The sequence below is a fragment of the Goodfellowiella coeruleoviolacea genome (genome assembly GCF_024171785.1).
Classification (GTDB): domain Bacteria; phylum Actinomycetota; class Actinomycetes; order Mycobacteriales; family Pseudonocardiaceae; genus Goodfellowiella; species Goodfellowiella coeruleoviolacea.
Window position 1 is genome coordinate 148,582 of record NZ_JAMTCK010000005.1, and the last position, 56,767, is coordinate 205,348.

A 56,767-nucleotide genomic window follows, 5' to 3' on the forward strand; every position below is an offset into this window, starting at 1 on the left:
CCGGCACCATCCTCAGCTTCGAGATGGGCGTGCTGTGGCCGGGCCTGATGGAGACCTACGGGCAGGTGATCGGGCTGCCGTTCACCCTGGAGGGGTTCGCCTTCTTCATCGAGGCGATCTTCGTGGGCATCTACCTCTACTCGTGGGACCGGCTGTCCCCCCGGGCGCACCTGCTCACCGGCCTGCCGGTCTGCGTGGCGGGGGTGGCCTCGGCGTTCTTCGTGGTGACCGCGAACGCGTGGATGAACCAGCCGCGCGGGTTCGACCTGGACAACGGCACCCTCATCCAGGTCAGCCCGTGGGCGGCGATGTTCAACCCGGCCACCCCGCCCCAGACGGTGCACATGGTCCTGGCCGCGTTCATGGTGACCGGCTTCGGCATGGCCGCGGTCTACGCGGTGGGCCTGCTGCGCGGCCGGCGGGACCGCTACCACCGGGTCGGGTTCCTGCTGCCGTTCACGGTCGCGGCGGTGGTCACCCCGGTGCAGATCGGCGTGGGCGACTGGGCGGCGAAGTTCCTGGCCACCAACCAGCCGGTCAAGCTGGCCGCGATCGAGGGCGTGCGGCAGACCGGCACGCACGTGCCGCTGCACCTGGGCGGCGTCTACCAGGACGGTGAGCTGCGCTACGCGCTGGAGATCCCGAGTGGACTGTCCATTCTGGCGCACTGGGATCCGGCCGCGCTGATCCACGGGCTGGCCGAGGTGCCGCCGGACCAGCGGCCCCCGGTCAACGTGGTGCACTGGGCGTTCCAGGTGATGGTGGTGATCGGGTTCGGCCTGCTGCTGCTCGGCCTGTGGCTGCTGCTGGCGTGGTGGCGGCGGCACCGCGAGCCACCCCGGTCCCGGCTGTTCTGGTACGCGTGCGTGCTGGCCGGGATCGCCGCGCCGGTGGCGGTGGAGGCGGGCTGGATCACCACCGAGGTGGGCCGCCAGCCCTGGATCGTGTGGGGTCACCTGCGCACCGCCGACGCGGTCACCCCGGTGCCCAACCTGTCCGTGGGCCTGGCCGTGGTGGTCGTGGTGTACGCGGTGCTCACCGCGGCCACGGTGTACGTGCTGCGCCGGCTGGCCAGGGCGCCGCAGGAGGCGGACGCGCGACCGGAGCCGGTCCGGCCATGACCGCCGCCGAGCTGCTGATCAGCGTGATGTGGCTGGGGCTGACCGCCTACGTGCTGCTGGCCGGCGCGGACTTCGGCGGCGGCTGCTGGGACCTGCTGGCCGGTGGCACCCGGCGCGGCGCGGCGCAGCGGGCCCTCATCGAGGAGTCGATCGGCCCGGTGTGGGAGGCCAACCACGTGTGGCTGATCTTCGTGATCGTGTTGTGCTGGACCGGGTTTCCCGGCGCGTTCGCGGCGGTCGCGTCCACGATGTACATCCCGCTGACGCTGGCCGCGCTGGGCATCATCGCCAGGGGCGCGGCGTTCGCGTTCCGCAAGGCCACCACCGAGCTGGTGTTCCGCCGCGCCTACGGGGCCGCGTTCGCGCTGTCCTCGGTGCTCACCCCGTTCTTCCTGGGCACGGTGGCCGGCGGCATCGCCTCGGGTCGGGTGCCGCCGGGCATCGCCTCGGGCGGGATCGTGCGCAGCTGGCTGAACCCCACCTCGCTGCTGGGCGGGGCACTGGCCGTGGCGCTGGCCGCCTACCTGGCCGCGGTCTACCTGTGCCAGGACGCCCGCCGCGCCGGCTCGACCGCACTGGCCGAGGCGTTCCGCCGGCGCGCCCTGGCCACCGCCGTGGTCACCGGTGTGCTGGCCGCCTGCGGCATCGCCATCCTGCACGCGGACGCGCCCGTGCTGTTCCACGGCCTGACCGGCCGCGGCCTGCCCGTGGTGGTCGTCTCCGCGCTCGCCGGGCTCGCGTCCCTGGTGCTGTTGCTGCTGCGCCACTACCTGGCCACCCGGGTCACCGCGGCGATCGCGGTGGCCGCGCTGCTGTGGGGCTGGGCGGTGGCGCAGTACCCGCTGGTGCTGCTGCCCGACCTGACCATCGAGGCCGCCGCGGCCACCCCCGAGGTGCTGCGGGTGACCCTGGTGGTCACCGCCGTGGGCGCGGTCCTGCTGGTGCCGTCGCTGGTCTGGCTGTTCGCCCTGTTCCAGCGGCCGAGGTCGGCGGCGGGCGAGCGGGCCGCCCAGCACCCTGGCGGCCGCTGACCGGGCGGGCCGCCCCTACCGCTCCACGGCCAGGCGCACGCCGAGCCCGATGAACAGGCCACCGGTGGCCACGTCGACCCGGCGGCGGGCCGCGTGCCGGCGGCGCAGCCAGCCGCCGATCCGCCCGGCCAGCACCCCCACCGCGCCGTCCACCAGGAACTCCAGCACGATGAGGACCGCGCCGAGGATCGCGAACTGCAGCCACACCTGCCCCAGCTCCGGGTTGATGAACTGCGGCAGGAACGCGATGGTGAAGGTGACCATCTTCGGGTTCAGCAGGTTGGTGGCCAGCCCGGTGAGGTAGGCGCGCCGGCCGGACACCCTGCCGCTCTCGGCCGGCAGGGCCGCGTCAACGCCCCCGCGCCGCCGGATCATCTGCACGCCCAGGTAGATCAGGTAGCCGGCACCGACGATCCGGACCACGGTGAAGGCGACCGGCACCGCCTCGAACAGGGCGGCCAGCCCCGCGGCGGCCACGGCCACGTGCACGGCCTCGCTGGTGGCCACCCCGGCGGTGGCGAGCAGGCCGGCGCGTGGGCCGCCGCGCATACCGCAGCCCAGGATGAACAGCATGTCCGGTCCTGGCGTGATCATGGCGATGGTCGTGGTCACCAGGAAGGCCACGAGCAGGTGCGGGTCGATCGGCATGGCCGGATCGTGGCACGGCGGCACCGTGCCCCGCCGCCCTTTTCCCGCCGGGCGGACAGCCGAGGTCAATTCAGGTCAAGAAGTGACCGGAGTGGGGCATAGCGTGGTCCGCACCAGCCCGGAGCAGGACCACCACGAAGGCGGACACCATGAGCGACACCGCGACCCTCCCCCCGTCGGCCACCCGCGACCTCACCGGGGAGCGCGCCGACCTGCTGGCCGAGCTGGCCAACGCCAGGCACTTCCTGCGCTTCACCACCCGCGACCTCACCGACGAGCAGGCCGGCCGGCGCACCACCGTCAGCGAGCTGTGCCTTGGCGGCCTGGTCAAGCACGTCACCTCGGTGGAGCGGAACTGGGCGAACTTCATCGTGGCCGGCCCGGCCGCCCTGGGCGGCGACTTCACCGACATGACCGAGGAGGACTGGGCGCGGCGCGCCGACGAGTTCCGGATGCTGCCCGGCGAGACCCTGGCCGGGGTGCTGGCCGACTACGCCGAGACGGCCCGCCGCACCGACGAGCTGGTGGCCGGCCTGCCCGACCTGAACGCCACCCAGCCGCTGCCCAAGGCGCCGTGGTTCGAGGGCGACGCGCGCTGGTCGGCCCGGCGGGTGCTGCTCCACATCATCGCCGAGACCGCCCAGCACGCCGGCCACGCCGACATCATCCGGGAGAGCCTGGACGGCGCCAAGAGCATGGGCTGACCAGCGCGACCGACCCCGCCCGGACAGCCGAACACCCCCGCACCGGCGAACCGGGCGGGGGTGCTGTCGCCGTCGGGACGGCTCAGCCCAGCGGGCTCACCGCCCCGCGTAGGTGAGGTTGCGGCCGTCGCTCGGGTCGAAGACCTGGACCTTGTCGTTGTCGAACCAGATCTTCGCGGTGGCGCCCTCGGCCACCGACGAGGCCGCGGACAGCCGGGTGACCAGCTCGATGCCGCTGGCCGTCACCTCGGCCGACCCCGCGTCCGCGGCCAGCTCGGCCAGCTCCTCGCTGGCGGCCTGTTCGCCGTGCAGGGAGAAGTAGGCGTACTTGTCGGCGCCCATCGACTCCAGCACGTCCACCTGGCCCTCGAACACCACGCCCCGGTCCCGGGTGGGCTCGTCCAGCAGGTGGGCGTCCTCGAAGTGCTCCGGCCGCACGCCCATGATGACCTCGCGCGGCGCGTTGGCCTTGGCCAGCAGCCCCGCGATCCGGCCGGTCAGCGGCACGTCGCCGAGCACGGTGCGCAGCGTGTCGTTCTCGATGGTGCCCGGCACGAAGTTCATCGACGGCGAGCCGATGAACCCGGCCACGAACAGGTTGGCCGGGTGGTCGTAGAGCGCCTGCGGCGCGCCGACCTGCTGCACCACGCCACCGCGCATCACCACCACCCGGTCGCCGAGGGTCATCGCCTCGGTCTGGTCGTGGGTGACGTAGATGGTGGTGGTGCCCAGCTGCTTCTGCAGCCGCGACACCGAGGTGCGCATCTGCACCCGCAGCTTGGCGTCCAGATTGGACAGTGGCTCGTCCATCAGGAACGCCTTGGGGTTGCGCACGATCGCACGCCCCATGGCCACCCGCTGCCGCTGTCCACCGGACAGGTTGGACGGTTTGCGGTCCAGGTGCTGGGTCAGGTCGAGGATCTTGGCCGCCTCGGTGACCTTCTTCTCCACCGTGGCGTTGTCCACTTTGGCCAGTCGCAGCGGGAAGGCCATGTTCTCCCGCACGGTCATGTGCGGGTAGAGCGCGTAGGACTGGAACACCATGGCGATGTCCCGGTCCTTGGGGGCCTGCTCGTTCATCCGCTTGCCGCCGATGCGCAGCTCCCCGCTGGTGATGTCCTCCAGCCCGGCGATCATGTTGAGCGTGGTGGACTTGCCGCAGCCCGACGGGCCGACCAGGATGATGAACTCGCCGTCGGCGATCTCGATGTCCACCTCGGAGACGGCCAGCGCGCCGTCCGGGTATCGCTTGGTCACCTTGTCCAGGACGATCTCAGCCATCTTCCCTACCCCTTGACGGCGCCCGACGTCAGCCCCGCCACGATGCGACGCTGGAAGAACAACACGAACACGATGATCGGGATGGTGATCACCACGGCCGCCGCGGAGATCGTCCCGGTGGGGTCCTCGAACTGGGAGGCCCCGGTGAAGAACGACAGCGCCGCCGGCACGGTCCTCGACGCCTCGGTCGAGGTGAGCGAGATGGCGAACAGGAAGTCGTTCCAGCAGAAGATGAACACCAGGATCGCCGTGGTGAACACGCCCGGCGCGGCCAGCGGCGCGATCACCCGGCGGAACGCCTGCCCCGGCGTGGCACCGTCCATCTTGGCCGCCTTCTCCAGCTCCCACGGGATCTCCCGGAAGAACGCGGAGAGCGTGTAGATGGCCAGCGGCAGCGAGAACGTGATGTAGGGCAGGATCAGCCCGGGCCAGGTGTTGAACAGGCCCAGCGACCGCTCGATCTCGAACAGCGGCGAGACCAGCGCGACCTGCGGGAACATCGCGATGAGCAGGGACACCCCGACCAGCACCCGCTTGCCGGGGAAGTCCAGCCTGGCGATGGCGTAGGCGGCCATGGTGCCCAGCACCACGGCGATGGCCGTGGCGATCAGCGCGATGCCGATGGAGTTGGCCAGCGCCCGCACGAACTCCGGTGTCTGGAAGATCAGCCGGTAGTTCTCCAGCGTCCACGCGCGCGGGATGAAGTTGCCGTCGTTGAGGGTTTCCGGTGTCTTGAACGACAGCGACAGGATCCACAGCACCGGCACCAGCGCGTAGACCACGACCACGATGTCCAACAGCGTCCAGCGGATCTTGCGGCCGGTGCTGTCGGTACCGGCGATGACCGCCATCAGCGCCTCCCCCCTTGGTCACTGCCGGGTGCGGCCGTGCCGAACACCTTCACGAACACGAACGCGATGATCGCGACCGTGATGAAGATCAGCACCGACATGGTCGAGCCAACGCCCAGGTTCAGGCCCTTGATCAGGTTGTTGTAGGTCTGCATGGACACCGACGCGGTGTCCTGCGCGCCACTGGTCAGCACGAAGATGTTGTCGAAGATGCGGAACGCGTCCAGCGTGCGGAACAGCAGCGCCACCAGGATCGCCGGCTTCATCACCGGCACCATCACCCTGGTGAACCGCTGCCAGGCGCTCGCCCCGTCCATGGCCGCGGCCTTGAGCAGGTCGTCCGGCACCAGGGCCAGTCCGGCCATCAGCAGCAGCGCCATGAACGGCGTGGTCTTCCACACCTCGGCCGACACGATGATGGCCAGCGCGGGCAGCCGCTCGGTGAGCAGCGCGGTGTCCGGGCCGACCAGGTTGGCCAGGTAACCGGTGCCCGGGGTCCAGGCGTAGTACCAGCTGAACGCGGCGACCACGGTGACGATGCCGTACGGGATCAGCGCGACCGTGCGGACCAGGCCGCGGCCGACGATGGTGCGGTGCATGATCAGTGCCAGCGCCATGCCCAGCACCAGTTCGAGCACCACCGACACCACGGTCAACAGCGCGGTCACGCCGAACGCGGTCCACCAGTACGGGCTGCTCAGCACGGTGATGTAGTTGTCGAGGCCGACGAACTCGCGCTGGTCGGGGAAGCGCAGGTCGAACCGCTGCAACGACAGCCACACCGAGTAGATGATCGGCCAGCCGGTGACCGCGATCATCACCAGCGCGGCCGGCGCGCACAGCAGCAGGCCCAGTCGGCGCTCGGCCTTCTTGCCCTCGCTGAGCACCGGCTTGGCCCGTCTCGCCGAGCCGGTCGAACCGGCCGAGCCGCCGCGCACCCCGCGCGCGGTGGCGCTGGCGCCGGCCACGTTCTCGGCGGACAACTGGGAAGCCTCACTCACGGGACGACCCCCTTGGACTCGATGGCGTCCTGCAACTCGCGGCGCAGCCGCTCGGCGGTGGCCTGCGGGTCGATCGCGCCGGGTGGGGACAGCACCTTCGACATGATGGTGGAGGCGCTCTGGTAGGCCGGGGTGAGCGGACGCACCGCCGGGTCCTTCAGCTCCTCCAGGATCATGTCCCGCATCGGGTACGCCTCGGCCATCTCCGGCTCGGCGTAGACCGACTCGATGGTGGGCGGCACCCCGTCGTTGATGGCGGAGAACTTCTGGCTCTCCGCGCTGCGCAGGCACAGCGCGGTCTCGAACGCCTCGTCCTGGTGCTGGGAGTAGGAGCTGACCGCCAGGTCGTAGCCGCCGATGGTGGCCTTGCCCGGCACGTCCGGGGTCACCCCGGGAATGCGCGCCCACTTGAAGTGCGGCGCCAGCTCCGGGTTGCCCTTCTGCATGGCCGCGTACACGAACGGCCAGTTCAGCTCGAAGGCCGCGGCGCCGGCCTCGAACCCGCGCTGCACCTCACCCTCCTTGGAGTTGGTCAGCGACGGGCTGGCCACCCCCGAGGTGGCGAAGTCCCGGAGAACCCGGAGCCCCTCGACCGCTCCGGCGTCCATCACCGCCCGACCGCCGTCCTCGGACAGGATCTGGCCGCCGGCCGAGGCCACGATGGTGTTGTAGAGCACCACCAGTCCCTCGTACTGCGCGCCGGTCGCCAACACCTGGCTGGGCTTGCCGGCATCCTTGAGCTGCTTGGCCGCGGCCAGCATCTCGTCCCAGGTGCGCGGCGGCTGCTGCACCAGGTCGTCCCGGTACCACAGCAGCTGCACGTTGGTGTTCTTGGGCGCCGCGTAGAGCTTGTCCTTCCAGCGGGCGGTCTCCAGTGGACCGGCCAGGGTGCCGCGCTCGGCCTCAGCCTTGTTCTCCCCAGTCCACTCGGTGACCCAGCCGGCCTCGGCGAACTCCGACACCCAGGTCACGTCAAGACCGAGCACGTCCATCTCGGTGTCGCCGGCGGCCAGCCGGCGCACCATCTGCTCCCGCTGCCCGTCAGCGTCCCTGGGCAGGGTGTTCAGCACGATCCGGTAGCGACCAGCCGCCTTGGCGTTGCACTGGTCGACGACCTTCTGGAAGTTCTGCTCCGGTGCGTAGTACACGTTGATCGTCGTCACGCCGCCGCCACCGGACCCGCACGCCGCCACAGCGGGCGCGAGGGCCAGTGCGGCGGTGAACGTGGCGACGGCTCGGCGACGTGAGGTCCGACCGCGCCCCGTGCGGGTGGCACCCCTCATCGGCTCTGCCTCCTTCCGTCCTTGTCACGAGAGGAGCCAGATCCGTCCGGTCGACCCAGTTGACTTGTTCGGCAACCCGCCCATCGGCCGGCCCCCAGCACCTCATCGTGCCCCGGCCCCCATGCGCCAGTGCACAGGCCGGCCCGGGTGCGTAGAACCTAGGCCCGGTGATCATCGTCCGCAACCGGTTCGGACAACGATTCCGAACCAATCGGGCCAACCGATCAGCCGCGACAACCGGGGCGGCTACTACCCCCGCCCCCGGCGGGTGAAACCAGCCGGGGGCGGGGTGGTGTCACTGGTTCTCGCCGCTGGGGCGGGGCCGCATGGCCAGCTTGGCCAGCATGTCCCGGCCGCGTTCGGCGGAGCGGGGCTGGCAGAGCACGTCGTAGCGGGCGGCCACCAGCTGGCTGGCCGACTGGAAGTCGCGGCGGCCCCTGGTCGAGCCGTAGCCGACCGCGGCGAACACCACGCCGAAGATGATGCCGGTGACCAGGGCCACGATGATCGCCGGGCCGAACCCGGCGGTGGGGTTGAACAGGCTCAGCAGCACCCCCACGAACAGACCGAACCAGGCGCCGGACAGCCCGCCGGTGGTCAGCACCCGGCCCCAGGACAGCCGGCCGGTGACGCGCTCGACCAGCATCAGGTCAACGCCGACGATGGTGACCTCCTCGACCGGGAAGTCGCTGTCGGCGAGGTGGTCCACGGCGCGCTGGGCCTCCTCGTAGGTGCTGTAGGAGCCGATCGGCCAGCCAGAGGGTGGGGTGGGCATGCGGGGTGGCATTCCGGACTGGTTGCGGCCGGAGAACGGACTCGTCACCGTGGATCACCTCTATCACTGGCGGTTGCGTCCATCCTGCCAACAGCGGCCAAACAGTGCGAACAGGACGCGCCCACGTGGGAGTACCCGCCTGGGCGCGGCCCCACACCCGCTCAGCCGCGCGAGCGGTACTCGCGCAGCAGCCCCCGGCTGATGATGGTCTTCTGGATCTCGCTGGTGCCCTCGCCGATGAGCAGGAACGGCGCCTCGCGCATCAGCCGCTCGATCTCGTACTCCGTGGAGTAGCCGTAGCCGCCGTGGATGCGGAACGCCTCCTGGGTCACCTCCACGCAGTACTCGGAGGCCAGCAGCTTGGCCATGCCCGCGGCCACGTCGTTGCGGGTGCCGGAGTCCTTGAGCCGGGCGGCGTTGACCATCATCAGGTGCGCGGCCTCCACCTTGGTGGCCATCTCGGCGAGCTTGAACGCCACGGCCTGGTGCTCGGCGATGGGCTTGCCGAAGGTGCGGCGCTGCTGGGCGTACTCGGCGGCCAGTTCGAAGGCGCGGATGGCGATCCCGCAGGCGCGCGCGGCCACGTTGACCCGGCCCACCTCGACACCGTCCATCATGAACTGGAAGCCCTTTCCCGGGGCGTGGCCGAGGACCGCGTCGGCGCCGGTCCGGTAGCCGTCGAACACCAGCTCGGTGGTGTCCACGCCCTTGTAGCCCATCTTCGCGATCCTGCCGGGGATGGTCAGGCCGGGCGCGACCTCGCCGTAGCCCTCGGGCTTCTCGACCAGGAACGCGGTCAGGTTGTCGTGCGCCCGCTCGGCGCCCTCGTCGGTGCGCACCAGCACGGCGACGAGGTTGGCGGTGCCGCCGTTGGTCAGCCACATCTTCTGGCCGTCGATGACGTAGTCGTCGCCGTCGCGGCGGGCCCTGGTGCGGATGGCCGCCACGTCCGAGCCCAGTTCGGGTTCGGACATGGAGAACGCGCCGCGCACCTCGCCCGTGGCCATCCTGGGCAGGAAGTGCCGGCGCTGCTCGGGCGTGCCGTGCTTGCCGATCATGTGCGCCACGATGAAGTGCGTGTTGATCACGCCGGACACGCTCATCCAGCCCCGGGCGATCTCCTCGACCACCAGCGCGTAGGTGAGCAGCGACTCGCCGAGGCCGCCGTACTCCTCGGCGATGGTCAACCCGAACAGGCCCATCTCGCGCATGCCCGCGACGATGTCGGCCGGGTAGGTGTCGCCGTGTTCCAGGGCCTGGGCGTGCGGGATGATCTCCTTGTCCACGAACGCGCGCACCGTGGCCAGGATCTCCCGCTGGACGTCGGTGAGATCGGCGGTCTGGGCGAGTCGGGCCATCGCGCTCTCCCTCGGGCTAGCAGCCACCGGCTAGAAGTTGCCGACTAGAAGTTACCGACGAGTATCGCGGGGTTGGCCGGGCGTGGCGGGGAAAGTGCGCTCCGCCACGCCGCTGGACCGAAACAGATGGTCACCACCCGGTCACCCGGTGGGCGGTGTCCACCTTTCCCCGCGCGCCATCCCGGCCGCCCGGCCCTTGCCCGCGATGACCAGCGCCATCTTCCGGGACGCCTCGTCGATCATCTCGTCACCGAGCATGGCCGCGCCCCGCTTGCCGCCCGCCGCCGAGGTGAACCACGCGTAGGCGTCCAGGATGTTCTCGGCGTGGTCGTAGTCGGCCTGGGTGGGGCTGAACACCTCGTTGCACGCGTCGATCTGGCCGGGGTGCAGGCACCACTTGCCGTCGAAGCCCAGCGCGGCACTGCGGCCGGCCACCCGGCGGAACCCGTCCACGTCGCGGATCTGCAGGTAGGGGCCGTCGATGGCCTGCACGTCCACGGCGCGCGCGGCCATCAGGATGCGCATCAGGATGTAGTGGTAGGCGTCGCCAACGTCGTAGCCGGGCGGCTGCTCGCCGACCACAAGCGACTTCATGTTGATGCTGGCCATGAAGTCCGCCGGGCCGAACACGATGGTCTCCAGCCGGGGCGAGGCCGAGGCGATGGCGTCCACGTTCACCAGGCCCCTGGCGTTCTCGATCTGCGCCTCGATGCCGATCCGGCCGACCTCGTAGCCCATGGTCTTCTCGATCTGGGTGAGGGTGAGGTCCAGCCAGGCCACCTGCTCGGCGGTCTGCACCTTGGGCAGCATGACGCAGTCCAGGTTGGCGCCGGCGCCCTCGACCACCTCGACCACGTCCCGGTAGGTCCACTCGGTGGTCAGGTCGTTCACCCGCACCACCCGGGTCTTGCCGTCCCAGCCGCCCTCGTTGAGCGCGGCCACGATGGTCTTGCGCGCCTCGGGCTTGGCCAGTGGCGCGCACGCGTCCTCCAGGTCCAGGAAGACCTGGTCGGCCGCGAGCCCGCGGGCCTTGTCGATCATCTTCGGGCTGGAACCGGGAACGGCGAGACACGAGCGCCGGGGACGATGCCGGTCGACCACGAGATACCTCCCTGTACCAAGGGCCCCTGTGCCAGGGGCCTGCGCCAAGGGTCCCGGGCCGGCCACCCGTCGTCGACCGACCCCGGCTACCCGTGGGTAACCCCAGTGTGGCGAATGTTGGCATGTCACGCGGACTACCGCTATCGCCTGAGTCGGTCCTCACATCCGTGGCAGGCTGACGCCGTGACAGTCCCGCCACCGCACCAGGACCCGGCGCACCAGCCCGAAAACCAGGGCCGGACGAGCGACAACGGCACCGCGAGCCCGGCCGAGGCCCGCCCGGACCCCCAGCGGGCGCGCGCCGTGCTCGACGCCGCGCTGCGCAAGGCCGTGGCCGTCTGGGTGACCGTGCCGGACCACCGGCCCCGCCTGGTGTGGGCGGTGTGGCGCGACGGCCGGCTGTGGCTGGCGACCGGGGGAGGCGAGCAGCACGTGCCCGGCCTGGCCGACGGCGTGGCCGCGACCCTGACCGTGCGCTCCCCCAGCACGCGTTCACACCTGCTGGACGCGCCCGTGGTGGCCCACCTGCTCCCGCCCGGCACACCCGAGCACGCCGAGGCGCGGGCGGCACTCGTCGAGGCGCGGCTGAACGCGCCCACGCCCCGGGGCACGACCGCCCCCGGGATGTCCGTACCTGGTGATCCGGCCGGCCGCGAACCCGGCTGGGCCGAGGTGTATCGGTTGGAGTTGACGTGATCGAGGTTCCCAGGCAGTTCGCCGCTGAGATCGTGGCCAGAGAGGGGGCAGCCGGGCAGCAGTGGCTGGACCGGTTGCCCGACCTGGCGGAGCGATACTGCACACGGTGGGAGTTGACCGCCGACGGCGAGCCGTTACACGGCATCGTCGCGCTGGTGCTGCCGGTTCGCATGGCCGACGGCACACCGGCCATGCTCAAGCTGTCCTGGCGGGACGCGGAGACCGAGCACGAGGCCATGGCACTGGCCCTGTGGAACGGCCGAGGGGCGGTCCGCCTGCTGGCCAACGACAGCGAGGAAGGCACCCTGCTGTTGGAGCGGCTGGAGCCGGACTCCCTGCTCGAAGCCGAGATCGAGGAGGCGGTGTCGGTGGCCGGCGCCATGCTGCGCCGCCTGGCCGTGCCCGCCCCACCCGGCCCCCGCTCGCTCACCGAACTGGCGCAGCGCTGGCGCGGCGAACTGCCGGCGGAGGACGCCGAACTGGGCCACCCCATCCCCGGCCGACTGCTGGCCGCGGCCGTGGCCTTCTGCGACGAACTCGGCCCCACCGCGGGCAAGTGGCTGGTCAACGAGGACATGCACTTCGCAAACGTGCTGCGCGGCCACCGCGAGCCCTGGCTGGTGATCGACCCCAAGGTGGTCGTCGGCGACCCCGAGTTCGGGCTGATCCCCCTGCTGTGGAACAGGTTCAAGGAGATGGACGGCCGCGCCGGCCTGCTCGCCCGGTTCACCGCGCTGGTCGAGGCCGGCGACCTGGACAAGGACCTGGCCAGGGCGTGGACCGTGGTGCGCGGCGTCGACAACTGGCTGTGGTCGCTGAAGAACCGGATGACCGACGCCGCCGACGTGTGCGCGGCGATCGTGCGCGGCCTGGTGCCCTGACCCGAGCACACCCCAGCACCGGCCGACGGCTGACCCGAATTGTGCGTTCGCGCCCCAGGAACGCACAATTCGCCGGACCCCAGCCCCTGACCGTCCACAGTAGAGCGTGCACCCCGAGCACGGATCACTGCCACACTGGACCGGTGCCGGCCAACACACCCACCATCCTGGCGACCTCCATGGGCTTCAACCGCGCGCGCACCCCCTGGCACCCCGGCCCGGTCTTCCGCTACGCCTTCGACCTGGCTGGTGGCCCAGCACACCCCAGGCTGTGCTTCGTCAGCACCGGCACCGGTGACCGCCAGGCCAGCATCGACAACTGCTACGCCGCCTTCGCCGACACCGGTGTGCGCGTCTGTCACCTGGCATTGTTCGAGGAACCGAACGTGCCTGACGTGTCCGCGCGCCTGCACGAGCAGGACGTGATCTGGGTGGACCGGGGCAGCGTGGTCAACCTGCTGGCCGTGTGGCGGGCACACGGGTTGCCGGAGATCCTGCGCTCCTGTTGGCAAGCGGGCATCGTGCTGGCCGGCGAGTCGGCCGGCTCACTGTGCTGGCACACCCACGCGGTGACCGACTCCTACGGTGGTGTCCGGGGTGTCGCCGACGGCCTGGGTTTCCTGCCCCACGGCAACGCTGTGCACTACGACGACGGCGACCAGCGGACCGCGTTCCACCACCTCATCGCCAACGGTCACCGGGACGGCTACGCCACCGACACCGGAGCCGGCCTGCACTACGAAGGCACCACCCTGGTCGCCGCGATCGCCGACCGTCCCCGTGCCGGCGCCTACCGCGTCACCCGTTCCCCAACAGGCGGGGTGCACGAGGAACCCCTGGACGTGGTGCGGTTGAAACGAGACAAAGGGGCCTAGCGAGCACTGGTAGCGTCGGGCCATGGGACTGGTCGACCGCGCCGCCGCCCTCGCCGAACACCTCGTGGCTCCCCTCGGCCGCCGCTGGACGCACGTGCGGGCCGTGGCCGCCCGAGCCACGGATCTCGCCCCAGCGGTGGCCCCCGACGACCGCGACACTCTGATCGCCGCCGCCTGGCTGCACGACATCGGCTACTCGCCGGAGATCGGCCACACCCGCTTCCACCCGCTCGACGGCGGGCGCCACCTCCGGGCCAACGACTGGCCGGCGACCATCGTCAACCTCGTGGCCCACCACTCCGGCGCGCGCTTCGAGGCGGCCGAACGCGGCCTGTCAGCGGAACTGGCCGAGTTCCCGTTCCAGGACACGCCCCTGCTCGACGCCCTGGCAGCGGCCGACCTGACCACCGGCCCCGACGGCCAACCACTCACGTTCGACGAACGAATGGACGAGATCCTCACCCGATACCCGCCCGACGACCCGGTCCACCGCACCTGGCTCAAGGCCCGCCCGGTGCTGCGCGAGGCGGTGACCCGCACGGAACATCGCCTGACCGGCACTCTCGGGTAGCGTGCGTGGACGTGGGTGAGCAGGAGGCCGTTGCGCTGACTCGGTGGACGATCCACGGCGAACGCCTCGTGGACGACACCCGTCGGTTGAGGCTGAGCGTTGCGAGCGTGGAACTGCCGGACGGTGTCACCTTCGAGCAGTACGTCCTGCGCATGCCCAGAGCGGCCATGACCGTCGTCCTGGACGACGCGCAGGACAACGTGCTGATGATCTGGCGCCACCGGTTCGTCGTGGACCGGTGGACGTGGGAGCTTCCCGGTGGTTACGTCGACCCGAACGAGGACCCAGCCAGCACCGCCGCCCGTGAGGTCGAGGAGGAGACCGGATGGCGGCCACGCGACATCGCGCCACTGACCACCTTCCAGCCCCTCACCGGCACCGCCGACTTCGAGAACCTGATCTACCTCGCCAGGGGCGCGGACGACACGGGCAAGCCGGCGGACATCAACGAAACGGAACGGGTGTCCTGGATTCCGCTGTCCTCGGTGCGGGACCTGATCAGCCAAGGAAAGATCATCGGCGCCGCCGCACAGATCGGCCTGCTGACCGTACTCGCTTTCCGCTAGCCTCATCCCGCACCGCGCTCCCCGTTCTTCCGGATCTCAGGGCACCCGGATCTGGCCGGAAGCCGTGAGCACCGCGTGGCCGCCGACGACCACCCGCTGCGCGCGCCCAGCCGACGCGACCACCACGCAGTCCAAAGTAGACGGACGGCCCATTTCCCTGCCCTGGCTGATCCGGAAGCCGGTCTCCTCGTCCGCCGGCACCAGACCCCGGTCCACCAGCCACACCCCCAGCGCCAGCGCGGCCGACCCGGTGGCCGCGTCCTCGCCGCCCGACACCCGGAACATCCGCATCCTGGCGTGCCGCTCCGCCGGGTCGAACGACACCAGCACCAGACCGCGCCCCACGACCTGGCCCTGGATCTCGTCCGCGTTGGGCACGGCGCGGGCCAGCGCGTCCGGCCGCACCGCCAGGAAGGTGAAGTGCATGCCGCACCCGACCACGCCGGCGGGCAGCGTCGTGTCCACATCGGACGGTGTGAGACCGGCGGCCGGTGCCAGCTCGGTGGCGTTCAGGCGCTCGCCGACCACCGGGGTGTCGCCGGTCAGCCACGCGGCGCCATCCTTGATCCGCACCGGGAACAGGCCGGCATGGGCCTGCTGCACCACGTCACCGGTGGGCAGCCGGCCCCGCGCCGACAGCAGCAGCGCCGTGCCCACGCTGGGCAGGCCGGCGAAGGGCAGTTCGGTCACGGGCGTGAAGATCCGGACGCGGTAGTCGGCACCGGCGACCGTGGGCGGCAGCGGGAACGCGGTCTCGGACAGGTTGAACTGGGCGGCGATGGCCTGCAACTGCGCGTCGCTGAGCCCGTCGGCGCCGTGCACCACGGCGAGGGGGTTGCCGGCGAACGGAGTCGCGGTGAACACGTCCAGCACGTCGTAGTCGAGCGTCTTCCCGGTCAGGCGCATGGCCGAAAGCTAACGGCGGGTTCGCCACCGCCCCCGAGCAGGGTCGCCCGTTCGGGTAGCGGGCGGCTGGGCGCGTGGTTGGTTAGCCTGGCAGGGTGGCCACCACGACCAGGGTTTTCGCTGCTCAGCTGGGTGGGCTACCGGTGTTCGGCCCGGATGGCGAGTCCATTGGCAAGGTGCGCGACCTTGTCGCGGGGCTGCGGATCGACCGGCAGCCGCCCCGCGTCCTTGGCATGATCGTGGAGCTGGTCGCGCACCGCCGGATCTTCGTGCCCATGCTGCGGGTGACCTCGATCGAGCCCACCGCGATCACCCTGGCCACCGGCTCGGTCAACCTGCGGCGCTTCCACCAGCGGCCCAACGAGGTGCTGGTGGTCGGCCAGCTGCTGGACGCCAGGGTGACGGTGGCGGCCGCGGACGCGCCCGCCGTGGTGGTGGACGCGGCCATGGAGCCGACCAGGACCAGGGACTGGGTGTTGTCCAGGGTGGCCGTGCAGGAGCGCACCGGCCGGCTGGGCCGGCGCGGGCCGGTGCAGGTGCTGCGCTGGGAGGAGATCCGCGGGCTGCGCGCGGCCGAGCTGTCCGGCCAGCCGCAGGGCGCCCAGCAGCTGTTGGCCGTGTTCGACACCATGCGCCCGGCCGACGTCGCCGCCGCCCTGCGCGACCTGCCGACCAAGCGCCGCTACGAGGTGGCGGACGCACTCGACGACGAGCGGCTGGCCGACGTGATCGAGGAGCTGCCGGACGAGGCCCGCAAGGACCTGATCGCCTACCTGGACGACGAGCGCGCCGCCGACATCCTGGAGGCGATGGACCCGGACGACGCCGCCGACCTGCTGGCCGAACTGCCGGAGTTCGACAAGAACCGGCTGCTCGGGCTGATGGAACCGGAGGAGTCCGCACCGGTGCGGCGGCTGCTGGCGTACTCGGCCAACACCGCCGGTGGGCTGATGACCCCCGAACCGGTGGTGCTGACCCCGGACGCGCTGATCTCCGAGGCGCTGGCCAGGGTGCGCCACCCCGACCTGACCCCGGCGCTGGCCAGCATGGTGTTCGTGTGCCGGCCGCCCTCGGCCACCCCGACCGGGCGCTACCTGGGCTGCGTGCACATCCAGCGGCTGCTCCGGGAGCCGCCGTCGGACCTGGTCGCCGGGGCGTTGGACACGGACCTGGCCACCCTGCGCCCGGACGCCACCCTGGCCGAGGTGACCCGCTACTTCGCCGCCTACAACCTGGTGTGCGGGCCGGTGCTGGACGACGAGGACCACCTGCTGGGCGCGATCACCGTGGACGACCTGCTGGACCACCTGCTGCCGCCGAACTGGCGGGAGAGCGGGCCGCGCGAGGACGGCCAGCCGGGTGTCGGCCGCCCCGCCGACGCCCGCCTGTTCCGGCCGAGCCGGCGCCGGGCGGGCCCTGGGGACGCCGGGGTGGACCGGACCACCGGGAGGGAAGGCCCCGATGCCTGAACTGCAACCGCGTCGGCGGCTGGACCAGCCCCGCGCACCCCGGCGACTGGCTTTCGAGCTGGACCCCGAGGCGTTCGGCCGGTTCTCCGAGCGGCTGGCCCGGTTCATGGGCACCGGGGCCTTCCTGTTCTGGCAGACGGTGTTCGTGGTGAGCTGGATCGGCCTGAACCTGCTCGCCGTGTCACTGGCCTGGGACCCCTACCCGTTCATCCTGCTCAACCTGGCCTTCTCCACCCAGGCCGCCTATGCCGCGCCGCTGATCCTGCTCGCGCAGAACCGGCAGGACGACCGCGACCGGATCGCGTTGGAGGAGGACCGCGCCAGGGCCGCGCAGACCAAGGCGGACACCGAGTTCCTCGCCCGCGAACTGGCCGCGCTGCGGCTGGCCGTCGGCGAGGTGGTGACCCGCGACTACCTGCGCGGGGAACTGGACCGGCTGCGCGCGGACCTGGCCGCCGGCACCGTCCAGGACCGCGACCGCGACCGCGACCGGGACCGGGGCGGCCGGCCCAGGCCGAGCTGATCCGCGCCCGGACCAGCCGGGGCCCGGCTCAGGCGCCCCGGCTCAGGCGCCGCCGCGGGGGCGGGTCAGGTCGGTCGACGTGGTCTCGTGCACGGTCGCTGTTCGGTCCAGGCCCTCGGCCGCGCTGCTGGACAGGCGGTCGCAGGTGTGGCCGAGGGTGTTCAGCTCGTCGGGCTCCAGCGGCGCGACGAAGTACCTGACCACCCCGGCCAGGTGTGTCTGCGCCGCTGTGTGCAGCCGGTCCGCTCCGGCCTGGGTCAGCACCGCGACGACGCCTCTGCCGTCGCCGTCGGCGCGTTCCCTGGTGACCAGACCAGCCCGTTCCAGCCTGTCCACCAGCCGGGTCACCCCGGAGCGGGACAGCAGGACGGCCTCGGCCAGCTCTGTCATCCGGAGTCGACGACCGGGTGACTCCTCCAGCTGGACGAGCACGTCGTAGGCGGCAAGGGACAGGCGCTGCTCCGCGATCAGCTCGGCTTCCAGGTTCCGAGTAACCCGAGCGTGCGCACGCAGGAATGATCGCCACACCACGAGCTCGGTTCGGGTGGGCAACCGGGCACTACCCGTTTCCGGCACAAGGCACAATGTTACGGAACGCGTTTGGTTGGTCGCACAGCGCCCCCAACTGAGCCCCACCGGGACATGTGACCGGCCAGTAGCGAATGGGCCGACCGATTCGCCGTAGCATGGCTACGGGAGTCGGTTCGGCTCCCGTGAACCGTCGCAGTCCACGAAGGTCGGTGCTCGATCCCGTGACCACTTTGTCGTCCACGCCCACCGCCGACGCGGTGCAGGCCGCGCTGTCCACCGTGCACGACCCCGAGATCCGCCGGCCGATCACCGAGCTGAAGATGGTCAAGGACGTGACCATCTCGCCGGAGGGCGTGGTGGACGTCGCCGTGTACCTGACCGTGGCCGGCTGTCCGCTGCGCGACAAGATCACCCGGGACGTCACCGAGGCGGTCGGCAAGGTCGACGGGGTCAGCCAGGTGCGGGTGACCCTGGACGTGATGAGCGACGCGCAGCGCACCGAGCTGCGCCGCTCGCTGCGCGGCGACGCGGCCGAGCCGCGCATCCCGTTCGCCGAGCCCGGCTCGCTGACCAGGGTGTACTGCGTGGCCTCGGGCAAGGGCGGGGTCGGCAAGTCCAGCGTGACGGTGAACCTGGCCGCGGCCATGGCCGCCAGGGGCCTGTCGGTCGGCGTGGTCGACGCGGACATCTACGGGCACTCGGTGCCCCGGATGCTGGGCGCGGTGGGCAAGCCCACCCAGGTCGAGAAGATGATCATGCCGCCGCAGGCGCACGGCGTGAAGGTCATCTCGATCGGCATGTTCACCCCGGGCAACACCCCGGTGGTGTGGCGCGGCCCCATGCTGCACCGGGCCCTGCAGCAGTTCCTCGCCGACGTGTTCTGGGGCGATCTGGACGTGCTCCTGCTCGACCTGCCGCCGGGCACCGGTGACGTGGCCATCTCCGTGGCGCAGCTGATCCCCAACGCCGAGATCCTGGTGGTCACCACCCCGCAGCAGGCCGCGGCCGAGGTGGCCGAGCGGGCCGGCGCGATCGCCCTGCAGACCAGGCAGCGGGTGGTCGGCGTGGTGGAGAACATGTCCTGGCTGGAGATGCCGGACGGCACCCGGATGGAGATCTTCGGCTCGGGCGGCGGCCAGACCGTGGCCGACTCGCTGACCACGATCGTCGGCTCGGACGTGCCGCTGCTCGGCCAGGTGCCGCTGGACACGCGGCTGCGCGAGGCCGGCGACGCGGGCACGCCGCTGGTCGTGGCCGACCCCGACGCGCCCGCCTCGGCCGTGCTCACCAGCATCGCCGGCAAGCTGTCCACCCGTTCGCGCGGCCTGGCCGGCCGGTTGCTGTCGGTCAGCCCCGCCGGCCGCTGACCCGACCCGGGGAGATCACCACCCACCGGTGATCTCCCCGTACTCCGTTCGCGCGAGTCATGCGTTCGCGCACCCCGTGTTCCGCGTTCACGCACCCCTGATCAGGCGACACCTCACCCACACGTGTCGCCCCGATCAGGTGACGGATCACTGTGCGCGCAGGACCCGCGCGCCGCGCGCCACCAGCACGGCCAGGCCGGCCAGCGCGCCCACCGCCACCCACACCACCAGGGCCGGCCACACGTACAGCACGTGCAGGAAGGTCCCGGCCCGGTTGGCGAACACCGCGCCCACCAGCTCCGGCAGGAACACCAGGCACACCGCGGGCAGCGCCACCGGCACCAGCCGCACCACCACCCACCACCGGGCCGCGTGCGCACGCCGCTGGGCCCACCGCCGCGACCGCGCCACACCCAGCACCCCCAGCCCGGCCGCGGCCAGCGTCAACGCCGCCAGCACCCAGTCCGCCTGGACACCGGAGGGCCGGCGCACCTGCGGGGTCTGGCCCTGGGTCAGCGCCACCAGGCCCTCGGTGATCACCGCGGGGTCGTCCTCGACGGACAGCCCGGTGGTGGCGACCACGGCGATGCCGTAGCCGCTGTCCGGCAGCAGGGTCTGCTGCGCGGTGTAGCTGAACCACTGGCCGGTGTGCGAGATCCGCGCCGGCTGCTGCTCCGGCCGGCTGCGCTCCCAGCCCATGCCGTAGTGGTCGGACACCCCCGACGGGGTGTGCATCAGCTCGACGCCCTCGGCGGACACCACCCGCCGGCCGCTCGCGCTCTGCCCGCCGTTGTTCTGCGTGATCAGCCACTGGGCCAGGTCACGGGCGGTGGTGAGCACCCCGTGGCTGCCGTTGGTGAACCAGTCCACCTCGGGCACGGCCACGGGCAGGCCGTAGATCCGCACGTAGCCGTGGGTGGTGTCGGCGGCGTCCGGCGCCGAGTTCACCGTGGTGCTGTCGGTCATGCCCAGCGGCGTGAACACGTGCTCGCGCAGGTAGTCGCCGAACGGCTGCCCGCCGGCCACCTCGACCAGGCGCGCGGCCACCTCGTAGTTGGGGTTGTGGTAGTGGTACTCGGTGCCGGGCGCGCTGGCCAGCTCCGCCTCGTGCAGTCGGGTCACGGCCGAGGCCAGCGAGTCCGGTTGGGCGCGGCGCAGGTCCGGGAAGGCGCTGTCGGCCATGCCCGAGGTCTGGTTGAGCAGCTGGCGCACGGTGATCGCGTCGCCGCGCGGATCGGCCAGCCGGAAGTCGTCGAGATAGGTCCGCACCGGCGCGTCCAGGTCCACCCGGTGCGCCTCGACCAGCTGCAGCACGGCCAGCGCGGTCATGGACTTGCTCACCGAGGCGATCGGCACCCGCGTGGTGGCGCTCAGCGCGGCCCCGCTGGAGTCGTGGCCGTAGCCGGCGACGTGCACCACCTCGGTGCCCCGGGTGATCGCCACCACCGCGCCGGGCAGCCCGGTCTGGTCCAGGTAGTCGGCCATGAACCGGTCCACCTCGGCCGGGTTCAGCGCGGCTGGCGCCGGCGCTCCGGCCGACGCGGCCGGCGGCGGTGCCAGCAGCACCGCCAACGGCACGGCCAGCAGCACCACCAGCGCGGCGGCCAGCCGGCGCAGGGCCGCCCCAACCCCGACCGCCGCACCTGCCGCACCCGTCAGACCTGCTGGACGGCCGGCCGCCCTGGATTCCCGGCGGTTGGTCATCGCTCCTCCACATCACCCGCGACTGCTGTCGGGCGGTGAAGGTATTCGGGGAGAAACGCCAGGTCAGGGCACGAACGTCAGCAACCACCCCTGACTTTCGACAGAGATCGCGACCGCGGGGCGGTGCCGGTCAGGTGGCGTCGGGGTCGATCGGCGGCCGCTCGCCGGGCAGCAGCGGCCGCTCCGGCGGCTTGGGCGCGCTGGCCGGCGGAGTGCTCGCCGGCGGGGTGCTGGCCGAGAAGCCGTTGGTCATGCCGGTGCCGTTGGCCGGGGGGATGTCGTCCAGGTCGCTCAGCAGGTGCTTGGTGACCGCGCGGCGCGGGTCGAAGTTGCGCAGCCCGCGCAGCTCCTCCAGGGGCTTGCGCAGCTCGTCGAACTCCGGGCCGATCTCGTTGCGGATCTGCTCGCGGGCGCCCGTGGCGTACTCGCGGATCTGGCGGACCGTGCGGCCGAGCCAGGCGGCCGCGCTCGGCAGCCGCTCCGGCCCCAGGATGAACAGGCCGGCCACGATGATGATGAGGATCTCGGCCCACCCGATGTTCTCGAACACGCTGCGGCACCTCCACGCTGGCCAGCTGTGCCAGGGTATCTCGCCAACAGCCCGATCAGGCAGGGGTGGGCGTCCGACTTGTCCCACTCACCCGAATCCGCCTCGGGCAGCCTCGGCCGTGACGCCTGGGGCGGCCTCAGTCCGAGCCCAGGGTGACCGGAATCTCCATCTGCCGGCCGTCCCGCACCAGCACCACCGGGACCTTCTCGCCCGGCTGGTGGGAGCGCACCGCCACGATCAGCTCGGCCGCGTCGCGCACCTGGCGGTCCCCCACCTTGATGATCACGTCGCCCTCGGCGATCCCGGCCCTGGCCCCGGCGCCGCCCTCCTGGACGTTCTGCACCTGGGCGCCGGCCGCGGTCTCCGCCGACACCGACCGGGCGTTGACCCCCAGGTCGGCGTGCTTGACCTGACCGCCCTGGATGAGCGCCTGGGCGATCCGCCTGGCGTCGTTGACCGGGATGGCGAAGCCGAGGCCGACCGAGTTGCCGGTCTCGCTGACGATCGACGAGTTGATGCCGACCAGCGCGCCGGTGGAGTCGACCAGCGCGCCGCCCGAGTTGCCCGGGTTGATGGCCGCGTCGGTCTGGATCGCGTCGTAGGTGACCTGCTCGCCACCGCCCTCACCGGCCGCGGTGACCGGGCGGTGCAGTGCGCTGACAATGCCCTCGGTGACGGTGTTGGCCAGGGTCAGCGGCGAGCCGACCGCGATCACCGTGTCACCGACCTTGAGGTTGTTCGCGTCGCCGAGCTGGATCACCGTGGGGTTGGTGACCTCCACCTTGATCACGGCGAGGTCGGTCTTGGGGTCGCGGCCCACCACCCGCGACTCGGCGCGGGTGCCGTCGGTGAACACCGAGGTGATCTTGACGGTCTGGTCCGCGTCCACCGCGGACACCACGTGGTTGTTGGTCAGGATGTAGCCGTTGCCGTCGATGACCACGCCCGACCCGCTCTGCGCCGTCTGCGCGCCCACCACCTCGATGGACACCACGCTGGGGGTGACCCGGTCGGCGATCTCGGCGACCGAGCCGACCGGCCGCTCCTTGCCCGGTGCGACCTGCGCGAGGGTGACCTCGGCGTCGGTCAGCGGGTTGCCCGCCCTGGCGATGCCCCAGCCGACCAGGCCGCCGACCGCGCCCACGGCCAGCGCCGCGACCAGGAACAGCACCAGCCCGGACGGCTTGACCCGGCGGCCGAACAACAGCTCGGGCACGCTGAACTGGCGGCCGACCAGCCCCTGTTCCGGTGCCTCCTCGGTCGTCTTCTCCCCCAGCGCGGGCGGGCCGAGCACCGCGCCGGCGGCCGGGTTGCGCCACGGGTCGGCCTGGTCGTGCTCGCTCCACAGGGCCGCCTCGGCGTCCTGCGCCGGGCCGGTCGCACTCGCGCCCGGTGGCCGCTGCAGCAGCACGTCGGGCTGGTCGGTGGGACGGCCGAACGCGGTGGCCAGCGACTCGGGCGGCGGCGGAGCCAGCCGCAGCGGCGCAGCCGCCTGGGACTCGTCGTGCGGGCGGGCGAACGGCCCGGCCACCCCGGCCGGGCGGGCGAACAGCTGGGCCTGGAGCGGGTCCACGACCGGGCGGTCCAGCGGGCGCGGCGCCAGCCTGGGACGACCGCCGTCGCCGCCGGGAACTCCGACCCCGTCCACTCGCGACTGGGCACTGGCTGCGTCCCGCCCCGGCTCAGCAGGGGTCGGGCTGGGCTGGTGGCTCATCGCTCCCCTTGTTCAGCGCCCGCGTGGGGCTCAGGCACAACCGGTACAGGAGAGCCGACGGCGCGGCTCTCCCCGGGAAGACTAAGCCTGCCTGGCCACCGGTGAGATTCCTGTACGCACCGCGGTCCCCCGGGGCCGGGAGCGGCGCGGCGTGCTCAGCGGGCCAGCACCGAGGCCGCTGTGCCGCTGGTGGCCGCCCCGACCAGCTCACCAGCCCGCTCGACGGCCGACTCGGCCGGAATCGGGCTGGTCGTGGTGACCGTGGTCACGGCAGCGGCCGGGTTGACCGCGTTCGGCGTGTCGTAGGGCCGCACCCCGGGAAAGCCCTGGCTGTCCTGGCCGCCGCCGGCCGCCGGCGCGTTGACCTGGGTGACCGGCGCGTTGGCCACCAGCGGTGGCGTGCTGGGGCGCTGGCCGGAGTCGGTGTCGGCGACGGTGTTGCCGTCCTGCGGCAGCGCCAGGGCGAGGGCGCCAAGCACCAGCCCGGACACCACCACGCTCGCGCCGTGCCGGCCCCGCCGGCCGCGCCGGTGGCCGAGGATGGCCGAGGACGTGCCCAGCGGCTCGGAGTCGCCGAGCAGGCGACCGGAGCCGAAACCCCGCCCCACGCCGAAGCCGCGGCCGGAACCGAACCGCCGCGAGTCACCGCCCCGCGAGTCGTCTCCACCGTGTCCACCGTGCGGGTCAGCGCCGCGGCCGGCACCGCCCCTCGGCGTGCGCACGATCGCCACGAACTGCCCGTCCTCGGTCACGGCCAGGCCGTCCGGGGCGGTGGGCAGGTCCACGTCCTGGGGGATGGACCGCAGCGCGGCCAGCAGACTGGCCGGCACGGATGGCGTCTGCGCCGACCGCACCGCGGCCCGCGCCTGACGCTGCGAGGAAGCCTCGGCAGCGCAGAACGGGCACTTGGCGATGTGCGCTGACGCGCGCTCGTGCGCGGTCGGGGACAGCTCGCCGTCCACGAACGCCACCAGCGCGTCTGGCAGCAGGTGCTGCTCCGGCAGACTCCACCCGCGCGCCTGGGTCATGCGGAATCCTCCCGCGAAAGCTCCCGGCGGCGCTCCAGCGCCGCCCTCAGGGCCTGCCGGCCCCGGTGGATCCTGCTTCTCACGGTACCGAGCTTGACGCCGAGGGTGGCACCGATCTCCTCGTAGGACAGCCCCTCGACGTCGCAGAGCACCACGGCGGCGCGGAACTCCGGCGGCAGCTCGTCCAGGGCGGCCTGCAGATCGGGGTCCAGGTGGGTCTCCGAGTAGACCTGCTCCGGACTCGGGTCGTCACCGGCCAGGCGGTCGGTGTCCTCGGGCAGGCCCTCCATGCGCAGCCGGGACCGGCGGCGGGCCATGTCGAGGAAGAGGTTCGTGGTGATCCGGTGCAGCCAGCCCTCGAAGGTCCCCGGCTTGTAGGAGGCCAGCGAGCGGAAGACCCGGATGAAGGTCTCCTGGGTCAGGTCCTCGGCGTCGTGCTGGTTGCCGGTGAGGCGGTAGGCGAGCCGGTACACCCGGTCCGCATGCTCACGCACGACTTCGTCCCAGGACGGCGGGGTCCACTCGGCCGTCTCGATGGGCGCGACGGTCGTGGCGGTGGCGGCGCTGGTGGCCGGTGACGTCGACTGCGTTCGCATGGGGCGGGTCGGCACCTCCTGCGGGCGGGAACGCCCTTGTTGCATCTTCAACGCGGGTGGGTTCCCGGTTGTTCCCAGACTCAATCCCGTCGAGCGACCACCGTGACGACGGCCACGTTGTCCTCGGTCACCCGACCGGTGAACATCACTGTGCCGGGCCGCCTTATGCGCACGGTGAGAGCTGACTGAGAGCAACCTGAGAAAACCCAGGCTCTCGCCCGGCTCCGCCAGCCGCGCTGGCACACCAGGCTCTCGCCCGGCTTCGCCAGCCGCGCTGTCACATCAGGCTCTCGCCCGGCTTCGCCAGGCGATCCGCGTTCGCTCACGCTCAGCCACACCAGGCTCTCGCCCGGCTTCGCCAGGCGCGCTGTCACATCAGGCTCTCGCCTGGCTTCGCCAGGCGATCCGCGTTCGCTCACGCTCACGCACTGTCGCCTGGGGCTGACTTCACGTCAGGTTCATCTCGATTCCGGGTCAGCGGCGCTAACCTGCAAGCTTGTGACATCGGAACCGTCCACCGCCACCTCTGCCGCGCTCACCGACTACGTCGAGCGCTATCCCTCAGAGGACGAGGTGACGGCCGCGGCCAGGGCGAGGGGCCTGGAACTGGGGTGCGTGCCGATCGGCCCGTCCGGTGGTGCCGCACTGCGCCTGCTGGCCGCGGCGGTGCAGGCCAGGGCCGTGGTGGAGGTGGGCACCGGCGCGGGCGTGAGCGGGCTGTACCTGCTCGGCGGCATGGCCGCGGACGGCGTGCTGACCTCGATCGATGTCGAGCCGGAGCACCAGCGGGCCGCCCGCAGGGCGTTCGCCGAGGCGGCCGTGCCGGTCAGCCGCACCCGGTTGATCATGGGGCACGCCCTGGACGTGCTGCCCCGGCTCACCGACAGCGGCTACGACCTGGTGTTCGTCGACGCGCTCAAGAGCGAGTACCCCAAGTACCTGGAGCAGGGGATCCGGCTGCTGCGCCCCGGCGGGGTGATCGCCTTCGACAACGCGCTGTGGAAGGGCCGGGTGGTCGACCCGGGCAACCGCACCCCGGAGACCACGGCCATCCGCGAGGTCGCCAAGGCGGTGCGCGAGGACGACCGGCTGGTCTCGGTCTTACTCCCGGTCGGCGACGGACTCCTGGTCGCGGCCAAGAAGCGCGCCTAGGCAGACCGGGGGCAGCACTCCCGGGTCGCGATTTCACCCTTCTGAGGAGGGAATGGTTCACCCGCCCGAGGAGTGAACAAGCCGATACCCTGTCGTTATGTCTCACCGGACGATCTTGAGGCCCGCGTCGCCGCCCTGGAGATCCAGGTCCGCGAACTGACCGAGGAGGTCCGCACAGGCCGGCAGGACACGGCCGCCGCCAGGGTGCTCGCCGGCGGAGCCGACCGCGACGTGGCGCAGATCCGCGAGGAGATCCGCGACCTCCGCCAGGCCACCACGGCCAGCTTCAACGCCATGCGCGAGGACCTGACCGAACTCCGCCACCGGGTTGACCGCCTTGAGGTGCTGGTTGACCGCCTCGCGGACAAGGTCGACCGGGGTTTCGCCGAGATGCGCGGCAAGTTCGACGCCTTGGCAGCCGGGCAGCAGCAGATCGTGGGGCTGTTGAACACGCTGATCGCGCAGCAGGGTGGCCAGCCCGACGCGCAGCGGTAGCACGGTTCCTAAGTCAGTTCAGCGACCACCTGTTGTGGCGTGTCCAGCCACAGCAGGTGGTTTCCGTTCGGCCGGACGGTCAGGCCGTAGCGGTCGATGTCCGGGCGGCCGCGGCTGGTCCAGTCGGTGACCAGGCCGGTGAACTCGGCCCACACGTCGGCGGGACCGCCACTGGTCACGGTGACCCGGCCGGCACCGGTCGGGACGGCCCTGGCCCAGGAGTGCCTGGTCGGGTCGTAGAGGTGCACCGGTGAGTCGGGCACACCCCACAGCACGTGGTGGCCCAGGGCCGGGTAGCGCAGCGCGCGCAGGAATGCCACGGCCGGGTTGGCGAACACGCCGGCCGGCAGGGCCACGTCCTGGCGTTGGCCGCCCGCGCCCCGGGCGGCGTCGGCCACCTCGCGCGGCAGCGGCCGGTGTTCGCCGCTGCTCGGGCCGCGCAGGCTCATGAACCCGGCTGACCCGATGAACCGGCCGCACCCGCCGCCGGTCGCGGTCACGGTGAGCACGGCGATGCCGAACGACACGTTGACCACGACCACCCCGCCGACGCGCACCTGGGCCAGCCAGGCCGGTGGCACCCGGGTGACCCCGCAGGTGGCGATGAGCCGGTCGTAGGGCGCGTGCGCGGGCACGCCGGCGGCACCGTCCGCGCACACCACGGTGGGCGCGTAGCCGGCCAGGGCCAGTGCGGCGCTGGCGGTGTCGGCCAGGTCGGCGTCCACCTCCACGGTGGTGACCGCGGTGCTGCCGAGCGCGTGGCTGAGCAGGGCGGCGTTGTACCCGGTGCCGGTGCCGATCTCCAGCACGGTCTGGCCGGGCTGGGCGGCGAGGGCCTCCAGCATGGTGGCCATCAGCGACGGGGTGGTGGACGAACTGGTGGCGGTGGCCCCGGTGAACTGGGTGATCAGGGTCGCGTCCGAGTAGACCGCGGCCAGCGCCCCGGCCCGCCCGCGCGGATCGGCCAGGTCGTGGTGGACGTAGCGGCCGATTCGGTCGGGCACGGCGAAGCGGCTGACGAACAACTCCCTCGGCACCGCGCGGAACGCCGTTGTCCAGCGCGGCGTGGTCAGGCACCCGCTGGCGACCAGTTCGGTGACCAGCCGGCCCCGCAGGGCCGCGGCGTGCTCGACACCGGTGGTCACGAGCTGGCCTCGCCGGTGAGGCAGTCGGCCAGCGCGTGCGTGACCTCGTCCTGGATCGGCGTGAGCCAGGCCCACTGGCCGTTCGGGTTGAGGTCACCCAGGAAGGTCCACTCGCCGTCGGGGGTGACGATCCAGTCCGACGAGGAGTAGACCAGCCCGAGGACGGCCATCATCCGGCGCAGGCCGGCCGCCACCGCGTCGGGCACGGTGATCGGCCGGTAGCTGAGCCGGTCGTGGTCGGCCCGCCAGTCCACTGTGGAGTCTGGCGGTTGGTCGATGCGGGTGGCGAACAGCCGCCCGTCGATTGCGACCACCCGCACCGAGTAGGCGCAGGGCACCCGGGCCTGGAACAGGTGGGCGGTGCGCGCCACGTCGTCGGTGATGTCCTCGGCGCGCACCGTGGTGGCGTACAGGGCGACGAACTCGCCGTTCTCCGTGCGCGGCCCGGCGGTGAGCGGCTTGTAGATCACCCCGGTGCCGGCGTGGTCGCGACAGAAGTCCCTGGCCCGTTCCGGCGAGTTGGTGACCAGGGTCGCCGGAACGGTGAGGCCGCTGGCCGCGGCCACGGCGAGTTGCCGTGGCCGCTGGTCGGCCGAGGCGTTGGCGTGCGGGTGGTTGACCCAGCGCACGTCCAGTGCGCTGAGCAGACCGCCGAAGCCGGCAGCGGCTTCGGCGGCGGCCCATTTCGCCTCGGTCGCGGTCATCCGCTCGTGCACCGCGAATCCAGTGGGTTTCCGGTACCACACGGCACTGATCTCCGCAAGGGAGACCACCCGGTGCGGAGTGCGCAGTTCTCCTGCCCATTCCCGACTGTCTGAATCGATCCGCGCCGTCTCCACCATGCATTCCGGAAAATCGGCGAGGTCGAACCTGACCACCGGAACACCCCGGCGATACAACTCGACAATGACCAAATCGGCCGTCGGATCACCCATGCGGGTTATCACCAGAACGGACGCCATAACGAATTCCAGTCTCCTGGCTCAGTCGGAGGCGTCCTGGTCGGTCACCCAGCGGTGGTCGTAACGGCTGTCGGTTGGCGTGTACGGACCGGTGGGATCGGTGCCCCGCACGGTGTCCGCGAGCGGCGTGCCGTCCGCGGTGCGGGTGATCTGCAGTTCGGGGTCGTAGACCAGGCCATCCACGAGTTCGTGCGCGGTCACCACGCTGACCTGGGTCAGACCCCACGGTCGCACCCCCGGCCCGCTGGGCACGTCCTGGCTGCGATCGCTGGCATCGGCTGGCGGAAAGACGACGGGAACCATCGTGTGCTGAGTTATTGGCACAGTCTCTTCCTTTTTATGCACTCAGTGGTGCACTGACCGCGTTATCGTGCCAACTCCTAACTCTCCGCGCAAGAACCATTACGCACAGCACCCACATCCCGGGAGAACCGGATATGCGTGTTCCGCCGACTCGACCGGATGACCGGAGTTCACGGGCGTGCCGGGCGGGCCGCTATTCCGCGTGCGCGCCCTTGCCCAGCACCACCACACCGCCGCTGCTGACCGTGTAGCGCTCCCGGTCGGCCGCGCTGTCCACACCGATCCGCGCGCCGTCGGCGACCACCACGTTCTTGTCCAGGATGGCCCGGCGCACCACCGCGCCCTTGCCGATGCGCACCCCGGGCAGCAGCACGCTGCCCGCCACCGAGGCGCCCGCCTCCACCACCACGTCCGCGCTGACCACCGACTCGCGCACGGTGCAGCCGGAGATGATCGACCCCGGCCCCACCATCGAGTCGACCGCGCTGCCGCCGGCGATGAACTTGGCCGGTGGCAGCGGCGGCGTGGCCGTGCGGATCGGCCACTCCTGGTTGTAGAGGTTGAAGACCGGGTGCACCGACACCAGGTCCATGTGCGCGTCGTAGTAGGCGTCCAGAGTGCCCACGTCCCGCCAGTAGCCCCGGTCCCGCTCGGTCTCGCCGGGCACCTCGTTGTCGGCGAAGTCGTACACGGCGGCCTCGCCCCGGTCGACCAGCATGGGGATGATGTTGCCGCCCATGTCGTGCTCGGAGTTCGGGTTGGCCGCGTCCGCGTGCAGCGCGTCCAGCAGCGCCTCGGTGGTGAACACGTAGTTGCCCATGGACGCGAAGGTGACGTCGGGATCGTCCGGCACGTGCGGCGGTTCGGCCGGCTTCTCCAGGAACCGGGTGATCTGGCCGGACTCGGTGGAGTCGATGCAGCCGAACGCCTTGGCCTCGGTGCGCGGCACCCGGATGCCGGCCACGGTCACGGCCGCACCGGATTCCTGGTGCGCCGCCACCATCTGCGCCGGGTCCATCCGGTACACGTGGTCGGCGCCGAACACCACGATGTGGTCCGGCCGCTCGTCGTGGACCAGGTTCAGCGACTGGAAGATCGCGTCCGCGCTGCCCGTGTACCACCGGGGGCCGAGCCGCTGCTGCGCCGGCACCGGGGTGATGTACTGGCCGAGCACACTGGACAGTCGCCAGGTGGTGGAGATGTGCCGGTCCAGTGAGTGCGACTTGTACTGGGTGAGCACGCACAGTCGGTGGAACCCGGCGTTCACCAGGTTTGACAGCACGAAGTCGACCAGACGGTAGTTGCCCCCAAACGGCACGGCCGGTTTTGCCCGGTCGGCGGTCAGGGGCCACAGCCGCTTGCCTTCCCCGCCCGCAAGCACGATCCCGAGGACGCGAGGCTGCCCCTTCACGAACTCGACCCTATCCGCGCGGACCCGAACCGGCCACCGTCACAGGCCCTGAGCACCATCGTTTGACACAGCGTTCACCCGACCGCCGCATGAGCGAACACGCCAACCCCGTGCGGTGCCGCTAAATTCGATGTCCGTGCGCATTGGTCTGCTGACACGGGAGTACCCGCCGGAGATCTACGGCGGCGCCGGAGTGCACGTCGAGTTCCTGGTGCCCCGGTTGCGGGAACTGGTCGACGTGGACGTGCACTGCTTCGGCGGCGTTCGCGCCGACGCCCACTCGCACGTGCCCGCGCCCGGCCTTGCGGGGGCCAACGCCGCGCTGAGCACGCTGTCGGTGGACCTGGACATGGCCGCCGCCGTGACCGCGGTGGACCTGGTCCACTCGCACACCTGGTACGCGAACATGGCCGGGCACCTGGCCAAGCTGCTGCACGACGTGCCGCACGTGGTGACCGCGCACTCGCTGGAGCCGCGCCGACCGTGGAAGGCCGAACAGCTGGGCGGCGGCTACCGGATCTCCTCGTGGGTGGAGCGCACCGCGATCGAGGCGGCCGACGCGGTGATCGCGGTCAGCGCGGGCATGCGCGCGGACGTGTTGGACTGCTACCCGAACCTGGACCCGGACCGGGTGCACGTGGTGCGCAACGGCATCGACACCTCGGCCTACCACCCGGTGACCGAGACCGACGCGCTGCTGCGGTTCGGCATCGACCCGGACCGGCCGATCGTGGCGTTCGTCGGCCGGATCACCCGGCAGAAGGGCGTGGCCCACCTGGTGGCCGCCGCCCACCACATCGACCGCGCCGCACAGGTCGTGCTGTGCGCGGGCGCACCGGACACGCCGGAGATCGCCGAGGAGATCACCGCGGCCGTGGCCGACCTGGCCGCGGCCCGGCCCGGGGTGTTCTGGATCCAGCAGATGCTGCAGCCCGCCGAGGTGCGGCAGATCCTCAGTCACGCCACGGTGTTCGTCTGCCCGTCGGTGTACGAGCCGCTGGGCATCGTGAACCTGGAGGCCATGGCGTGCGGCACCGCCGTGGTCGCCTCGGACGTGGGCGGCATCCCCGAGGTGGTCGAGGCCGGCCGCACCGGCCTGCTGGTGCACTTCGACGAGCACGACGTGCTGACCTACCAGCGTGAGCTGGCCGACGCGGTGAACGAACTGCTGGCCGCGCCGGAACGGGCGGCGGTCATGGGCGCGGCCGGGCGGGCGCGGGCCGAGCGGGAGTTCTCCTGGGCGAGCGTGGCCGAGCAGACGGTTGCGGTCTACCGGCGGGTGCTGCACGCGGGCCCGACCGGTTGAGCTGGTTGGTTGGGCCATCTGGTTGGTGCGGGTCGGAGTCGGCGCGGGCCGATCCGGTGGGCTGAGTCGGTGGGCTGAGCCGACTGGTTGAGCCATCTCGTCGGGGTGGCGGATCGGCTGGGTGGGCCTGCCGGTCGGGCGGTGAGGTGCTTCGGCACCGGTTGTTTGTCAAGCGATCGCGCGGGTTGTGGACAACCGGCCAGCCGCGAAAGGGGCCGCGAACCTGAGTTGTCCACAGGGCGCGATCCCGTGCTGTTCCAACACCCCTGGCGCGATTAGGCTGGCGCTGGGGCAGCCCCCCGGAGAGGGTGGGGGTGTGTTTACCAGGGGTGTTTGGTCGGTGACGCAGCTCACAATCACGGACAGGCAACCACAGTAACGCCCTGCCGCCTACTTAGTAGGTAGCGGGCATCCGCGCTGAGCGCTTACTGGGGAGGCACTGTGCCGCTGAAGGTGGCGGACAACGCCGGCTCGCACCCAACCGGGGTTTCGCGGGCCGTCCTGCTCCGGCCATTGGTCGCGCTGGTCGTCGTGGTCGTGTCCGCCGCGGCGCTGGGCGCCTGCGCCGCGGCCAAGAGCGAGCCTCCGGCGGAGCTGACCATCGACGGCCGCCAGATCGTGGACGCGGCGCAGGTGCAGACCGCCGGCGAGCAGGCCATGCAGGCCACGCTGAACTTCGGGTACGTGGCCAAGGCCGGTGACGAGCCGGTGCGCTGCTGGTTCGCCCGGGTGAACCTGGAGTCCGAAGTGGACAGTCGGTTGTGGTGCGGGCCGGTGCAGGTGCCGGGCAGCCCACCGGCGGTGGACTGGGTGCCGGTGCCGATGAAGTCGGTGGAGCACAACGACGTCGCCGTGCGCGTGGAGGCACAGACACCCCAGGTGCCCGCCGTTGGCAACCGGAGCACGCCGGTGGGCCAACTGGTGCGCGCTGACGGGTCCAAGCACAACCCGGCCAGCCCCCAGGGCGAACTCAGTGCCGGCAGCGACTTCCTCGCCGTGCTGCCCGACGACGGCCACCGGAGCAACGCCGACATCGGCCTGGCCGAGGCGTCCGGCATCCGCATCCGCGACGACCTGCTGTCGGTCCGCGCCACCGGCTGGGGCAAGCCGGACTCGTTCCGGCTTGAGGACGGCAGCACCCTGCGCGCCGAGCCCGGCCTGCAACTGCACGTGCTGCGCCTCCACGTGGAGCGGCTGTTCAACATCGACCCCGCTTTCCAGCAGGGGCCGTGGGCGGGCTGGGGGCCGCAGCAGTCCACCCTGTCACTGGACCTGCCCGGCCGGCGCCAGGAGGTGCCGGCCGACCGGCTGCCGGACAACGGGGACGTGTTCCTGATCTACACCGTGCCCACCGACACCTCGACCAACGCCGGGGCCGGCGCCCCCAACGGCAAGTCCGGCGCCACCGGGGAGGGCCTGGTGCTCAACACCGTGGGCGTCAACTCGCTGGAACAGCGGATCGCCGTGCCGTCCGGCGAACACGCCGCCAGCGACCCGAACTCGCTGCGCCGCGCGGCGGGTCCGCCCACCGCGCCGCAGCTGTCCCAGCAGATCACGGTCGGCGAGCACGCGGCCATGCTGCACGTCACCTCGGTCAAGTTCGGCCGGCAGCGGCCGGTGAAGTCGAGTGCCGGCGACTACTCCCTGGCCACCGCGACCGACCCGAACCGCGCGCTGCTGGAGATCGGCCTGCAGGCCCAGGGCGACGACCTGCCGGTCACCCCGGCCGGTCTGCTCACCAAGGACCGGATCAGCGTGTGGCTGCCCGACCAGTCCGAGGCCCGCCAGGTGGGGGTGCGCTACGACGGGGCGCTGTTCCCGGTGGCCGTGGTGGTGGAGGTGCCGGCGGACGTCACCACCGTCACGGTCGGGTTGACCGCGGGCGCGGTGAACCTCACCAGCAGCGGCCGGATCACGCTCAACCCGGTCGGCCAGCCCATGCCGGTGGTGCTGAACTTCTGACCGGGCGGGGGCCGCCGGCCGCGCTCAGGACGCCGCGCTCACCGGGGGCATGGCCGACCCCGTGCCCGTCCGGGCCGCGAACACCCGGGCGAGCAGCACGGACACCGCGGCGAGCAGCAGCCAGGACCCGGACGCGACGACCAGCCCCGGCCAGGCCCAGTGGCCGTAGGCGGCGCTGCCGGCCGTGCCACCGATGCTGCTGCCCACGTAGTACAGGCACATGTACAGCCCGGACGCCTGTCCCTTGGCGTGCGCCGGGGCGCGCGCCCCGACCCAGCCGCTGGCCACCGCGTGCGCGGCGAAGAAGCCACCGGTGCACAGCACCACGCCCAGCACCACGGTGGGCAGCAGGTCGGGCAGGGTGATCAGCACCCCCAGCACGGCCACGCCCAGCCCGGCCAGCAGCACCCGCACCCGGCCCACCCGACCGGCCAGCCGGCCGGCGTAGGCCGAACACACGCCGCCGACCGTGTAGGCGAGCACCACCAGGGACGCCAGTGACGCGGGCAGCGACAGCGGCGGGCTGGTCAGCCGGAAGCCGATCACGTTGTACAGCGCGACGAACGCGCCCATGGCCAGTGCGCCCACGGCGTACTGGGTGAGCAGCACCGGGTCGGCCACGGCGGCGCGCAGACCGGCCAGCACGCCCGGCCGGCCCCGGTCTGTCCCGCCGGCACCACCGGCACGACCAACACCACCGGCACGACCAACACCGCCGGCACGACCGGCACCACCGGCGGGGGCGGCACCACCGGCGGGGGCGGCACCACCGGCGGGAGCGGCACCTCCGGCGGAGGCGGCGTGGTTGACACCGGCGGCAGCGCCTGTCCGGCTCGCGCTGCCGGCCCGAGCGGTCCTGTGGTGCGCGGTCGGCGGAAGCTGCCAGATGACCACGGCCGCGCACGCGCAGCCGAACACCCCGACCAGCGCCAGTGAACCGGGCCAGCCCAGCCAGTCGCTGGTGAACCCGGCGAGCAGCCGGCCGGACATGCCGCCGACGCTGTTGCCGGCCACGAACGCGCCGATGGCCGCGCCGGCCCCGGCCGAACCGACCTCCTCGGCCAGGTAGGCCATGCCGACCGCGGGCATGCCGGCGATGGCCACGCCCTGCACCACGCGCAGCGCCACCAGCGCGGGAAACGACGGGGCCAGCGGCAGCAGCACCCCGATGAGCGCGGCCAGGACCACGGAGCAGAACAGCACCGGTCGCCGGCCGGTGAACTCGGACAGCACCGCGACGGGCAGCACGGCGACGGCCAGCGCGCCGGTGGCCGCGCTCACCGCGAGCGAGGCGCTGGCCGGGTCGAGGCCGTAGCTCGCGGCCAGGTGGGGCAGCACTGACTGCGGTGCGTAGAGCAGGGCGAACACGGTCAGCCCGGCGGCGCACATGGCCACGGTGACCCGGCGCAGCCGGCGCGCGTCCGAGGGGCGGTCGCGATCCGCGTTCTCGCTGGTGGTGCCGGTGCTGCTGAGGGACACACCAGTCACGCTAAGCCTGGCTAACTAATGCGTCCAATACAGTTCTGTGCGATAACTCATCCACTGGTGAATGAAAGAACGGGCTGGTGCTTCCATGGCCGGTGAACAGGCCGACGAACTGGCCGCGGCCCTCGCGCCCCGCCTCGCCCTGCTGCGCGCGCTCGCCACCGAACAGCACCTCACCCGGGTCGCCGACCAGCTGGGCGTGCCCCAGCCCACGGTCAGCCGCTGGCTGGCCGCGATCAGCGAGCAGCTCGGCGCGCCCGTGGTGGTCCGCTCCGGTCGGGGCATCCGGCTGACCCGGGCGGGAGAGCTGCTGGCCGAGGCGGCAGCCGGGTCACTGGGGGCGTTGACCGCCGGCTGCCGGCGCGCCGTGCAGGAGGCGCACCCCGAGCGGGGACAGGTGGTGCTCGGGTTCCTGCACATGCTGGGCCGCTCACTCGTGCCGGAACTGGTGCGCGGGTTCCGCGCCCGTCACCCCGGGGTGCGTTTCGGCCTGGTGCAGGCGGCCCGGCAGGAGGTGCTGGCGCGGCTCGCGGCCGGCCGGGTGGACCTGGCCTTTGTCGCCCCGCTGCCGGTGGACCAGCCGGAGTTCGGCTACCGGCGGGTCAGCGAGCAGGAGCTGCTGGTGAACATGCCGGAGTCGCACCGGTTCGCCGGCCGGCGCCGGGTGCGCCTGGCCGAGCTGGCCGACGAGGAGTTCATCGGCATGGAGCACGGCACGGGCCTGCGCCAGATCACCGACGAGCTGTGCGCGGACGCCGGTTTCACGCCGCGGATGGCCTTCGAGGGCCAGGAGACGGAGACGGTGCGGGCACTGGTCGCGGCCGGTCTGGGCGTGGCACTGCTGCCACCGGCCGAGACCGGACCGCCGCCCGGCGTGGTGGAGCTGCCGGTGACCCCGAGGGCGAGCCGCACCATCGGACTGGTGTGGGTGGCGGATCAGCCGGTGGCGCCAGCCGTGGCCGCCTTTCGCGAATTCACCCTAATGAAGTAAGACCTGAGCGCGGTCTGTTACGTGTAGTAGGAGACCATTCCCCGCTCTTACCTCTGACGGGTGAACATTGCCCGCCAACATCCACGAAGGGAGTTTGCGTGACAGCGAGCAAACGCGGTGCCCGATTATCCCTGGCCCTGGTCCTGGCGCTGGCCACCGCCCTCACCCCGGTGGCCAGCGCCACGGCGGCGCCCGCCGAGTCCAGCCCGCTCGACCCGGCCGCGGTCGGCGCGTCCGTGCGCTACCTGGTCAGCACCTACGGGGTGACCGAGCAGGAGGCGCTGCGCCGGCTGCGGCTCCAGCGCGACGCCGCCGCCCTGGACGCCCAACTGCGCCAGGAGGCTGCCGGCCAGTACGGCGGCATGTGGCTGGACCAGGACAACGGCGGCGTGCTGGTGGTGGCGACCACCTCGGGGGACACCACGATCGCGCCCCGGCTGGACCGGATGGCCGACCGCGCCCACATCACCACTCGCCCGGTCCAGCACTCGCTGGCCGAGCTGACCGCCACCAGGGACCAGATCGCCGGCCGCGTGGCCGCCGGCCCGGACGGGATCTACCTGCCCGAGGTCAGCGAGACCGAGAACCGCGTCGTGGTCTGGGAACGCTCCTGGCTGGCGAGCACGCGCACGGCCGTGGCCAGCATCGCCGACGACACCACCAGGTCGGTCGCCACCATCCGCCCCCTGGCCGAGCCAAAACCCTTGGCGGACAACGAATCCGCCACCACCGCCGCGGTCAGCGCCGGCGTGGACGTGGGTTTCTGCCACCCGCTCTACTGCACCGGCCACGGCCCCATGCGCGGTGGGCTGCGCCTGGACATGAAGCGCGATGACGGCACCTGGGGTGGTTGCACCAGCGGTTTCAACCTGCGCTCGACCGGCGGCGGTTTTCCCGGCCAGGCCTGGGTGTTGACCGCCGGGCACTGCATGAAGACCAAGACCAACAACACGCCCACCCAGCACAACGGCGTGGACGTGCTGAAACAGCACGGCATCGAGAAGGCCGCCTACCCCTACGACTACGCCGCACTGCCCTATGTGGACAGTTCGGCGGCCGAGACCTGGCTGGGCCAGCGGGACAAGCACAACCTGGTGCTCACCTACTGCCCCAAGGGTGCCGCGGAACCCACGTGCGGTGGCAAGCAGTCCTCGGTCGACCAGTCGATCACCGGGGTGAGCGCGCTGGCCGACGTCAAGGCCGGCTGGGTGGTGTGCGCGAGCGGGTCCGGTTCCTCCGCCGCCTACTACCCGGACTCGGTGGACAGCGGGGCGGGCGACGGCTACCAGCTGGGCGTGCACTGCGGCCAGGTGCTGTCCACCGACGTGGGCATCAACACCAACGTCTGCGCGCGGGCGGGTGACAGTGGTGGGCCGCTGTTCAGCCAGGTCAACCAGACCGCGCTCGGCATCCTCAACGGCGGCCAGCAGTCGCGCACCGGTCCGTGCGCACCCGGGGAGCTGAACAACTACGCGCCGATCGACACCGTCCTCACCGATCTGAGCGAGCGCGTGGCCAGCCAGGGCTCCACCTTCGCGGTCATCACCACGCCCAACGGCTGATCACCCGGGTCTCGTCGCCCCCCGAGGCGTTGCCGCTCAGGTGCCGAACCAGCCGGCCACGTCCAGCCGGAAGTGGTCGGCTGGCACCGCGGTGCGCAGCGCGTCCTCCAGGTCCCGCAGCCGTTGCACGCCGAGGGTGTCGGCCCAGCGCGCCCGCAGGTCCTCGAAGATCGCGGCCGACCGGCGCAGCGCGTCCACGCCCAACGGGGTGAGCCGGACCAGCTTGCGCCGCGCGTCGGCCGCGTCGTCCACGCGCTCGACGTAGCCGAGCCCCACCAGCCGGTCCACGGTCTTGCCGGCGGCCTGCTTGGACACGCCCAGGCGCCGGCCCAGTTCGCTGGCGGTCACCCCGGTGCGGCCGATGGCCTGCATGGCGAACCCGTGGGCGGGCCGCATGTCCGGGTGGCCCTGCCTAACCAGTTCGGCGTGCAGCTGGTCGATGAGCGCGCGAAATCCCGCGAACAGCAACAGCGGCAGCTCGAACCCGTAGGCGTCGCGCTGCCCGTCCCGGGCGCCCGCCAGCTCAGCCATTGCCCGAACCACGCGGGGATCGACCGTTGCCAAAATCGACAACCTGGTTTACCTTCTGATCGTCAACCACGTTGACGAGTTTAGTGCTCGTCCGCCTCGTCCACCCCCGCCAGGCAGAGGAAACCCATGACCGAGACCCTGTTCGTCGACCACACCGTCGAGTCCGCCCCACCGGCCGCGCGCCGGAGCATGGAGCTGACCGTCAAGCGCCTCGGCTACCTGCCCGCGGCAGTGGCCCGGCTGGCCACCTCACCCCACCTGCTCGACGGCTTCCTCAAGATCAGCGGCCTGTTCGAGACCAGCACGCTGGACCCGCTCGCCCGCGAAGTCCTCGTCCTGACCATCGCCACCCGCAACCGCTGCCACGTCTGCGTTGCCATGCACACCGCCACCCTGACCCGGCTGGGCGCCGATCCCGACCTCATCACCGCGCTGCGCACCGGCAAACCCCTTGCCGACCAACGACTTGAGGCGATCCGACTGTTTACTGTGGACGTTCTGGCCACCGCGGGAGCGGTCTCCCCCGAGTCGATGCGGGCGTTCCTGGCGCACGGCTACACCCCGCAGCACGCCCTCGAAGTGGTGCTGGGCATCGGCGCCTACACCATGTCGACCCTGGCCAACCGGATGATCGAGGCGCCACTGGACCCGGCGCTGGAGCCGTTCGCCTGGACCGCGGCGGATTCCGCCTGACCTCGCCACTGACCGGGTCCAATCAGGCAGTGTTCGGGTGAACTTCGAACAAAGGTCGGCCCCGCCCCCTGCCCCACACCGCCGCGTCGCGCGAATCTTTCCGTGGCGACGCAGTGCGGCGACACCGGTGCCGGTGCCGGCGCCGGTGGGAACGGCGGTGACTCGATGGGAAACCTGCCCCTGACAGCGACGAGAACCTCACCCCGGACAACACGAGAACGTCCCATGCCCTACGACTGGTGGGTGTCCGCGCACGACTCGGTCACCCACGCGTTCCCGATCTTCCGCGACGCCAGTGCCGAGTTCCACCAGGCCGCGTGCGCGCACGCGGTGCCCCCGGAACTGCTGGTTCGGGAACGTGGCGCCGACTACTGCCTGAGCTGCCTGACCATCGCCGGCAGCCACCTCCGGGAAACGCCGTAGCCCGCTCCACCGGCCGGCGCTTCCGGCCCGGCGACCGGGTTCTCCCCGCCCGGTCGCCGGGCCACTGAACCAGTTGCGGGTCGCCGGCGCCCGGGGCCGGTGCGGGTTGCCGGCGCGCGGGGCCGGTGCGGGCCCGTATAGCACAACCTGAGACCACCAGCCCGAGCTTCACCCGATCGAGTACGCGGTTGTCCACAGCCCGCCGAGTTGTGCACAGTGGACAGCCGAGGGGGTGTTTTCGCAGGTGGGGGGCGGTAGACTGGCCTAGGGCCGCCCCCGGGAGGGTGGGGGATGGGCACCCCCACGCGGACAGCGTTCACCCCACCGGTTTCCGCCACCGGGCCAGCGCCACACGCGACTGGCCGACGGCGAGCACCGACGAGCACCGCCGAGCACACCTGACGGGCGCTCCCCGCGTGCGGGCCGTCAGCGCGCGTACGAGGCGACCAGTTCGACCAGGGTGCGGGCGGCGAATCCGGTGGCGCCCGGCGTCACCTCGTCGTAGGGCTGCTCGGCCCGGGCGGGGCCGGCGATGTCCAGGTGCGCCCAGGGCAGGCCGGCGGTGAACTCGCGGAGGAACAGCGCGGCGGTGATGCCACCCGGACCCGGCGGGCACTGCCGCAGGTCGGCGATCTCGCTGCGCACGGCCTCGGCGTGCTCGTCGAGCAGGGGCATGCGCCACCACCGCTCGCCCACGGCCGCGCCGGCGGCGGCGACGCGGCCGGCCAACTCGTCCGAGCTGGCGAACAGGCCGCCGGTGCGCAGGCCGAGGCCGACCTTCATGGCACCGGTCAGCGTGGCCACGTCCACCAGCACGTCCGCCTTGAGCTGGCGGGTGGCGTAGGCCAGCGCGTCGGCCAGCACCATCCGTCCCTCCGCGTCGGTGTTGGTCACCTCGGTGGTCTGCCCGCCGTAGTGGCGCACCACGTCCCCGGGGCGGAAGGCCGAGCCGGACACGTGGTTCTCGGCGCACGGCACCAGGCCGGTCACCCGCACCGGCAGCCTGAGTTCGGCCACGGCGCGCAGCGCGGCGATCACGGCGGCGCCACCGGACATGTCCGTGCGCATCAGGTGCATGCCGTCGGCCGGCTTGATCGAGATGCCGCCGGTGTCAAAGGTGATGCCCTTGCCGACCAGCACCAGGTGCGGGGCTTTCGCGCTGCCCCGGGGCCGCCAGGTCAGCTCCAGCAGCCGGGGCGGCCGCGCCGAGCCGCCACCGACCGCGAGCACGCCGCCGAAGCCCTGTTCGGCCAGCCAGGTCTCGTCGCGCACGGTCACGGCCAGGCCGGCGGTCCGGCCGGCCACCTCGGCGCCGGTGCTGGCCAGCCAGTCCGGGTCCTTGACGTTCGACGGGGTGTTGGCCAGGTCCCTGGCCAGTCCGGTGGCCCTTGCCCAGCTGGCGGCCTGTCGCACGGCCGTGTCCACCTGGGCTGGATCGGTTCCGTCGCCGGTCACCAGGTGCAGGGTGCGCAGTCGGGGCGGGCGGGCCTTGCCGGTGACCGCGTACCGGTAGTCGCCCAGCATGGCGCCCAGCACCAGCCCGGTCACCTGGTCGGCGGTCAGGCCGGCGGGCAGCAGCACCTGGGCGGCCCTGGCCGCGCTCCGGCCGGCCCGCTGGTCGGCCTCGGCGCGCGCGTCGAACGCCCTGACCAGGGCGGCTGCCGCGGCCCGCCAGTCGGCCGGCTCGCCAGCGCCGACGCCAACCACCCAGTGCCGGGTGCCGGGCACCGGGTAGGTCTCGCCGGTCTTGCCGGTCACCTCGTCAGCGATCGGAAGCTGCGCGGGCAGCCGGTCCGCGCCCGGGCCGAGGCTGGCCCGGCCGGCCCCGTCCGCGGACCGCTCGCCGGGCTGGGCCGCCACGACCAGCGGCACGCCCCGTCGCGGTGCTGACGCCACCTCGACGTCCGGGAGCTGGCTCGGCACGGTCGGCACTGGGGTGCGCACTGGCGGTGACCTCCTTGGCTGCTGCCCTGGTGTGCTCCGGCGCGAACACAATGGTGCGGCCGAAGGGGTTGCGCGACACTGACAAATGGCGCTGGGTTTGCCGTCGCGGCCGACCCGCCCGGGATATCCACAACGGACAGTCGGGGATTTCGGGTGGTGGCGTGAACGGTTGGTCCGGTGAACGCTTATGCGAAAACGCGGAGCCCCGGCTCCACCGCAGGGCAGGCCGGGGCTTCGGTGGTGCTAGCCGGACGGGCCGACTCTGACCGGTGGTGTCCGAACAGCAGCAGCCTCAGCCGGCAGCAGCCTTCAGCGCGTCGCCCAAGGCGCTGGCCTCCTCCGCCGACATCTCGACAACGAGTCGCCCCCCACCTTCGAGCGGAACGCGCATCACGATGCCGCGCCCCTCCTTGGTGACCTCAAGGGGACCGTCGCCGGTCCGCGGCTTCATGGCCGCCATAGCGTGCTCCCTCCGTCAACTTCCCCGCCCGGCACGCCCCGCAGCCTGCCGGTTCTGCTGGCCATTCTCCCCCATTCAGACTCATCAGCGAAACCGAACCGATCTTTTCGCCCGTTTGTCGATCTTGTTCCGCCGCAGATCAGGGCAGGAATTGGGGCTGGGCAAGGGCTTGCGCCGGATAAGAGGTCCGTCACCATCTCGTGACCATGGCGCCCGTTCGGCTGGCGCACAGCACACTGTCATGTGCTGGTCGTCACCGTGGATGACTGCCAGACTCGACGGTCGTGCGAGCTCGTTCGGCGCTGTTCGACGTCTACGGTGGACACCTGCGTCAGCGGGGTGGGGCCGCGACCATCGCCGCCCTGGTCCGGTTGCTGGAGCCGCTGGGGTTCACCTCACCCGCGGTGCGCACCGCGGTGTCCAGAACCGTGCGCCAGGGCTGGCTGCGCCCGGTGCGGCTGCCGGCCGGTCCGGGGTACGCGCTCACCGCGCGGGCCGAGCGCCGGCTGGACGAGGCCGCCGCCCGCATCTACCGCACGCGTCCGTCCACCTGGGACGGCCAGTGGCACGTGGTGCTCCTGGCCGCGCCGCCCGCGCGGGACGAGCGCGAGCGGATCGCCTCCTCGCTGCGGTTGCTCGGTTACGGCCCGCTCACCGCGACGACCTGGGTGGCGCCCCGCCCGTCCACCGAACTGGCCGACCTGCTCGACGCCGAACAGGTCGCGGCCCACACGTTCCTGGCGCAGCATGAGGGAGACGACGTGGAACTGGCCGCGCGCGCGTGGGATCTGGACACGCTGGCCCGGGACTACTCGGACTTCGTGGCCGAGTGGCGGCCGGTGATGTCCGCTGTGGACGGCTCGGCCGCCGCGCCGGCGTTCGCCGCGTCCCAGCGGCTGTTGCACGCCTGGCGGAAGTTCCTGTTCCGCGATCCCGGTCTGCCCGCGCGGCTGCTGCCGCCGGACTGGCCCGGTCTGGTGGCGGCGGAGTTCTTCGACCGGGAGACGAGCCGCCTCGCCCCGGCGGTCACCAGGTTCGTGACCGAATGCCTGTCCGGGGACTGACGCGCGGCGCGCCGGCGGAGTGGTGCATCCGTGGTTTCCCGAATCCCGAACCCACCGGACAACACGGATCACCTGGCGCAGCCAGGTGGGAGTTCATGGCCAACACGGATCACCTGGCGCCAGCCAGGTGAGAGTCCAGAACAAACACGACTCACCTGGCGCAGCCAGGTGGGAGTCACAACAACACAGGAGTGGTGCGGCAATGGCGCAGGAACCCACGACCCGACCGGCCGACGACGGGGACGACCGGGGCGGTCAGCAGGCCCGGGACGAGCAGCCGGTGCTGCTGGTCGAGGACGTCGCCGGGGTCAGGGTGCTCACCCTCAACCGTCCGGACGCCTACAACTCGCTGACCTACCAGCTCAAGGAGGACCTGCTGGCGGCGCTGCGCGACACCGCAGCCGACGAGCAGGTGCGGGCCGTGGTGCTCACCGGCACCGGCCGGTCCTTCTGCGCGGGACAGGACCTGCGTGAGCACGTCGAGCTGTTACGCACCGGCGACCCGGCGCCGCTGCGCACCGTGGACGAGCACTACAACCCGCTGGTCCGGGTGGTCACCGGAATGCCGAAGCCGGTGATCGCCGCGGTGAACGGCACCGCGGCCGGTGCGGGCGCGGCCCTCGCCTACGCGTGCGACCTGCGGGTGGCCGCCGAGTCGGCCAAGTTCGTGATGGCCTTCGCCGGGGTCGGGCTGACCGCGGACACCGGTGCGTCGTGGACCCTGCCCAGGCTGGTCGGGTACGGCCGGGCCATGGAGATGATGATGCTGGGCGCGCCGGTGACCGCGGCCGAGGCGCTGCGGGTGGGCCTGGTCAACCGGGTGGTGGCCGACGCGGAGCTGTCGGACGCGGCGCTGGCCCTGGCCACGCGGCTGGCCGCCGGTCCGACCACCGCCTACGCCAAGATCAAGGAAGCCATGCTGGCGGCGAGCACGGCCTCGCTGGAGCAGGCACTGGCCGTGGAGGCGCGCACCCAGGTGGAGGCCGGCGCCACCGCGGACCACCGCGAGGCTGTGGAGGCGTTCGTGGCCAAGCGCAAACCCGAGTTCGTGGGGCACTGACGTGCGTGAGCACGTCCACCGGGCAGCGCACGCGCCTGCGGGCCTGGGGCGTGCCGGCGGTGCTGGGGCGGGTGGCCGGCCGGGCGTGGCTCAGCTGGCCCGCCAGCAGCCCGCCACGTGGTCGTCGACCATGCCCGTGGCCTGCATGAGCGCGTAGCAGGTGGTGGGGCCGACAAAGGTGAACCCGCGGCGCTTCAGCTCCTTGGCCATGGCCGTGGACTCCGGGGTGACCGCGGGCACGTCGGCCATGGTGGCCGGGCGTGGGGCCGGGGTGGCCGGCGCGAACGACCAGAGCAGCTCGTCCAGGGGCTGGTCCAGCTCGGTCACGGCCCTGGCGTTGCGGATCACCGCGTTGATCTTGGCGCGGTTGCGGACGATCGCCGGGTCGGCCAGCAGCCTGGCCACGTCCTGCTCGCCGAACTCGGCCACCTTGGCCGGTTCGAACGCGGCGAACGCGCGGCGGAACCCCTCCCGCTTGCGCAGGATGGTCAGCCAGGACAGGCCGGACTGGAACGCCTCCAGGCACAGCCGCTCGAACAGCTCGGGCTCGCCGCGCAGCGGCACGCCCCACTCCTGGTCGTGGTAGGCGGCGTAGTCCTCGGTGGTGTTGCCCCAGGTGCACCGGAAGCGGCCGTCCGCGCCGAGCAGGGTGTCCGTCACTGGTGGTCCTCCTGGTCTAACGGGCGTTGCCGGCCTGTGCCTCGGCCAGGGCCTCGAACCGACGCAGGCACAGCCGCACGCCCGCGGCGAGCGCGGGCCGCAGCAGCCGCCAGCCCAGTTCACCGAGCCGGCCAAGCGGCAGGTCGAGCAGTTCGGTCCAGCTGACCACGCAGGTGTTGTCCTGGCTGCCCGGTCGCACCTGGAACACGCCGGTGCCGCGCACCAGCCGGCCGGTGTGCCGGACCTGGCACCGCAGCGGCGGCCGCCACTCGGTGATGTCCATGGTGTCGACGAAGCCTACGTCACCCACCCCGGTGAAGGCGACGACCTGGGAGCCCGCGCTCGCCCCGTCCCCGCGGACCACCCACACCCGGGTGCCCACCATCCACTCGCGCTGGCGGGACCAGTCCACCAGCAGCGACCAGGCCAGCTCCGCGGGCACCCGCACGCGCCGGGTGACGGTCAGCTCAGCCATGACTGGCCTGCTCGTGCTCGACCCGCGGGTGGCCGGTGTGCTCGTCGCCGGCCTGGGCCAGGCGCTGCTCCAACTCGTCGACCCGGGCCCGCAGCTCCCCCAGTTCGGTGCCCAGCCGGTCCAGCGCCCAGTCCACCTCGGACATCTTGTAGCCCCGGAACACCTGCTGGAAGCGCAGCGCGCGCACGTCGTCCGGGGTGACGTCCTCGGCGGGCAGCCGGGTGGGCGAGGCCCCGGGCGGCAGCGGCGGCAGCTCCTCACCCCGGCCGAACACCACCGAGGCGAGCAGGAAGACCACGGCCGCCACGAGCAGCATGAGGACGAGGTAGATCAGCGCGGTGGTCACGGCACGATCGTGGCACGACCCGGCCGGGGTGCGCAGCGCCGGTGGCGGTTACCCGCCGACCGGGTGCCGGGCCCGGCGACGACCGGGTTGCCTGCCGGGGTCAGCCGCTGGCCACGTCCAGGCAGCGCCGGGTCTGCACGACCAGCCAGGCCACCACGACCACCGCGCCCGGCCCGGCCGCCGCGGCCACGCCGGCCGACACGACCGGCACCGGCTGCGCCGGCTCGACCAGGTCCCGCAGTGCGGTGGCGACCACCAGGGTGAGCACGCAGAACACGTAGGTGCCCAGGGCGCCCACGGTGAACGCGCCGACCAGCCGGCCAACCACCACGCTGCTCATCCCGGTCCGGTACAGCCACCTGCTGCCCACCAGCACCGCCACCACGCCCAGCGCGATCGCCGCCGCGGTCATGTCACCGGCCTGCGCGGCCACCAGGTACCAGCCCGGCGCCGGAGCGTCCGTGCCGGACCTGGCCGTGCTCCACACGAACCGGTCGACCAGCCACACCAGGTCGCCCAGGGCGATGACCAGCAGCAGCACCCGCAGGGTGCGCACGGCGTGCGCCACGGCCAGCTCACCCTGGTACTCCCTGGCCACCACGGCCACCGGGCCGAAGTCGGCGACCGCGCGCCGCTGGGCGGCCGGCTCGCTCAGGCCGGCGGCCTGGTAGCCCTCGGCCGCGTCCACCAGCCCGTCCCTGGCCTCGCTGAGCAGGTCGGCCCGGACCGGCGCGGGTCCGCGCAGCCGGCTGCCCAGCTCGCTGAGGTAGCCGTCGATCACGCTCGGACGGGCCATGTCCCCCCGCCGAGAACGCCCTCGATGGCCGAGGTGAACTCCCGCCACGCCATGCGCTCCTGGGCGAGCGCGCGCTGGCCGGCTCTGGTCAACCGGTAGGTCCGCCGCTGCCGTCCGGACACCGTGCTCCACTCGCTGTGCACGTACCCGGCGTGTTCCAGGCGGCGCAGCGCCGGGTAGACCGTGCCGGTGGGCAGGTCGAGCGCACCGCCGCTGCGGACCTGCAACGCTTCGATGATGGCGTAACCGTGGAGCTGGCAGCCGTCCAGAGTGGCGAGCAACAGTCCGTCGAGATGGCCCCGCAGCACGTCCGACTTCACGCGAGGCGAGTCTACGGATGCGAGAAGTGTTCGTCACCACATGTCCGCCAGGTGCGACATCGGCCACCTGACCACGCCGGGCCGCGGAACGACTGACGGTGACACCGCGGTGGCGAACGGGTTGACCGACTGGGCCGTTCAGGTACTCGCCCACGGAAACCAGTCCGGGACTGGGAACCGGGCGCCGACACTGTGACGCCACCGACTGGTTCTTCCGCCCGCCACTCGGCCGCTTCCCGCGCCGCTGCTTCCCGCGCCGTCTCGTGCTGCGGAGGTCATCCCGATGAACGCACCACTTCCCCCTGGCCCACCCGCGAACCAGCCCTCGTTCCCGCCTCCGCCGCCGGCCTCGCCCACCCCGCCGGTGGACGAGGCCACCCGGCTGTTGGCCGCCGCGGCCCACGGCAACGAGCGGTTCGCCGACGCCGTGCTGGCCGAGTTCCTGACCGAGCCGAGGCGCGCGGTCCCGCCCTCGCCCGGGGTGCACGCCGCCGCCGTGCTGGCCGAGGCCCTGGCCGTGCGCGGCCGGCGGGTGCTGCGCGACCTGGTCGCGCTCGCGCTGTTCGTCGTGATCCTGGTGCTCGGCTGGCCGCTGTCGCTGTTCTGGCCGGTCCTGGTGGGCAGTTGGGTGCTGGTGCGCAGCATGGTCCGCTCCCGGCTGCGGCAGCTGGGCAGGAGCAAGCTGTCCGCTGGCGCGTGGCTGGCCGTGGTGCTGGGCGCGGGAGCGGTGACCGCCATGGGCTTCGGCCTGCTCAACCTCGTGCTCACCGGCGGCGAGTCGGTCAGCGGGTCCAGCGGCTACGACCCGTACGACCCGTATGACCCCTACGACCCGTACGGCGGGAGCGAGCTGGACGGGTTCGGTTCGCTGGGCCTGCTGTTCGCGATCCTGGCGATGCTCGCCCTGCTGGTGCTGCTGGCCGCGGACCAGCTGCTGGTGCGCCAGGCGCTCACCGCCTGGGTGGGCCGCACCGGCACCGGCCAGCCGGGTGAGCCGCCGGCGGCGGTGGGCACGAGCTGGCTGCCCGGCGGTCCCGGCGCGACCGGGCCGTACCAGGCGCGGTTGGCGCAGATCCGGCACAGCACCGAGCACGGCAACCTGATCGTGCACGACGGCTACAACGCGTTCGTCGGCTTTGGACAGTTGATGCACTCCTGGTCGCTGGCCATCCCCCTGCGCCGGGTCGGCCCGCCCGCCGACGTGGCCGCGCAGCCTGGTGAGAGCGGGAGCGGCACACCCCCGGGTGAGAGCTGGAACAGTGCCGCCGCCCCGATCCAGTTGGACGTCAACGAGATCCACCAGGCGGTCACCAGCGAGGTGTTGCGGCTGCGCGACTCGCAGAGCCTGTCGCCGGGGTTCCGGCTGCGCGAGCTGACCGCGCGGGAACAGGTCATCGTGTCCTCGGCGGCGCTGCTGCGGCACCGCGACAGCGACCCGCTGGCCGCCGCGATCCTGCCGGACCTGTCCTGGCCGCCACGCACCCAGCTGACCGAGCGCGAGGTGCGGGAGATCGCCGGCGGCGCCCGCGAGTGGATCCGCTCCTACCGCTGCTACCGGGTGGACAGCTGGGACCGGGACCTGGTGGTGTCCGCCTTCCTGCACATCGGCTGCGGGGACGGCACGCTCTACCTGGAGTGGAACTCCTTCCAGCTCAACCCGATCGGCCCGCACCAGCGCATCCAGCTGTGGGACCTGGTCGGGCCGGGCCGGTCGCTGTGGATGGCACTGGTCAAGACGATCGGCCTGCCCGCGTCGCTGGCGGCGCGGACCCGCACGCTGGCCACCCTGCTGGCCGAGCGGGTGCAGTGGGGGCAGCAGCGCACCACACCGGACGTGTACGGGGCGCGGCGCAGCATCCGGGAGATCGCGGCCGGCGTCGAACCGGACACCTACTTCCAGGACGTGGACGGGGTCCGCTACCTCAAGCTGCTGGAGCAGCGCACGCTCACCGCGGTCCAGCACTTCCTGCAGCGGTCCGGGTTGTCCGTGGACGAATTCGAGCGGCAGAGCAACCAGGTCATCAACAACACCGTCATCAACGGGGGGCAGTTCACCGGCACCAACGTGATCGGGCAGGGCAACGACGTCTCAGCGGACGGGAACCTGACAGGCCAGATCCCCAACCGGGGCAACAACACCAGGGGCAGCGGCAACCACAACAGAACGGATCAGCCATGAGCGGCGAGCGCAACCAGGTCAGCATCAGCGGCGGCCAGTTCAACGGGGTCACCACGGTCGGACAGCACAACCGGGTCAGGGTGGACAGCTCGCAGGTGGGCGGCGCGGCCGGGCCGGACCTGGCCGCCGAGCTGGCGGCCCTGCGCGAACTGGTGCACGCGCTGCGGGAGGAGCTGGCCAGCGGCCCGGCCGAGGCCAACCGCGGCCGGGCCCAGGAGCGCGCCGACGACCTCGCCGACGAGCTGGCCGAGGACGAGCCGGACAGCGGCCGGGTCAGCCGCACCTGGGCGCGGCTGCTGGAGCTGCTCAACGGCCTGAGCGTGGGCGCCGACGTGGTCCGCAAGATCGGCGCCTCGATCACCTCGCTGTTCCCCGAGTGACCCGCCGGGTCGCCCGTCGCGTCGCCCGCCGGGTCGGCGCGTCGGGTCACCCGCTGGATCACCCGCTGGATCAGCCGCGCAGCCGGGTCAGCAGGTCGCTGGCCCGGCCGGCGAACGTGGCGTCGCCGGTGCGCACGGCGCGTTCCAGGTGAGCCACGGCCCGCTCGGTGTCACCGTCCTGGCTGGCCAGCTCACCGAGCCGGTAGGCGGCCTCGGCGACGTACTCGGGATTGGCGCTGGTGGAGTCGAGCACCCGCTGGTAGAACTCGCGCGTCTGGTCCCGGTCGCCGACCCAGTAGTGCAGTTCGCCGAGGTGCGCCAGGGCCAGGTCGCGCTGGAACCGGTCGCCGGAGTCGAGCACCCACTGGTACCAGTGCCGCGCCTCGGCCACGGCAGCACTGTCCAGGCGCTCGCCCTGCCGCGTCAGCTGACGCACGCGGTCCTTGGCGTCGGCGCCCAGCATCATCGCGGCCATGGCGGCGGTGCCCCGGTCCGGGTCCTCCACCAGTTCCCGGTAGCGGCGGCGCGCCTCGGCGTGGTCGCCGGACAGGTTCGCCACGTTCGCCAGGTGCAGCCGGCACAGGCCGACCACGAACCCGTCGTTGTCCAGCCGGGTGCCCACCTCGATGCCGCGTTGGAAGTTCTCCCTGGCCGCCGGGAGTTCACCCCGGTCCTCGTGCAGCTTGCCGAGCGCGTACAGCGCGTGCACGGCGAAGGGGTCGGCCACCCGGCCAGCCCGCTGGTAGGCGGCGATGGCCGCGGCGGTGTCGCCCAGCTCGGCGTGCGTCTCGCCCAGGTAGTAGTTGGCCCTGGCGGAGTGGACGCGATCGCTGGTGTCGGCGACCAGCTCCCAGGCGAGCACGGCCTCGGCGAGACGACCGCTCCGCTTCAGGTCGGAGCCGAGTTCACAGCAGTGCTTCGGGTCCACAGTGGACGGTAACAGGTCCTGGGCGGCGTCGACCTCGCCCCGGCCGAGGAGCAGCACGGCGAGGTCGACGGCGGCCTGCTCACGCACCCGGGGGAAGTCGGCGAGCGCCCGCCGGTACAGCTCGACCGCCTGGTCGAGGTCACCGCCCAGGTAGCAGCGGCGGGCGATCTCCAGCACCCCGCCGCCCCAGTGGCCGTCGAGGCGGAAGCGGATCTTCTCCCGTGCGGCCAACTCGCCCTCCAGGTCACCCTGGTGCTCGCAGACCCTGGCCAACTGGTCCAGCACCTGGTGGGTCAGGGACGCCTCCCGAAAACCGAGATCGGCCAGCACCATGAGGGCGGGTCGGGTGGTGGGTGAGTCCGCGTCCAGCCGCGAGACCGCCGACATGCATCGCGTCGAGGCCTCGTGCAGCGATTCCTTGTCCCACCGGCCGAGCCGGTCGAACGCCCGCCGCATGGTGTCGACGTCCCCGTCGACCAGTGCCCGCACGGCCAGCGCGGCCACCCCGAACCGGGGGTCTGACTCGGGAATCCGCGCCAGCACCCGCGCACCCTCGGCCAGCTCGTCCTGGTAGGTGATCAGGTTCTCGGCCACCAGCCAGGCGAGCGGGCCGACCGCCTCGGCCGGCAGGTCGGCGGTCAGCCACTCCGCGGCCAGCTCGTAGCGCTCCTCCGCCATGTCACCGTCCGCCGGTGAGGAGGCGAGCAGGCCCGCCGCGGCGCGGGGCAGCAACGCCCGGTGGTTCGCGTCGAGAGCGGACTGGAAGACCCACTGGGCGTCGCCGGACCGGTAGAGGTCGGCGTTGGTGGCCTCGCCCAGCCGGATCGCCGCCCACGCCAGCACGGGGCTCGCCTGGTTGTGGGCGCGTTCGAGCGCGTCGGCCGCGCGCTCGGTCTTGTCCCAGTTGGCCGGGTCGGTGGCGATCAGGTAGGCGGCGTAGCCGGCGGCCAGCCCGTTCTCGGACTCGCTGGCGCGCTCCAGCAACTCGTTCGCCGGCGCGTCGGGCTCGCCGTCGCGGAGCAGGTCGCCGAGCAGGGCCGCGAACACGTCGGCGAGCGGATTCTGGCTGTGCGCGAGGGTTTCCAGGTCGGCGCGCGCGTCCTGGTCGCGGATCAGGTAGCTGGCGAGCGCGTCGACCACGGCGTCGGCGCCGGTGCCACCGGCGTCGGTGACGGCGACGGTGTCGAGCACGGCCAGGGCGACGGCGGCGCGCGGGCCGTGGGTGAAGTCGTCGGTGGCGGCGGTCTCGGCCAGCAGCTCGCGGGCGGGGGTGTGCTCGCCGTGCCGCAGTTCGATGCCGGCGAGCAGGACCGCCGCCTGGTGCGCGGCGTGCCGCCAGTCGCCGGCCGCGGCGGCACGCAGCTGGGCGCGGGCCGCGTCCACGTCCCCGGCCCGGTAGCTGGCCAGTCCGGGCCGGACCGGGGCCAGCCACACCGCTGGCGCGTCCGGATCGGCCAGCGGCAGCAGCGCCAGCTCGACCGGGTCGGGCGCACCGGCGGCGGTGTCGGCGGGCACGGCGAGGCGGTCCGCGCCCTCGTCGTCGCCGTACCGGCGCAGCAGGTCGGCCAGGGCCGCGGCGGCCGACAGCCGGAACCAGGGGTGGCCCGAGTCGACCACCGCCCGGTAGGCGTCCACCGCCGTGACCCGATGGCCCTCGGCGGCGGCGAGCCGCCCCAGCTCCAGCTGGGCGGCCAGGCTGAAGTGCGGGTGCTCACTACGGGCCAGCGCGGCCAGGTCGTGGCCGGGCAGGTCGCGGTCCCAGAGGTGCGGCAGCCCCGCGTCCTCACCGGCGGCGATCCGGGACAGGCTGGCGCGCAGGCCGGCGAACGCGCGCACGTCGTGCCGCCAGCTCATCCGCAGCGCCCGCTGGTGCGCCTGGACCGCGTCGGTGAACTCGCCCAGCTCGTGCTGGGCCAGGCCCACGCAGTTCAGTGCCACGCCGAGCAGGTCGAGGTGCCCGGCGGCGAGCACCTCGTCGTGCGCGGCGCGCGCGGCGGCCAGTGCCCCCGCGTGGTCCGCGGCCCGCATCCGCTCGGCGAACTCCGCGAACGCCGCCCGGTGCTCCCGGTGGCCGCTGTCCGTCCCCGACGTGCCGTGCGCCAACGCCCTGCCTCCTGCTCACTCCGGCTGTCCGTTGCCGCAGGACGGTAGGCGATCACCCCGACAGCCGGCCGCGGCGCGGCTCAGCCGGCGTAGACGTCCTCCACGTAGCGGCCCTCGGTGAACAGCCCGCGCAGCCACTCGGCGGCGGCGTCCCGGTCCGCGCCGGGGGTGTGCCGCAGGTACACGTCCTGGAACGCGTCCCGCACGCCCGGGGCCATGCGCGTGCCGTCGCCGCACACGTAGACCTTGGCTCCGGCGCCCAGCAGCGCCCACACCTCGTCGGCCTCGGCGGCCAGGCGGTGCTGGACGAAGCGCTGGCCGGCCACGGGCGCGGCGCTGAACGCCGGGCGCAGCGACACCGCGCCGGCCGACTCGGCCGCGCGCAGCTCGTCGGCGTGCAGGTAGTCGGCGTCGGGGGCGTCGCAGCCGAAGTAGCACAGCGCCGGGGCCAGTGCGGCGCCCCCGGCCAGCCGGGCGGCCCGGTCGGCGATGGCGCCGCGGAACGGGGCCAGGCCGGTGCCGGCGGCGATCATGATGACCGGCGTGTCCGCGTCGTGGACCATGCGGAACGCCTCCCGGCACGGCTGCACCCGGGCGAGCACGGTGTCGCCGGGGCGCAGGGCGGCCAGGTAGCCGGAGCCGGTGCCGCGGAACTCGCCCCGCCCGGAGCGGGCCGGCGCGGCCAGCAGGGACACCATCAGGTCCAGGTGGCGCGGGTCGGCCTCGGGCGAGGACGAGATCGAGTAGTGCCGGATCCGCATGGGCGGCAGCAGGTCCAGCAGCACCGGCCAGGTCAGGGTCTCGCGCAGCGCCGGGTGGTCCTCGACGAGGTCCAGCAGGCTGCGGTGGTCGGCGGCACGCGCCTCGGCGTCCTCGGCCAGGGCGCGCAGCGCGGCCCGCTCCGGCGGGCACGGGTTGGCCTCGGCCAGCACGGCCAGCTGCGCGGCGGTGGGCCGGTCCTGCAACTCGACGTGGTGGGTGAGCAGGTCGCGGACGGTGACCGGGCGGTCGACGGCCAGCGCGTCCCGGCGCGCCCTGGTCGGCACGATGCTGAGCACCGTGTCCAGGTCGGCGCGCAGCAGCCGCGCGGCCCGCGCCACCAGCGCCGGGTCGTTGGCGGGCAGCACGGCCAGGTGGTCGCCGGTGCGGTAGGTCACGCCGTCGGGCAGGGCCAGCCGGACGAACCGCTTGACGCGCGGGTGGTCGGGGTGGGTGAGGGTGTCGACCTCGGTCACGGTCAGCGCGGTCAGCTCGTGCCGGGCCGCGGCGGCGGCCAGCGGGCCGCCGGTGACCTCGGTGACGGTGTAGCCGGGGCCGCCGGTGGTGTCCGGCCCGGTCGCGCCGACCGAGTCGGGGTCGCCGTAGCGCTCCAGCAGGCTGGCGCGCAGCGCCACGGTGAACGTGGTGACCGCGGCGTCCAGCTCCCCGGAGGCGTCGGCCTCGGCGCGGTCCAGCAGCCTGGTCCCGCCGAGCGCGGCCAGCCGCTCGTCGATCAGCGTGGGCACCCGCTGGTAGGTGGCCGACCAGTTGCGGTCGCCCACGCCGAGCACGGCGTAGGGCACGCCGGCGGCCGCGCCGGGCTCGGCGTCGGCCAGCCACCGCACGAACGCGGCGGCGTCGTCGGTGGGCAGGCCGTTGTAGGAGGCGGCGACCACCACCACCGGCCGGTCGGTGGGCAGGGCGCCGGCGTGCGCGTCCAGCGGCGCCAGGCTGGCGGCGCAGCCCAGGTCGGTGGCGGCGGCGACCAGGTCGGCGGCGAACTGGCGGCAGGTGCCGTAGTTGGAGCCGTGCAGCACCAGCAGCCCGGTGCCCGGCCGGACCCGGGTGGGCAGGCCGTCGGCCGGGGTGGCGGTGGGCGCGGCGGCCTCGGCGCGGGCGGCCACGGTCACCGCCCGGTCGGCGCTGGTGCGGCGGCGCAGGGTGAGGGTGAACCCGTCGGGCTTGATGGTCAGCGTCTGCTTGAGCCGCAACTGGTAGTCGGCGTGGTCGAGCAGCCGGTAGCGGTGCACCAGCAGGCCCAGCAGCATGGTGGCCTCGTGCAGGGCGAACTGCCGGCCGATGCAGGCGCGTTCGCCCGTGCCGAACGGCTTGAACGCGTGCGGCGAGCGGGCCGCCTCCAGCTCGGGGGCGAACCGGTCCGGGTCGAACAGCTCGGGGTTGTCGCCCCACACCGGGTCGCGGTGCAGCACCGGCACCAGCACCGAGATCGGCTGGCCGGCCCGCACCGGCACGCGGCCACCCAGCAGGGTGTCCTGCCGGGCCTGGCGGGCGAACACCGGCGCGGTCGGCCACAGCCGCAGCGCCTCGTTGAGCACCTGGCGGGTGTAGCGCAGCCGGCCGACGTCCTCGAAGGTCGGCTCGGGGTCGTCGGCCTCACCCCACAGCTGGTCCACCTCGCGGCGCACCTCCCGCAGCGCGGTCGGGTGCTTGGTCAGGTAGTGCAGGGCGAAGGACAGCGCGCCCGAGGTGGTCTCGTGGCCGGCGATCAGGAAGGTGATCACCTGGTTGCGGATGTTGGCCGCGTCCAGGGTGGTGCCGTCCACCGGGTGCGGCGCGTTGAGCATCAGCCCGAGCAGGTCCTCGGCCTCGGTGTCGCCACCGCCGGTGGCGGTGTCGCTGCGGCGCGCGGCGATCACCTCGTCGACCACGGACGCCAGGTAGTCGGCGTCGGCGCGGAACGCGGCGTCGGCCTCGGTGTGGTCGGCGTCGGGCCGGCGGAACAGCTTGCGCATGGACCAGTCCAGGCAGCGCACCATGGCGCTGACGAACGGGTGCGGCTCGTCGCGCTCGAAGGAGCCGAAGTCGAAGCCGAACCCGGCCAGGCCGATGGTGTCCAGGGTCATCCTGGTCATGTCGTCGGGCACGTCCACCGGGGTGCCGGCGGCGGCGTGCCGGTCCCACGCGGCGATCAGCCGGCGGGCCACCCGCACCATCACCGGGTGGTAGGTGCGCATCGAACCCAGGGCGAACGCCGGCATCAGGATGTCGTGCGCCTTGGCCCAGTTGGGCTCCTCGTTGTAGGCGGTGAACAGGCCGTCGCCGGCGAACCCGCGCACGTTCTCCAGCGCCGGTCCGATGACCTTGCAGAAGCGCTGCTCGTCGGCCAGGTCGGTGACCAGGTCGAGGTCACCGACCACGAGCAGGTCCTGGCCGAAGCGCCGCTGCACGAACACCGGGCCGTGCGCGCGGGCCAGCGCCATCGTGTCCAGCACGGGCGCGGCGTTCGGGGCCCGGTCGGAGACGTCGATCACGGGCACGCCGCCGTGGGTCGCGGCCAACGGGGGCAGGGTCTCGGTCATCGGGGCGGTCGCCTTCCGTGCACGCTGTGACTACTGGGGCACCGCCGGGTGAGGGCGGCTCCTCCACCATCACCCGCGCTGCTCGACTCCCGCCGACCCACTGCTACAGAATCGTGTAGTGCGGACCGGGGATTTGGACTTGCGCGACGGACGGTGCCCACGGGAGCGCGCCATGATCAAGGACATCGAGCAGATCAACCACCACCTGCGCATGGACTGCGCCGAGCCGACCTGGCAGGACAAGGCGGTGGCCTGGCGCAACCGGGCGCTGCTGCTGCTGGACCACCTGCCGATGCCGGTGGCCGCCTGCGAACCGGACGGCACGATCCTGTTCGTGAACCCGGCCATGGCCAGTGAGTGGTCCGCGCTGCCCGGTCAGCTCGCCGGGCGCAACGCCCTGGACCTGTTCCGCCCGGTGCTGGCCGAGGACCTGCGCTCGATCGTGGACGCGATCCGGCTGGGCCGGCGCTCCCGGTACCCGATCAGCGTGTCCTGGACCACGCCGGCCGGGGCGGAGCGGTGCGGTGAACTCACCGTCGACCTGATCAGCGAGACCAGCGCGGACCACCCGCACCTGTTGCTGCTGCTGCGCGTGGCCGCCGAGCCGGCGGAGCCGGCCGCCGCGCCGCCCGGGCCGAGGGTGTCGGTCAGCCCGGTGGAGGCGCGGGTGCTGGCCCTGGCCGCCGGCGGCGCCACCACCGCGCAGATCGCCAGGGCGGTGGAGCTGACCGTGGACGGGGTCAACTACCACCTGGGCCGGCTGTCCCGGCGGTGGGGCGTGGCCAACCGGGCGGCGCTGGTGGCGCGCGCCTACGTGCACGGGGTGCTGGCGCCCGGGGTGTGGCCGCCGGAGCCGGCCTAGCTAGGGCGCGCGGGTGGCCAGCCGCTCGCGCACCAGGACCTCCCGCATGGGTGGCCGGTCGGCCAGCAGCACCTCGGTCACGTCCGGCAGCCACTCCCCGGCGACCTGGGTGAACTGGGTGAACTCCGAGGTGTGCTGGGGCCAGCCGGAGCGGTTGAGCGCGGTGCCCAGGATCTGGCGGGCCATCACGCCCAGCTGGCGCAGCGACCGGTTGCGGTGCTTGCGCACCCCCAGGTTGACCTGGGCGAGCCCGGCCAGCCCGTGGTGCTGGTGGGCATCCAGCAGCAGGCCGATCTCCACGCCGTAGCCGGCGGCGAACGGCACCGACTCCAGGAAGTC

At 72.5% G+C, this 56,767-nt stretch carries 55 protein-coding genes (2 of these 55 running past the window's edge); 24 read left to right on the forward strand and 31 right to left on the reverse strand.

Going from position 1 to position 56,767, the window contains the following annotated elements:
* Together LX83_RS12165 and LX83_RS12170 are read left to right on the forward strand one after the other, a co-directional pair.
* A protein-coding gene (locus LX83_RS12165; protein WP_253770491.1) for a cytochrome ubiquinol oxidase subunit I crosses the window boundary here: on the forward strand, positions 1-1,121 show its 3' portion. Its footprint begins 238 nt before the window's first position; the window shows 1,121 of its 1,359 coding nt (coding positions 239-1,359); the start codon falls outside the window, past its left edge; its stop codon occupies positions 1,119-1,121.
* Positions 1,118-2,152: a cytochrome d ubiquinol oxidase subunit II gene (locus LX83_RS12170; protein WP_253770493.1), complete on the forward strand. Its 1,035-nt coding sequence runs from the start codon at positions 1,118-1,120 to the stop codon at positions 2,150-2,152. The genes LX83_RS12165 and LX83_RS12170 overlap by 4 nt, the downstream gene beginning before the upstream one ends.
* Positions 2,153-2,167: 15 nt before the next feature.
* Here LX83_RS12170 and LX83_RS12175 read toward each other — a convergent pair whose 3' ends face one another.
* The gene (locus LX83_RS12175; RefSeq protein ID WP_253770495.1) at positions 2,168-2,800 is read right to left on the reverse strand and encodes a LysE family translocator; all 633 of its coding nucleotides are present in this window, start codon (positions 2,798-2,800) and stop codon (positions 2,168-2,170) included.
* A gap of 149 nt (positions 2,801-2,949) precedes the next feature.
* On the opposite strand from LX83_RS12175, the gene LX83_RS12180 reads away from it, so the two are divergent.
* Positions 2,950-3,504 (forward strand): DinB family protein, encoded by a 555-nt coding sequence (locus LX83_RS12180; RefSeq protein ID WP_253770497.1) that lies wholly within the window; start codon positions 2,950-2,952, stop codon positions 3,502-3,504.
* Positions 3,505-3,600: 96 nt separating this feature from the next.
* Here the strand turns inward: LX83_RS12180 and LX83_RS12185 are convergent, their stop codons facing one another.
* The 7 genes from LX83_RS12185 to LX83_RS12215 form a co-directional block, all read right to left on the reverse strand.
* The gene (locus LX83_RS12185) at positions 3,601-4,785 is read right to left on the reverse strand and encodes an ABC transporter ATP-binding protein (protein ID WP_253770499.1); all 1,185 of its coding nucleotides are present in this window, start codon (positions 4,783-4,785) and stop codon (positions 3,601-3,603) included.
* A gap of 5 nt (positions 4,786-4,790) precedes the next feature.
* A complete protein-coding gene (locus LX83_RS12190) occupies positions 4,791-5,636 on the reverse strand; it encodes a carbohydrate ABC transporter permease (RefSeq protein ID WP_253770501.1) in 846 nt (281 codons plus the stop codon).
* On the reverse strand, positions 5,636-6,574 hold the full coding sequence (locus tag LX83_RS12195) for a carbohydrate ABC transporter permease (protein WP_308203968.1): 939 nt from the start codon (positions 6,572-6,574) through the stop codon (positions 5,636-5,638). Before LX83_RS12195 ends, LX83_RS12190 begins: the two co-directional genes overlap by 1 nt.
* A 59-nt stretch (positions 6,575-6,633) precedes the next feature.
* Positions 6,634-7,920: an ABC transporter substrate-binding protein gene (locus tag LX83_RS12200; protein WP_407649536.1), complete on the reverse strand. Its 1,287-nt coding sequence runs from the start codon at positions 7,918-7,920 to the stop codon at positions 6,634-6,636.
* 295 nt (positions 7,921-8,215) lie between these two features.
* Positions 8,216-8,743 carry a general stress protein gene (locus tag LX83_RS12205; protein ID WP_253770503.1) on the reverse strand — a complete coding sequence of 176 codons (528 nt, stop codon included), beginning with the start codon at positions 8,741-8,743 and terminating at the stop codon, positions 8,216-8,218.
* Between the two features lie 113 nt (positions 8,744-8,856).
* A complete protein-coding gene (locus LX83_RS12210) occupies positions 8,857-10,053 on the reverse strand; it encodes an acyl-CoA dehydrogenase family protein (protein ID WP_253770505.1) in 1,197 nt (398 codons plus the stop codon).
* A gap of 141 nt (positions 10,054-10,194) precedes the next feature.
* Positions 10,195-11,154 carry an HpcH/HpaI aldolase/citrate lyase family protein gene (locus LX83_RS12215; RefSeq protein WP_253770507.1) on the reverse strand — a complete coding sequence of 320 codons (960 nt, stop codon included), beginning with the start codon at positions 11,152-11,154 and terminating at the stop codon, positions 10,195-10,197.
* Positions 11,155-11,337: 183 nt separating this feature from the next.
* Here LX83_RS12215 and LX83_RS12220 point away from each other — a divergent pair, with 183 nt between their 5' ends.
* From LX83_RS12220 to LX83_RS12240, 5 genes are all read left to right on the forward strand, one after another.
* On the forward strand, positions 11,338-11,850 hold the full coding sequence (locus LX83_RS12220) for a hypothetical protein (protein WP_253770509.1): 513 nt from the start codon (positions 11,338-11,340) through the stop codon (positions 11,848-11,850).
* On the forward strand, positions 11,847-12,731 hold the full coding sequence (locus LX83_RS12225) for an aminoglycoside phosphotransferase family protein (protein ID WP_253770511.1): 885 nt from the start codon (positions 11,847-11,849) through the stop codon (positions 12,729-12,731). The genes LX83_RS12220 and LX83_RS12225 overlap by 4 nt, the downstream gene beginning before the upstream one ends.
* A gap of 143 nt (positions 12,732-12,874) precedes the next feature.
* Positions 12,875-13,606 (forward strand): Type 1 glutamine amidotransferase-like domain-containing protein, encoded by a 732-nt coding sequence (locus LX83_RS12230; RefSeq protein ID WP_253770513.1) that lies wholly within the window; start codon positions 12,875-12,877, stop codon positions 13,604-13,606.
* 22 nt (positions 13,607-13,628) lie between these two features.
* Positions 13,629-14,177 (forward strand): HD domain-containing protein, encoded by a 549-nt coding sequence (locus LX83_RS12235; RefSeq protein WP_253770514.1) that lies wholly within the window; start codon positions 13,629-13,631, stop codon positions 14,175-14,177.
* An 11-nt stretch (positions 14,178-14,188) separates the two neighbouring features.
* Positions 14,189-14,743: an NUDIX hydrolase gene (locus tag LX83_RS12240; protein ID WP_253770516.1), complete on the forward strand. Its 555-nt coding sequence runs from the start codon at positions 14,189-14,191 to the stop codon at positions 14,741-14,743.
* Positions 14,744-14,779: 36 nt separating this feature from the next.
* Here LX83_RS12240 and LX83_RS12245 read toward each other — a convergent pair whose 3' ends face one another.
* A complete protein-coding gene (locus LX83_RS12245) occupies positions 14,780-15,649 on the reverse strand; it encodes a PhzF family phenazine biosynthesis protein (protein WP_253770518.1) in 870 nt (289 codons plus the stop codon).
* A 95-nt stretch (positions 15,650-15,744) separates the two neighbouring features.
* Between LX83_RS12245 and LX83_RS12250 the strand changes: the two genes are divergently transcribed.
* Entirely contained in the window at positions 15,745-17,118 is a 1,374-nt protein-coding gene (locus tag LX83_RS12250; protein WP_253770520.1) for a magnesium transporter MgtE N-terminal domain-containing protein, read from the forward strand.
* Positions 17,111-17,641, forward strand: coding sequence for a DUF1003 domain-containing protein (locus LX83_RS12255; RefSeq protein ID WP_253770522.1), 531 nt, complete (start codon positions 17,111-17,113; stop codon positions 17,639-17,641). The genes LX83_RS12250 and LX83_RS12255 overlap by 8 nt, the downstream gene beginning before the upstream one ends.
* 42 nt (positions 17,642-17,683) lie before the next feature.
* On the opposite strand, the gene LX83_RS12260 is transcribed toward LX83_RS12255, so the two are convergent.
* Positions 17,684-18,217 (reverse strand): MarR family winged helix-turn-helix transcriptional regulator, encoded by a 534-nt coding sequence (locus tag LX83_RS12260; protein WP_253770524.1) that lies wholly within the window; start codon positions 18,215-18,217, stop codon positions 17,684-17,686.
* A gap of 176 nt (positions 18,218-18,393) precedes the next feature.
* Between LX83_RS12260 and LX83_RS12265 the strand changes: the two genes are divergently transcribed.
* Positions 18,394-19,539: an Mrp/NBP35 family ATP-binding protein gene (locus tag LX83_RS12265; RefSeq protein WP_253770525.1), complete on the forward strand. Its 1,146-nt coding sequence runs from the start codon at positions 18,394-18,396 to the stop codon at positions 19,537-19,539.
* A 147-nt stretch (positions 19,540-19,686) separates the two neighbouring features.
* Here LX83_RS12265 and LX83_RS12270 read toward each other — a convergent pair whose 3' ends face one another.
* The 5 genes from LX83_RS12270 to sigE form a co-directional block, all read right to left on the reverse strand.
* Positions 19,687-21,243 carry a serine hydrolase domain-containing protein gene (locus tag LX83_RS12270; RefSeq protein ID WP_253770527.1) on the reverse strand — a complete coding sequence of 519 codons (1,557 nt, stop codon included), beginning with the start codon at positions 21,241-21,243 and terminating at the stop codon, positions 19,687-19,689.
* Positions 21,244-21,373: 130 nt separating this feature from the next.
* On the reverse strand, positions 21,374-21,793 hold the full coding sequence (tatB, locus tag LX83_RS12275) for a Sec-independent protein translocase protein TatB (RefSeq protein WP_253770528.1): 420 nt from the start codon (positions 21,791-21,793) through the stop codon (positions 21,374-21,376).
* 136 nt (positions 21,794-21,929) lie between these two features.
* Complete coding sequence (locus LX83_RS12280) at positions 21,930-23,507, reverse strand: S1C family serine protease (RefSeq protein WP_253770530.1); 1,578 nt, start codon at positions 23,505-23,507, stop codon at positions 21,930-21,932.
* A 155-nt stretch (positions 23,508-23,662) separates the two neighbouring features.
* Positions 23,663-24,535, reverse strand: coding sequence for an anti-sigma factor family protein (locus LX83_RS12285; RefSeq protein WP_253770533.1), 873 nt, complete (start codon positions 24,533-24,535; stop codon positions 23,663-23,665).
* Positions 24,532-25,131, reverse strand: a complete 600-nt coding sequence (gene sigE / locus LX83_RS12290) for an RNA polymerase sigma factor SigE (protein WP_253770535.1) — start codon at positions 25,129-25,131, stop codon at positions 24,532-24,534. The genes LX83_RS12285 and sigE overlap by 4 nt, the downstream gene beginning before the upstream one ends.
* Positions 25,132-25,629: 498 nt before the next feature.
* On the opposite strand from sigE, the gene LX83_RS12295 reads away from it, so the two are divergent.
* Positions 25,630-26,283, forward strand: a complete 654-nt coding sequence (locus LX83_RS12295; RefSeq protein ID WP_253770537.1) for an O-methyltransferase — start codon at positions 25,630-25,632, stop codon at positions 26,281-26,283.
* A gap of 72 nt (positions 26,284-26,355) precedes the next feature.
* Positions 26,356-26,778, forward strand: coding sequence for a permease (locus LX83_RS12300; RefSeq protein WP_253770539.1), 423 nt, complete (start codon positions 26,356-26,358; stop codon positions 26,776-26,778).
* Between the two features lie 8 nt (positions 26,779-26,786).
* On the opposite strand, the gene LX83_RS12305 is transcribed toward LX83_RS12300, so the two are convergent.
* The 4 genes from LX83_RS12305 to glgC form a co-directional block, all read right to left on the reverse strand.
* Positions 26,787-27,923 (reverse strand): methyltransferase domain-containing protein, encoded by a 1,137-nt coding sequence (locus LX83_RS12305; protein ID WP_253770541.1) that lies wholly within the window; start codon positions 27,921-27,923, stop codon positions 26,787-26,789.
* Positions 27,920-28,885 (reverse strand): ATP-grasp ribosomal peptide maturase, encoded by a 966-nt coding sequence (tgmB, locus tag LX83_RS12310; RefSeq protein ID WP_301328110.1) that lies wholly within the window; start codon positions 28,883-28,885, stop codon positions 27,920-27,922. The genes LX83_RS12305 and tgmB overlap by 4 nt, the downstream gene beginning before the upstream one ends.
* Before the next feature lie 21 nt (positions 28,886-28,906).
* Positions 28,907-29,188 (reverse strand): putative ATP-grasp-modified RiPP, encoded by a 282-nt coding sequence (tgmA, locus tag LX83_RS12315; RefSeq protein WP_253770545.1) that lies wholly within the window; start codon positions 29,186-29,188, stop codon positions 28,907-28,909.
* A gap of 193 nt (positions 29,189-29,381) precedes the next feature.
* The gene (gene glgC / locus LX83_RS12320) at positions 29,382-30,599 is read right to left on the reverse strand and encodes a glucose-1-phosphate adenylyltransferase (RefSeq protein ID WP_253770547.1); all 1,218 of its coding nucleotides are present in this window, start codon (positions 30,597-30,599) and stop codon (positions 29,382-29,384) included.
* 136 nt (positions 30,600-30,735) lie between these two features.
* On the opposite strand from glgC, the gene glgA reads away from it, so the two are divergent.
* Together glgA and LX83_RS12330 are read left to right on the forward strand one after the other, a co-directional pair.
* The gene (gene glgA / locus LX83_RS12325) at positions 30,736-31,905 is read left to right on the forward strand and encodes a glycogen synthase (RefSeq protein WP_253770549.1); all 1,170 of its coding nucleotides are present in this window, start codon (positions 30,736-30,738) and stop codon (positions 31,903-31,905) included.
* A 441-nt stretch (positions 31,906-32,346) separates the two neighbouring features.
* Positions 32,347-33,867 (forward strand): hypothetical protein, encoded by a 1,521-nt coding sequence (locus LX83_RS12330; RefSeq protein ID WP_253770551.1) that lies wholly within the window; start codon positions 32,347-32,349, stop codon positions 33,865-33,867.
* Positions 33,868-33,891: 24 nt separating this feature from the next.
* Here LX83_RS12330 and LX83_RS12335 read toward each other — a convergent pair whose 3' ends face one another.
* Positions 33,892-35,256: an MFS transporter gene (locus LX83_RS12335; RefSeq protein ID WP_253771134.1), complete on the reverse strand. Its 1,365-nt coding sequence runs from the start codon at positions 35,254-35,256 to the stop codon at positions 33,892-33,894.
* Positions 35,257-35,440: 184 nt separating this feature from the next.
* Between LX83_RS12335 and LX83_RS12340 the strand changes: the two genes are divergently transcribed.
* A complete protein-coding gene (locus LX83_RS12340; protein WP_253770552.1) occupies positions 35,441-36,343 on the forward strand; it encodes a LysR family transcriptional regulator in 903 nt (300 codons plus the stop codon).
* Between the two features lie 98 nt (positions 36,344-36,441).
* On the forward strand, positions 36,442-37,905 hold the full coding sequence (locus tag LX83_RS12345; protein WP_253770554.1) for a S1 family peptidase: 1,464 nt from the start codon (positions 36,442-36,444) through the stop codon (positions 37,903-37,905).
* Positions 37,906-37,941: 36 nt separating this feature from the next.
* On the opposite strand, the gene LX83_RS12350 is transcribed toward LX83_RS12345, so the two are convergent.
* Positions 37,942-38,436 carry a MarR family winged helix-turn-helix transcriptional regulator gene (locus tag LX83_RS12350; RefSeq protein WP_253770556.1) on the reverse strand — a complete coding sequence of 165 codons (495 nt, stop codon included), beginning with the start codon at positions 38,434-38,436 and terminating at the stop codon, positions 37,942-37,944.
* A gap of 138 nt (positions 38,437-38,574) precedes the next feature.
* Between LX83_RS12350 and LX83_RS12355 the strand changes: the two genes are divergently transcribed.
* Together LX83_RS12355 and LX83_RS12360 are read left to right on the forward strand one after the other, a co-directional pair.
* Entirely contained in the window at positions 38,575-39,129 is a 555-nt protein-coding gene (locus LX83_RS12355) for a carboxymuconolactone decarboxylase family protein (RefSeq protein ID WP_253771136.1), read from the forward strand.
* Positions 39,130-39,354: 225 nt separating this feature from the next.
* Complete coding sequence (locus tag LX83_RS12360; protein ID WP_253770557.1) at positions 39,355-39,552, forward strand: hypothetical protein; 198 nt, start codon at positions 39,355-39,357, stop codon at positions 39,550-39,552.
* 426 nt (positions 39,553-39,978) lie between these two features.
* Here the strand turns inward: LX83_RS12360 and LX83_RS12365 are convergent, their stop codons facing one another.
* Together LX83_RS12365 and LX83_RS12370 are read right to left on the reverse strand one after the other, a co-directional pair.
* Complete coding sequence (locus tag LX83_RS12365; protein ID WP_253770559.1) at positions 39,979-41,496, reverse strand: leucyl aminopeptidase; 1,518 nt, start codon at positions 41,494-41,496, stop codon at positions 39,979-39,981.
* 292 nt (positions 41,497-41,788) lie between these two features.
* Positions 41,789-41,956, reverse strand: coding sequence for a DUF3117 domain-containing protein (locus tag LX83_RS12370; RefSeq protein WP_075127418.1), 168 nt, complete (start codon positions 41,954-41,956; stop codon positions 41,789-41,791).
* A gap of 284 nt (positions 41,957-42,240) precedes the next feature.
* Here LX83_RS12370 and LX83_RS12375 point away from each other — a divergent pair, with 284 nt between their 5' ends.
* Positions 42,241-43,020 carry a PaaX family transcriptional regulator gene (locus LX83_RS12375; protein ID WP_253770561.1) on the forward strand — a complete coding sequence of 260 codons (780 nt, stop codon included), beginning with the start codon at positions 42,241-42,243 and terminating at the stop codon, positions 43,018-43,020.
* A gap of 202 nt (positions 43,021-43,222) precedes the next feature.
* Positions 43,223-44,080 (forward strand): enoyl-CoA hydratase-related protein, encoded by an 858-nt coding sequence (locus LX83_RS12380; RefSeq protein ID WP_253770564.1) that lies wholly within the window; start codon positions 43,223-43,225, stop codon positions 44,078-44,080.
* Between the two features lie 90 nt (positions 44,081-44,170).
* Here the strand turns inward: LX83_RS12380 and LX83_RS12385 are convergent, their stop codons facing one another.
* The 5 genes from LX83_RS12385 to LX83_RS12405 all read right to left on the reverse strand — a co-directional run bounded on the left by LX83_RS12385 (position 44,171) and on the right by LX83_RS12405 (position 46,677).
* Entirely contained in the window at positions 44,171-44,740 is a 570-nt protein-coding gene (locus LX83_RS12385; RefSeq protein WP_253770566.1) for a DNA-3-methyladenine glycosylase I, read from the reverse strand.
* 16 nt (positions 44,741-44,756) lie between these two features.
* Positions 44,757-45,215 carry an SRPBCC family protein gene (locus LX83_RS12390; RefSeq protein ID WP_253770568.1) on the reverse strand — a complete coding sequence of 153 codons (459 nt, stop codon included), beginning with the start codon at positions 45,213-45,215 and terminating at the stop codon, positions 44,757-44,759.
* Positions 45,208-45,561 (reverse strand): DivIVA domain-containing protein, encoded by a 354-nt coding sequence (locus tag LX83_RS12395; RefSeq protein WP_253770569.1) that lies wholly within the window; start codon positions 45,559-45,561, stop codon positions 45,208-45,210. Before LX83_RS12395 ends, LX83_RS12390 begins: the two co-directional genes overlap by 8 nt.
* Before the next feature lie 100 nt (positions 45,562-45,661).
* On the reverse strand, positions 45,662-46,357 hold the full coding sequence (locus LX83_RS12400) for a permease prefix domain 1-containing protein (protein WP_253770571.1): 696 nt from the start codon (positions 46,355-46,357) through the stop codon (positions 45,662-45,664).
* Positions 46,339-46,677 (reverse strand): PadR family transcriptional regulator, encoded by a 339-nt coding sequence (locus tag LX83_RS12405; protein ID WP_253770573.1) that lies wholly within the window; start codon positions 46,675-46,677, stop codon positions 46,339-46,341. Before LX83_RS12405 ends, LX83_RS12400 begins: the two co-directional genes overlap by 19 nt.
* Before the next feature lie 283 nt (positions 46,678-46,960).
* On the opposite strand from LX83_RS12405, the gene LX83_RS12410 reads away from it, so the two are divergent.
* Both LX83_RS12410 and LX83_RS12415 read left to right on the forward strand, forming a co-directional pair.
* On the forward strand, positions 46,961-48,856 hold the full coding sequence (locus LX83_RS12410; protein ID WP_253770575.1) for a hypothetical protein: 1,896 nt from the start codon (positions 46,961-46,963) through the stop codon (positions 48,854-48,856).
* Complete coding sequence (locus tag LX83_RS12415) at positions 48,853-49,236, forward strand: hypothetical protein (protein WP_253770577.1); 384 nt, start codon at positions 48,853-48,855, stop codon at positions 49,234-49,236. Before LX83_RS12410 ends, LX83_RS12415 begins: the two co-directional genes overlap by 4 nt.
* Before the next feature lie 70 nt (positions 49,237-49,306).
* Here the strand turns inward: LX83_RS12415 and LX83_RS12420 are convergent, their stop codons facing one another.
* Both LX83_RS12420 and LX83_RS37805 read right to left on the reverse strand, forming a co-directional pair.
* Positions 49,307-52,267 carry a tetratricopeptide repeat protein gene (locus LX83_RS12420; protein ID WP_253770579.1) on the reverse strand — a complete coding sequence of 987 codons (2,961 nt, stop codon included), beginning with the start codon at positions 52,265-52,267 and terminating at the stop codon, positions 49,307-49,309.
* A gap of 80 nt (positions 52,268-52,347) precedes the next feature.
* Positions 52,348-55,566 (reverse strand): bifunctional cytochrome P450/NADPH--P450 reductase, encoded by a 3,219-nt coding sequence (locus tag LX83_RS37805; RefSeq protein WP_301328112.1) that lies wholly within the window; start codon positions 55,564-55,566, stop codon positions 52,348-52,350.
* A gap of 172 nt (positions 55,567-55,738) precedes the next feature.
* On the opposite strand from LX83_RS37805, the gene LX83_RS12440 reads away from it, so the two are divergent.
* Positions 55,739-56,428, forward strand: a complete 690-nt coding sequence (locus tag LX83_RS12440; RefSeq protein ID WP_253770581.1) for a LuxR C-terminal-related transcriptional regulator — start codon at positions 55,739-55,741, stop codon at positions 56,426-56,428.
* Here LX83_RS12440 and LX83_RS12445 read toward each other — a convergent pair whose 3' ends face one another.
* Positions 56,429-56,767, reverse strand: the end of a protein-coding gene (locus tag LX83_RS12445; protein ID WP_253770583.1) for a glucosyl-3-phosphoglycerate synthase. 609 nt of this gene lie beyond the right edge of the window; only the last 339 of its 948 coding nucleotides appear in the window; the start codon falls outside the window, past its right edge; the stop codon is at positions 56,429-56,431.

Bases quoted from the DNA above. Each gene is read 5' to 3' on its own strand.
- LX83_RS12170 (WP_253770493.1), top strand. From the start codon at position 1,118: ATGACCGCCGCCGAGCTGCTGATCAGCGTGATGTGGCTGGGGCTGACC.
- LX83_RS12175 (WP_253770495.1), bottom strand. From the start codon at position 2,800: ATGCCGATCGACCCGCACCTGCTCGTGGCCTTCCTGGTGACCACGACC.
- LX83_RS12180 (WP_253770497.1), top strand. From the start codon at position 2,950: ATGAGCGACACCGCGACCCTCCCCCCGTCGGCCACCCGCGACCTCACC.
- LX83_RS12185 (WP_253770499.1), bottom strand. From the start codon at position 4,785: ATGGCTGAGATCGTCCTGGACAAGGTGACCAAGCGATACCCGGACGGC.
- LX83_RS12190 (WP_253770501.1), bottom strand. From the start codon at position 5,636: ATGGCGGTCATCGCCGGTACCGACAGCACCGGCCGCAAGATCCGCTGG.
- LX83_RS12200 (WP_407649536.1), bottom strand. From the start codon at position 7,920: ATGAGGGGTGCCACCCGCACGGGGCGCGGTCGGACCTCACGTCGCCGA.
- LX83_RS12210 (WP_253770505.1), bottom strand. From the start codon at position 10,053: ATGGCCCGACTCGCCCAGACCGCCGATCTCACCGACGTCCAGCGGGAG.
- LX83_RS12235 (WP_253770514.1), top strand. From the start codon at position 13,629: ATGGGACTGGTCGACCGCGCCGCCGCCCTCGCCGAACACCTCGTGGCT.
- LX83_RS12245 (WP_253770518.1), bottom strand. From the start codon at position 15,649: ATGCGCCTGACCGGGAAGACGCTCGACTACGACGTGCTGGACGTGTTC.
- LX83_RS12255 (WP_253770522.1), top strand. From the start codon at position 17,111: ATGCCTGAACTGCAACCGCGTCGGCGGCTGGACCAGCCCCGCGCACCC.
- LX83_RS12270 (WP_253770527.1), bottom strand. From the start codon at position 21,243: ATGACCAACCGCCGGGAATCCAGGGCGGCCGGCCGTCCAGCAGGTCTG.
- LX83_RS12280 (WP_253770530.1), bottom strand. From the start codon at position 23,507: ATGAGCCACCAGCCCAGCCCGACCCCTGCTGAGCCGGGGCGGGACGCA.
- LX83_RS12285 (WP_253770533.1), bottom strand. From the start codon at position 24,535: ATGACCCAGGCGCGCGGGTGGAGTCTGCCGGAGCAGCACCTGCTGCCA.
- sigE (WP_253770535.1), bottom strand. From the start codon at position 25,131: ATGCGAACGCAGTCGACGTCACCGGCCACCAGCGCCGCCACCGCCACG.
- tgmB (WP_301328110.1), bottom strand. From the start codon at position 28,885: ATGGCGTCCGTTCTGGTGATAACCCGCATGGGTGATCCGACGGCCGAT.
- tgmA (WP_253770545.1), bottom strand. From the start codon at position 29,188: ATGGTTCCCGTCGTCTTTCCGCCAGCCGATGCCAGCGATCGCAGCCAG.
- LX83_RS12335 (WP_253771134.1), bottom strand. From the start codon at position 35,256: ATGTGCGCCGCCGGGCTGACCGTGTTCGCCCTGCTCTACGCACCGCAG.
- LX83_RS12340 (WP_253770552.1), top strand. From the start codon at position 35,441: ATGGCCGGTGAACAGGCCGACGAACTGGCCGCGGCCCTCGCGCCCCGC.
- LX83_RS12350 (WP_253770556.1), bottom strand. From the start codon at position 38,436: ATGGCTGAGCTGGCGGGCGCCCGGGACGGGCAGCGCGACGCCTACGGG.
- LX83_RS12360 (WP_253770557.1), top strand. From the start codon at position 39,355: ATGCCCTACGACTGGTGGGTGTCCGCGCACGACTCGGTCACCCACGCG.
- LX83_RS12370 (WP_075127418.1), bottom strand. From the start codon at position 41,956: ATGGCGGCCATGAAGCCGCGGACCGGCGACGGTCCCCTTGAGGTCACC.
- LX83_RS12380 (WP_253770564.1), top strand. From the start codon at position 43,223: ATGGCGCAGGAACCCACGACCCGACCGGCCGACGACGGGGACGACCGG.
- LX83_RS12390 (WP_253770568.1), bottom strand. From the start codon at position 45,215: ATGGCTGAGCTGACCGTCACCCGGCGCGTGCGGGTGCCCGCGGAGCTG.
- LX83_RS12400 (WP_253770571.1), bottom strand. From the start codon at position 46,357: ATGGCCCGTCCGAGCGTGATCGACGGCTACCTCAGCGAGCTGGGCAGC.
- LX83_RS12410 (WP_253770575.1), top strand. From the start codon at position 46,961: ATGAACGCACCACTTCCCCCTGGCCCACCCGCGAACCAGCCCTCGTTC.
- LX83_RS12415 (WP_253770577.1), top strand. From the start codon at position 48,853: ATGAGCGGCGAGCGCAACCAGGTCAGCATCAGCGGCGGCCAGTTCAAC.
- LX83_RS37805 (WP_301328112.1), bottom strand. From the start codon at position 55,566: ATGACCGAGACCCTGCCCCCGTTGGCCGCGACCCACGGCGGCGTGCCC.
- LX83_RS12440 (WP_253770581.1), top strand. From the start codon at position 55,739: ATGATCAAGGACATCGAGCAGATCAACCACCACCTGCGCATGGACTGC.